Origin of the sequence: Duganella sp. HH101 (genome assembly GCF_001758795.1) — a bacterium.
Classification (GTDB): Bacteria; Pseudomonadota; Gammaproteobacteria; order Burkholderiales; family Burkholderiaceae_D; genus Rugamonas; species Rugamonas rivuli.
Window position 1 is genome coordinate 170326 of sequence record NZ_LRON01000004.1, and the last position, 56145, is coordinate 226470.

General features: G+C 63.7%; 51 protein-coding genes, 3 tRNA genes and 1 pseudogene (2 of these 55 cut by a window edge). 43 read left to right on the forward strand and 12 right to left on the reverse strand.

Annotation, left to right across the window (positions count from 1 at the left end):
• The 18 genes from rlmN to DUGA2_RS08350 form a co-directional block, all read left to right on the forward strand.
• Nucleotides 1-901, forward strand: the 3' portion of a protein-coding gene (gene rlmN, locus DUGA2_RS08265; RefSeq protein ID WP_070268632.1) for a 23S rRNA (adenine(2503)-C(2))-methyltransferase RlmN. 284 nt of this gene lie to the left of the window's left edge; only the last 901 of its 1185 coding nucleotides appear in the window; its start codon lies off the left edge, out of view; the stop codon is at nt 899-901.
• The gene (pilW, locus tag DUGA2_RS08270) at nt 901-1722 is read left to right on the forward strand and encodes a type IV pilus biogenesis/stability protein PilW (RefSeq protein WP_070268637.1); all 822 of its coding nucleotides are present in this window, start codon (nt 901-903) and stop codon (nt 1720-1722) included. Before rlmN ends, pilW begins: the two co-directional genes overlap by 1 nt.
• A 13-nt stretch (nt 1723-1735) precedes the next feature.
• The gene (locus tag DUGA2_RS08275) at nt 1736-2728 is read left to right on the forward strand and encodes a helix-turn-helix domain-containing protein (RefSeq protein WP_070268639.1); all 993 of its coding nucleotides are present in this window, start codon (nt 1736-1738) and stop codon (nt 2726-2728) included.
• Between the two features lie 27 nt (nt 2729-2755).
• On the forward strand, nt 2756-4015 hold the full coding sequence (ispG, locus tag DUGA2_RS08280; RefSeq protein ID WP_070268640.1) for a flavodoxin-dependent (E)-4-hydroxy-3-methylbut-2-enyl-diphosphate synthase: 1260 nt from the start codon (nt 2756-2758) through the stop codon (nt 4013-4015).
• On the forward strand, nt 4002-5345 hold the full coding sequence (hisS, locus tag DUGA2_RS08285; RefSeq protein ID WP_070268641.1) for a histidine--tRNA ligase: 1344 nt from the start codon (nt 4002-4004) through the stop codon (nt 5343-5345). The genes ispG and hisS overlap by 14 nt, the downstream gene beginning before the upstream one ends.
• Nucleotides 5346-5385: 40 nt before the next feature.
• Nucleotides 5386-6039, forward strand: a complete 654-nt coding sequence (locus DUGA2_RS08290; protein ID WP_070268642.1) for a tetratricopeptide repeat protein — start codon at nt 5386-5388, stop codon at nt 6037-6039.
• 47 nt (nt 6040-6086) lie between these two features.
• The gene (gene bamB, locus DUGA2_RS08295; RefSeq protein WP_070268646.1) at nt 6087-7223 is read left to right on the forward strand and encodes an outer membrane protein assembly factor BamB; all 1137 of its coding nucleotides are present in this window, start codon (nt 6087-6089) and stop codon (nt 7221-7223) included.
• Between the two features lie 4 nt (nt 7224-7227).
• Nucleotides 7228-8574, forward strand: a complete 1347-nt coding sequence (der, locus tag DUGA2_RS08300; RefSeq protein WP_070268647.1) for a ribosome biogenesis GTPase Der — start codon at nt 7228-7230, stop codon at nt 8572-8574.
• A gap of 181 nt (nt 8575-8755) precedes the next feature.
• Nucleotides 8756-8992, forward strand: coding sequence for an RNA chaperone Hfq (gene hfq, locus DUGA2_RS08305; RefSeq protein ID WP_008450615.1), 237 nt, complete (start codon nt 8756-8758; stop codon nt 8990-8992).
• Nucleotides 8993-9034: 42 nt separating this feature from the next.
• On the forward strand, nt 9035-10219 hold the full coding sequence (gene hflX / locus DUGA2_RS08310; RefSeq protein WP_008450613.1) for a GTPase HflX: 1185 nt from the start codon (nt 9035-9037) through the stop codon (nt 10217-10219).
• 17 nt (nt 10220-10236) lie between these two features.
• Nucleotides 10237-11544 (forward strand): FtsH protease activity modulator HflK, encoded by a 1308-nt coding sequence (gene hflK, locus DUGA2_RS08315; protein ID WP_229214633.1) that lies wholly within the window; start codon nt 10237-10239, stop codon nt 11542-11544.
• The gene (gene hflC / locus DUGA2_RS08320; RefSeq protein WP_070268651.1) at nt 11544-12455 is read left to right on the forward strand and encodes a protease modulator HflC; all 912 of its coding nucleotides are present in this window, start codon (nt 11544-11546) and stop codon (nt 12453-12455) included. Before hflK ends, hflC begins: the two co-directional genes overlap by 1 nt.
• Nucleotides 12456-12607: 152 nt before the next feature.
• Nucleotides 12608-13768 (forward strand): ATP phosphoribosyltransferase regulatory subunit, encoded by a 1161-nt coding sequence (locus DUGA2_RS08325; RefSeq protein ID WP_070268652.1) that lies wholly within the window; start codon nt 12608-12610, stop codon nt 13766-13768.
• A 4-nt stretch (nt 13769-13772) separates the two neighbouring features.
• Nucleotides 13773-15083, forward strand: coding sequence for an adenylosuccinate synthase (locus DUGA2_RS08330; protein WP_070268654.1), 1311 nt, complete (start codon nt 13773-13775; stop codon nt 15081-15083).
• An 18-nt stretch (nt 15084-15101) separates the two neighbouring features.
• On the forward strand, nt 15102-15647 hold the full coding sequence (locus DUGA2_RS08335) for a phosphoribosyltransferase (protein ID WP_008450601.1): 546 nt from the start codon (nt 15102-15104) through the stop codon (nt 15645-15647).
• 246 nt (nt 15648-15893) lie between these two features.
• Nucleotides 15894-16559: a PEP-CTERM sorting domain-containing protein gene (locus tag DUGA2_RS34400; RefSeq protein WP_083296255.1), complete on the forward strand. Its 666-nt coding sequence runs from the start codon at nt 15894-15896 to the stop codon at nt 16557-16559.
• 42 nt (nt 16560-16601) lie between these two features.
• On the forward strand, nt 16602-17261 hold the full coding sequence (locus tag DUGA2_RS34405) for a choice-of-anchor E domain-containing protein (protein WP_070268657.1): 660 nt from the start codon (nt 16602-16604) through the stop codon (nt 17259-17261).
• Nucleotides 17262-17328: 67 nt separating this feature from the next.
• Nucleotides 17329-17925 (forward strand): MarC family protein, encoded by a 597-nt coding sequence (locus DUGA2_RS08350; RefSeq protein WP_070268658.1) that lies wholly within the window; start codon nt 17329-17331, stop codon nt 17923-17925.
• Here the strand turns inward: DUGA2_RS08350 and DUGA2_RS08355 are convergent.
• Nucleotides 17922-19415, reverse strand: coding sequence for a S41 family peptidase (locus DUGA2_RS08355; protein ID WP_083296256.1), 1494 nt, complete (start codon nt 19413-19415; stop codon nt 17922-17924). The genes DUGA2_RS08350 and DUGA2_RS08355 overlap by 4 nt on opposite strands.
• Before the next feature lie 129 nt (nt 19416-19544).
• Between DUGA2_RS08355 and DUGA2_RS08360 the strand changes: the two genes are divergently transcribed.
• Genes DUGA2_RS08360 through DUGA2_RS08370 form a run of 3 tightly spaced genes read left to right on the forward strand, consistent with a single transcriptional unit; the run spans nt 19545 to nt 21429 of the window.
• A complete protein-coding gene (locus DUGA2_RS08360; RefSeq protein ID WP_070268662.1) occupies nt 19545-19832 on the forward strand; it encodes an autorepressor SdpR family transcription factor in 288 nt (95 codons plus the stop codon).
• Complete coding sequence (locus tag DUGA2_RS08365; protein ID WP_070268663.1) at nt 19829-20476, forward strand: SdpI family protein; 648 nt, start codon at nt 19829-19831, stop codon at nt 20474-20476. Before DUGA2_RS08360 ends, DUGA2_RS08365 begins: the two co-directional genes overlap by 4 nt.
• Before the next feature lie 2 nt (nt 20477-20478).
• Nucleotides 20479-21429, forward strand: a complete 951-nt coding sequence (locus DUGA2_RS08370; protein WP_070268665.1) for an alpha/beta hydrolase — start codon at nt 20479-20481, stop codon at nt 21427-21429.
• Between the two features lie 3 nt (nt 21430-21432).
• Here the strand turns inward: DUGA2_RS08370 and uvrB are convergent, their stop codons facing one another.
• Entirely contained in the window at nt 21433-23505 is a 2073-nt protein-coding gene (gene uvrB, locus DUGA2_RS08375; RefSeq protein WP_070268667.1) for an excinuclease ABC subunit UvrB, read from the reverse strand.
• A gap of 114 nt (nt 23506-23619) precedes the next feature.
• Between uvrB and DUGA2_RS08380 the strand changes: the two genes are divergently transcribed.
• From DUGA2_RS08380 to DUGA2_RS08400, 5 genes are all read left to right on the forward strand, one after another.
• Nucleotides 23620-24822: an amino acid aminotransferase gene (locus tag DUGA2_RS08380; protein ID WP_070268669.1), complete on the forward strand. Its 1203-nt coding sequence runs from the start codon at nt 23620-23622 to the stop codon at nt 24820-24822.
• A 122-nt stretch (nt 24823-24944) separates the two neighbouring features.
• Nucleotides 24945-25020 (forward strand) — tRNA-Asn (locus tag DUGA2_RS08385).
• A gap of 132 nt (nt 25021-25152) precedes the next feature.
• Nucleotides 25153-26484: a GAF domain-containing sensor histidine kinase gene (locus tag DUGA2_RS08390; RefSeq protein ID WP_070268672.1), complete on the forward strand. Its 1332-nt coding sequence runs from the start codon at nt 25153-25155 to the stop codon at nt 26482-26484.
• Nucleotides 26485-26577: 93 nt separating this feature from the next.
• Nucleotides 26578-26653: transfer RNA gene (locus tag DUGA2_RS08395), tRNA-Asn, on the forward strand.
• Nucleotides 26654-26777: 124 nt separating this feature from the next.
• The gene (locus tag DUGA2_RS08400) at nt 26778-27371 is read left to right on the forward strand and encodes a hypothetical protein (protein WP_070268673.1); all 594 of its coding nucleotides are present in this window, start codon (nt 26778-26780) and stop codon (nt 27369-27371) included.
• Between the two features lie 105 nt (nt 27372-27476).
• Here DUGA2_RS08400 and DUGA2_RS08405 read toward each other — a convergent pair whose 3' ends face one another.
• Nucleotides 27477-28496 (reverse strand): M28 family metallopeptidase, encoded by a 1020-nt coding sequence (locus DUGA2_RS08405; protein ID WP_083296257.1) that lies wholly within the window; start codon nt 28494-28496, stop codon nt 27477-27479.
• Between the two features lie 108 nt (nt 28497-28604).
• The gene (locus tag DUGA2_RS08410) at nt 28605-29477 is read right to left on the reverse strand and encodes a TIGR02285 family protein (RefSeq protein ID WP_070269083.1); all 873 of its coding nucleotides are present in this window, start codon (nt 29475-29477) and stop codon (nt 28605-28607) included.
• A 77-nt stretch (nt 29478-29554) separates the two neighbouring features.
• Here DUGA2_RS08410 and DUGA2_RS34410 point away from each other — a divergent pair, with 77 nt between their 5' ends.
• The 5 genes from DUGA2_RS34410 to DUGA2_RS08435 all read left to right on the forward strand — a co-directional run bounded on the left by DUGA2_RS34410 (nt 29555) and on the right by DUGA2_RS08435 (nt 35385).
• A complete protein-coding gene (locus DUGA2_RS34410) occupies nt 29555-29887 on the forward strand; it encodes a hypothetical protein (RefSeq protein WP_229212189.1) in 333 nt (110 codons plus the stop codon).
• Nucleotides 29888-29896: 9 nt separating this feature from the next.
• On the forward strand, nt 29897-30592 hold the full coding sequence (locus DUGA2_RS08420; protein ID WP_070268678.1) for a DUF3334 family protein: 696 nt from the start codon (nt 29897-29899) through the stop codon (nt 30590-30592).
• A 135-nt stretch (nt 30593-30727) separates the two neighbouring features.
• Nucleotides 30728-32743, forward strand: a complete 2016-nt coding sequence (locus tag DUGA2_RS08425; protein WP_070268680.1) for a methyl-accepting chemotaxis protein — start codon at nt 30728-30730, stop codon at nt 32741-32743.
• Between the two features lie 315 nt (nt 32744-33058).
• The gene (locus DUGA2_RS08430; protein WP_070268682.1) at nt 33059-35245 is read left to right on the forward strand and encodes a TonB-dependent receptor; all 2187 of its coding nucleotides are present in this window, start codon (nt 33059-33061) and stop codon (nt 35243-35245) included.
• A gap of 64 nt (nt 35246-35309) precedes the next feature.
• A tRNA-Asn gene (locus DUGA2_RS08435) sits at nt 35310-35385 on the forward strand.
• Nucleotides 35386-35500: 115 nt separating this feature from the next.
• On the opposite strand, the gene DUGA2_RS08440 is transcribed toward DUGA2_RS08435, so the two are convergent.
• Nucleotides 35501-36358: an ABC transporter substrate-binding protein gene (locus DUGA2_RS08440; protein ID WP_070268683.1), complete on the reverse strand. Its 858-nt coding sequence runs from the start codon at nt 36356-36358 to the stop codon at nt 35501-35503.
• A 133-nt stretch (nt 36359-36491) separates the two neighbouring features.
• Between DUGA2_RS08440 and DUGA2_RS08445 the strand changes: the two genes are divergently transcribed.
• Nucleotides 36492-37679 (forward strand): hypothetical protein, encoded by a 1188-nt coding sequence (locus DUGA2_RS08445; protein WP_070269084.1) that lies wholly within the window; start codon nt 36492-36494, stop codon nt 37677-37679.
• Between the two features lie 66 nt (nt 37680-37745).
• A complete protein-coding gene (locus DUGA2_RS08450; protein WP_070268685.1) occupies nt 37746-38195 on the forward strand; it encodes an Hsp20/alpha crystallin family protein in 450 nt (149 codons plus the stop codon).
• On the opposite strand, the gene DUGA2_RS08455 is transcribed toward DUGA2_RS08450, so the two are convergent.
• Nucleotides 38196-38960 (reverse strand): hypothetical protein, encoded by a 765-nt coding sequence (locus DUGA2_RS08455; protein WP_083296270.1) that lies wholly within the window; start codon nt 38958-38960, stop codon nt 38196-38198.
• Nucleotides 38961-39078: 118 nt separating this feature from the next.
• Here DUGA2_RS08455 and DUGA2_RS08460 point away from each other — a divergent pair, with 118 nt between their 5' ends.
• The 5 genes and pseudogenes from DUGA2_RS08460 to DUGA2_RS08480 all read left to right on the forward strand — a co-directional run bounded on the left by DUGA2_RS08460 (nt 39079) and on the right by DUGA2_RS08480 (nt 43963).
• Complete coding sequence (locus DUGA2_RS08460) at nt 39079-39918, forward strand: M15 family metallopeptidase (protein WP_070269086.1); 840 nt, start codon at nt 39079-39081, stop codon at nt 39916-39918.
• A 126-nt stretch (nt 39919-40044) separates the two neighbouring features.
• Nucleotides 40045-40575, forward strand: a pseudogene (locus DUGA2_RS08465) (AAA family ATPase); the annotation flags it as partial.
• A gap of 13 nt (nt 40576-40588) precedes the next feature.
• On the forward strand, nt 40589-41464 hold the full coding sequence (gene tssA / locus DUGA2_RS08470) for a type VI secretion system protein TssA (RefSeq protein ID WP_070268692.1): 876 nt from the start codon (nt 40589-40591) through the stop codon (nt 41462-41464).
• A gap of 105 nt (nt 41465-41569) precedes the next feature.
• Nucleotides 41570-43279 (forward strand): methyl-accepting chemotaxis protein, encoded by a 1710-nt coding sequence (locus DUGA2_RS08475; RefSeq protein WP_070268696.1) that lies wholly within the window; start codon nt 41570-41572, stop codon nt 43277-43279.
• A 21-nt stretch (nt 43280-43300) separates the two neighbouring features.
• Nucleotides 43301-43963: a tRNA-uridine aminocarboxypropyltransferase gene (locus DUGA2_RS08480; protein ID WP_070268698.1), complete on the forward strand. Its 663-nt coding sequence runs from the start codon at nt 43301-43303 to the stop codon at nt 43961-43963.
• Here the strand turns inward: DUGA2_RS08480 and DUGA2_RS08485 are convergent.
• Genes DUGA2_RS08485 through DUGA2_RS08495 form a run of 3 tightly spaced genes read right to left on the reverse strand, consistent with a single transcriptional unit; the run spans nt 43946 to nt 49276 of the window.
• The gene (locus DUGA2_RS08485) at nt 43946-46831 is read right to left on the reverse strand and encodes an Hsp70 family protein (RefSeq protein WP_070268699.1); all 2886 of its coding nucleotides are present in this window, start codon (nt 46829-46831) and stop codon (nt 43946-43948) included. The two genes, DUGA2_RS08480 and DUGA2_RS08485, sit on opposite strands and share 18 nt — an antisense overlap.
• Nucleotides 46832-46847: 16 nt before the next feature.
• Nucleotides 46848-48698: an Hsp70 family protein gene (locus DUGA2_RS08490; protein ID WP_070268701.1), complete on the reverse strand. Its 1851-nt coding sequence runs from the start codon at nt 48696-48698 to the stop codon at nt 46848-46850.
• Nucleotides 48695-49276 carry a DUF2760 domain-containing protein gene (locus DUGA2_RS08495; protein ID WP_070268703.1) on the reverse strand — a complete coding sequence of 194 codons (582 nt, stop codon included), beginning with the start codon at nt 49274-49276 and terminating at the stop codon, nt 48695-48697. Before DUGA2_RS08495 ends, DUGA2_RS08490 begins: the two co-directional genes overlap by 4 nt.
• A 228-nt stretch (nt 49277-49504) precedes the next feature.
• Here DUGA2_RS08495 and DUGA2_RS08500 point away from each other — a divergent pair, with 228 nt between their 5' ends.
• On the forward strand, nt 49505-50662 hold the full coding sequence (locus DUGA2_RS08500; RefSeq protein WP_070268705.1) for a PA0069 family radical SAM protein: 1158 nt from the start codon (nt 49505-49507) through the stop codon (nt 50660-50662).
• Here the strand turns inward: DUGA2_RS08500 and DUGA2_RS08505 are convergent.
• The gene (locus tag DUGA2_RS08505) at nt 50654-51337 is read right to left on the reverse strand and encodes an O-methyltransferase (RefSeq protein ID WP_070268707.1); all 684 of its coding nucleotides are present in this window, start codon (nt 51335-51337) and stop codon (nt 50654-50656) included. The two genes, DUGA2_RS08500 and DUGA2_RS08505, sit on opposite strands and share 9 nt — an antisense overlap.
• A gap of 79 nt (nt 51338-51416) precedes the next feature.
• Here DUGA2_RS08505 and DUGA2_RS08510 point away from each other — a divergent pair, with 79 nt between their 5' ends.
• A complete protein-coding gene (locus DUGA2_RS08510; protein WP_070268709.1) occupies nt 51417-52043 on the forward strand; it encodes a TetR family transcriptional regulator in 627 nt (208 codons plus the stop codon).
• On the opposite strand, the gene DUGA2_RS08515 is transcribed toward DUGA2_RS08510, so the two are convergent.
• Nucleotides 52040-52606: a gamma-glutamylcyclotransferase gene (locus tag DUGA2_RS08515; RefSeq protein ID WP_070268711.1), complete on the reverse strand. Its 567-nt coding sequence runs from the start codon at nt 52604-52606 to the stop codon at nt 52040-52042. The two genes, DUGA2_RS08510 and DUGA2_RS08515, sit on opposite strands and share 4 nt — an antisense overlap.
• An 18-nt stretch (nt 52607-52624) precedes the next feature.
• Nucleotides 52625-53539, reverse strand: coding sequence for a LysR family transcriptional regulator (locus tag DUGA2_RS08520; protein ID WP_070268713.1), 915 nt, complete (start codon nt 53537-53539; stop codon nt 52625-52627).
• Nucleotides 53540-53628: 89 nt separating this feature from the next.
• Between DUGA2_RS08520 and DUGA2_RS08525 the strand changes: the two genes are divergently transcribed.
• The 3 genes in view from DUGA2_RS08525 to DUGA2_RS08535 are tightly spaced (at most 27 nt apart) and all read left to right on the forward strand, a layout consistent with a single transcriptional unit that may run on beyond the window.
• Nucleotides 53629-54165 (forward strand): VOC family protein, encoded by a 537-nt coding sequence (locus DUGA2_RS08525; RefSeq protein ID WP_070268715.1) that lies wholly within the window; start codon nt 53629-53631, stop codon nt 54163-54165.
• Nucleotides 54162-55184 carry a fumarylacetoacetate hydrolase family protein gene (locus DUGA2_RS08530; protein ID WP_070268716.1) on the forward strand — a complete coding sequence of 341 codons (1023 nt, stop codon included), beginning with the start codon at nt 54162-54164 and terminating at the stop codon, nt 55182-55184. Before DUGA2_RS08525 ends, DUGA2_RS08530 begins: the two co-directional genes overlap by 4 nt.
• Before the next feature lie 27 nt (nt 55185-55211).
• Nucleotides 55212-56145, forward strand: partial view of an MFS transporter gene (locus DUGA2_RS08535; RefSeq protein ID WP_070268717.1) — the 5' portion only. The gene runs 404 nt beyond the window's last position; the window shows 934 of its 1338 coding nt (coding positions 1-934); it begins with the start codon at nt 55212-55214; its stop codon lies off the right edge, out of view.

A 56145-nucleotide genomic window follows, 5' to 3' on the forward strand; every position in this document is an offset into this window, starting at 1 on the left:
CGCGGTCGAAACCGTGTTCATCCCGGAAGAAAACCGCGGCACGCTGTGCATCTCCACCCAGGCCGGCTGCGCCGTCAACTGCCGCTTCTGCTCGACCGGCAAGCAGGGCTTCTCGCGCAATCTGTCGGTGGGCGAGATCATCGGCCAGCTGTGGATGGCGGAATTCGAACTGCGCCGCACCAAGGGCATCGAGCCCGGCCCGAAAGGCGAACGCCAGATCACCAACGTGGTCATGATGGGCATGGGCGAGCCGCTGCTGAACTTCGAGCCGACCGCCACCGCCCTCAAGCTGATGCTGGACGATAACGCCTACGGCCTGTCGCGCCGCCGCGTGACCCTGTCCACCTCCGGCGTGGTGCCGATGATGGACAAGCTGTCGCAGGAAGTGCCGGTGGCGCTGGCCGTCTCGCTGCACGCGTCCAACGACAAGCTGCGCGACAGCCTGATCCCGCTGAACAAAAAATACCCCCTCAAAGAGCTGATGGCCGCCTGCAAGCGCTACCTGGAATTTGCGCCGCGCGACTTCATCACCTTCGAGTACTGCATGCTCGACGGCGTCAACGACTCCGACGAGAACGCCCGTGAACTGCTGGCCCTGGTCCAGGACCGCGAGTTCGGCGTCAACTGCAAATTCAACCTGATTCCGTTCAATCCCTTCCCGGAATCGGGCCTGCTGCGCTCGAAGAACCCGCGCATCAAGGCCTTCGCGCAGATCCTGGTCGACGGCGGCATCGTCACCACCATCCGCAAAACGCGCGGCGACGATATCGACGCCGCTTGCGGCCAGCTGGCCGGCGAAGTCCAGGACCGCACCAAGGTCGCCCAGCGCATGGAAAAGATGGCCGAGTACCAGCAGAAATTCGGCGCCAACTTCGGCAAGATCGTGGAGATTCGTTCCTGATGACCTTCCTGGCGCAGCGGAGCCGGCTCAGTCTCGTCGCCTTGTGCGCGGCAGGGGCGTTGGCCGGCTGTGCATCGCCGGGGCCGGAACGCGGCAACAGCGGCCAGGCCGAACTGGCCACCGTGTCGGACCAGACCGCGGCCCAGCGCAAGGTCGAGATCCGCATGCAGCTGGCGGTCGGCTACTACGAACAGGGCCAGTACCCGTTCGCGCTGGACGAAGTCAAGCTGGCGCTGGCGGCCGATCCGGCCTATGCCGACGGCTACGGCATGCGCGGCCTGATCTACCAGGCGATGGGCGAGTACGGCCTGGCCGAGGATAACTTCGTGCGGGCCCGCAAGCTGGCGCCGGCCAACCCGGATCTGGCCAACAATTACGGCTCTTTCCTGTGCCAGGCCGGCCGCGTTGCCGAGGCGCTGCCGCTGTTCGATGCGGCCCTGGGCAACCGGTCCTACCGTTCGCCGGCCAACGCCGCGAACAACGCCGGTTCCTGCGCACTGAAGATCAAGGATTACGCCAGCGCGGAGCGTTATCTGCTGCAAGCCTTGCAGTTGACGCCCGACCTGCCGGCCACCAACGCCAATCTGGCGCGGGTTTATTTTGAAAAGCGCGATTATGTGCGCGCCAATTTCTTCATTACCCGTCTGAACAAGGTGGCAAAGATGGAGAGCCTGACGGCCGAAGTGCTGTGGCTCGGGATTAAGGTGCAGCATAAAGCGGGCGATACGGGTGCGGAAACCAGCTGGGCGACGCAATTGCGCCGCCACCACCCCGGCTCGACCGAGTATGCTGCTTATCAACGTGGGGCGTTTGATGAGTGAGACAGGGATACCAATGAATTCAGAGTGGGCAGAACCGCCAAAGGACCAGGGCAGCAGCCTGGCCACGCCCGGAGCACAACTGGCAGCCCAGCGCGAAGCGATGGGGCTGACGGTCGAACAGATTGCCGACCAGCTGAAGCTGGCCCCGCGCCAGGTCAAGGCGCTGGAAGCGGGCGACTACGCCGCGCTGCCCAATATGGCCGTGGTGCGCGGTTTCGTGCGCGCCTACGCCAAGGTCGTGAAGATAGACGCTACGCCGCTGGTGGCGATGATTGAAGTGATCTCGCCGACCAGCCATGAGGCTGCGCCGCCGCGCAAGGAAATCGCCGCCACCTTCACCGAGTCGCGCTTCCCGTCGATGACGGGGCGTTCGCCCGGTCCGGCCGCATGGCTGGTCGGCGTGGCCGTCGTGGTGGTGGTTGCCGCCGCCGGCGCGTATGCCTACCAGGCCGGCTTGATCCCGGCCACGCTGTTCCAGCGCTCGGACAAGGATGCATCGGCCAGCGCGACCGCCGAGGCGGCCAAGCCTGCCGACGTGGCCGTGGCGCCGATCGAGACCACGATCGCCAAGCCAGGCCAGGAAACCGCGCCGTTGCAGTCGCCGAGCGTGCCGCTGATTTCGGTGCCGCCGCCAGGCGCTCCGGCGGACGCGGCGCCAGCGACCACGCCGGCAACGACGCCTGCCGCTGCGGCGCCTGCGCCGGCACCGGCCGCGCCGGTTGCGCAAGTGTCGCCGCCAGCGCCGGCGCCTGCTCCGGTGGCAGCCAGCGGTAGCCAGCTGGTGCTGAAAGTGACGCAGGATTCGTGGGTGGAAATCCGCCGCCCGGGCACGACGCCGCTGATTTCGCGGCTGGTGAAAGCCGGCAGCACCGAGACCTTCGATATCAAGGATCCGGCGCTGCTGATCGTCGGCAAACCGGGCGGCGTGGAAGCCACGCTGGGCGGCGCGCCGCTGGCGTTGCCGCCGGTCGCGGGCGGTACGATTTCGCGCGTAAACATCAAATAAGCAAGTTAAAGTACGAATAGAACGATCATGTCTTCAACGCAAACAGCTATTCCTTCGGGACCATTGAATCGCCGCGCCAGCCGCCGCGTGCTGGTGATGCACGGCCAGCGCAAGATCTGGGTGGGCGGCGACGCCCCCGTGGTGGTGCAGTCGATGACCAACACCGACACCGCCAACGTGATCGAAACCGCGATTCAGATCAAGGAACTGGCGCGCGCCGGTTCGGAGCTGGTGCGCCTGACGGTGGACCGTCCTGAAGCCGCTGCCGCCGTGCCCTACATCCGCGAACAGCTGGACAAGATGGAGATCGACGTGCCGCTGGTCGGCGACTTCCACTACAACGGCCACACGCTGCTCAACGACTATCCCGAGTGCGCCAAGGCGCTGTCGAAGTACCGCATCAATCCGGGCAACGTCGGCAAGGGCGCCAAGCGCGACACGCAGTTTGCGCAGATGATCGAAGTGGCCGCGCGCTACGACAAGCCGGTGCGCATCGGCGTCAACTGGGGCAGCCTGGACCAGGCGCTGCTGGCCCGCATCATGGACGAAAACGCCGGCCGCGCCGAGCCGTGGTCCGCGCAGGCGGTGATGTACGAGGCGCTGATCACCTCCGCCATCGAGAACGCCGTGCGCGCCGAAGAACTGGGCCTGGGCCGCGACAAGATCATCCTGTCGTGCAAGGTCTCGGGCGTGCAGGACCTGATCGCCGTGTACCGCGAACTGGCCAAGCGCTGCGACTATCCGCTGCACCTGGGCCTGACCGAAGCGGGCATGGGCAGCAAGGGCATCGTCGCGTCGACGGCCGCGCTGTCGGTGCTGCTGCAAGAGGGCATCGGCGACACCATCCGCATCTCGCTGACGCCGGAACCGGGCGGCGACCGCACCAAGGAAGTCGTGGTCGGCCAGGAGATCCTGCAGACCATGGGCCTGCGCAAATTTACGCCGATGGTGATCGCGTGCCCGGGTTGCGGCCGCACCACCTCGACCACCTTCCAGGAACTGGCCGACAACATCCAGACCTATCTGCGCGACCAGATGCCGGAGTGGAAAAAGACCTATCCGGGCGTGGAGGCGATGAACGTGGCCGTGATGGGCTGCATCGTCAACGGTCCCGGCGAATCGAAGCACGCCAACATCGGCATCAGCTTGCCGGGCACCGGCGAATCGCCGGCCGCGCCGGTGTTCGTCGACGGCGCCAAGTTCGCCACGCTGCGCGGTGATCGCATCGTTGAAGAGTTCCAGGAAATCGTACTGAATTACGTGAAAAAGAATTATGTCCAAAACTGAGAAAATTGTCGCCGTCAAAGGCATGAACGACATCCTGCCGACCGATTCGCATCTGTGGCAGCTGTTTGAAAATACCGCGCAATCGGTAGTGCAGAGCTACGGCTTCCAGCAGATCCGCACGCCTATCGTGGAAAACACCGCGCTGTTCGCGCGCGCCATCGGCGCCGTGACCGACATCGTGGAAAAGGAAATGTATTCGTTCGAAGACTCGATGAACGGCGACAAGCTGACGCTGCGTCCTGAAGGCACGGCCGGCACGGTGCGCGCGGTGATCGAGCATAACCTGGTCTACGAAGGCCCGAAGCGCCTGTGGTACACCGGCCCGATGTTCCGCCACGAGCGTCCGCAGCGCGGCCGCTATCGCCAGTTCTACCAGTTCGGTTGCGAAGCCGTCGGCTTCAACGGCCCGGACGTCGACGCCGAAATGATCATGCTGTGCCGCCGCCTGTGGGATGACCTGGGCCTGGAAAACATCCGCCTCGAACTGAACTCGATCGGCGACGCCGAAGAGCGCGCGCGCCACCGCGTCGACCTGATCGCGTACCTGGAAAAGCACGAAGAGCTGCTCGACGCCGAAGCCAAGCGCCGCCTGCACAGCAATCCTCTGCGCATCCTGGACACCAAGAATCCGGCGCTGCAGGAAATCGTCAACGCCGCGCCGAAGCTGCTGGACTACCTGGGCGAGGAATCGCTGGCCCACTTCAACGGCGTGCGCAAGATCCTCGACCACAACAACATTCCGTACGTGATCAACCCGCGCCTGGTGCGCGGCCTCGATTACTACAACCGCACCGTGTTCGAATGGGTGACGGACGCACTGGGCTCGCAAGGCACCGTGTGCGCCGGCGGCCGTTACGATCCGCTGATCGCCTCGTTCGGCGGCAAGCCGACGCCTGCCGTTGGTTTCGCCATGGGCATCGAGCGCCTGCTGGAACTGATGAAGGAAGCCGGCGAGCCGGAAGCGCCTGGCCAGTGCGACGTCTACCTGGTGCACCAGGGCGAAGCGGCGCAGCTGCAAGCCTTCGTGCTGGGCGAGCGCCTGCGCGACGCCGGCCTGGATGTGGTCATGCACGCCTCGACCGCCAACGGGCCTGGCAGCTTCAAGACCCAGATGAAAAAAGCCGATGGCAGCGGCGCCTCGTTCGCCGTCATCATCGGCGAGGACGAAGTGGCCAACCACACCGCCAGCGTCAAGGCGATGCGCGCGGAAGAGGGCGCGGCGCAGCAATCGACGGTGCCGTTCGACGACGTCGTCGATTTCGTGGTCGACCAGATCACCGACAGCGGCGACCATCACCACCACGTGCACGACGAGCATTGCAATCACTAAGCTGTACTTTCAATAACCCATAACTAGCAGACGAACTGACATGGCATACGATCTCGAAGAACAAGAACAAATTGCAACCCTCAAAGCATGGTGGGACAAGTACGGCAATCTGACCTCGTGGGTACTGATCGCCGGCCTGGCCGCTTATTCGGGCTTTACCGGCTGGAACTACTACCAGCGCACCCAGGCCGCACAAGCGTCGGCGCTGTACGATGAGCTGCAGGCAGCCGTGGGCACCAAGGACAACGCCAAGGTGCTGCGCGCCGCCGGCGACATGGAAAGCAAATTCGGCAGCACCGCCTACGCCTCGATGAGCGCACTGGTCGCGGCCAAGAGCAGCTTCGAAGCGAACGACCTGAAATCGGCCAAGGCCCAGCTGCAGTGGGCTGCCGATCACGGCGGCGACGAGTTCAAGGCGGTGGCCAAGGTACGCCTGGCCGGCCTGCTGCTGGACGAGAAAGCCTACGATGAAGCGCTGAAAGTGCTGGCCGGTGAAGTGGCGCCGCAGTTCGCCGGCTCCGTGGCCGACCGCAAGGGCGACATCCTGGTCGCGCAGAACAAGCTGGTGGAAGCCCGCGCCGCCTACCAGGCCGCGCTGGACGCCACGGACAAGAAGAACCCTGGCCGTCAGCTGATCCAGCTGAAATTCGAAGCCATCGGCGGCTCCGTGCCTGCCGCCAAGGACGCAGCGTAATTCATCGGCGCCGGCCATCGCCGGCGCCTCCAGATCAAGGTTAAAAAATGCGTATTACCGAAAAAGTTATTGCTGCAAGCGTGTTTGCGATGTTGGCCGGTTGTTCCTTGTTCTCGTCCAAAGAAACCAAGAACCTGCCGGCGCCGCTGGTTGAACTGAAGGGCGGTGTCACGCCCAAGACGGTCTGGAAATACTCGTTGGGCAAGGCCGGCACCGCCGTGTTCACCCCGGCGCTGGTGGGCGACAGTCTGTACGTGGCCGACGCCGGCGGCGCGCTGGTGCGCCTGAACGCGGCCACCGGCAAGGAACAATGGCGCATCAAGACCGGTGTCGACCTGACGGCCGGCGTCGGCAGTGACGGCGAGGTAACGGTGGTTGGCGGCGTCAAGGGTGTTATCCTTGCGTTCGACGCCAGCGGCAAGCAGCTGTGGAAGGCCCAGGCCACCAGCGAGGTGCTGTCCTCGCCGGTGGTGGGCGGCGGCGTGGTCATCGTGCGCAGCGTCGACAACCTGATCACCGCGTATGACGCCAAGACCGGCGTCAAGCGCTGGAACGTCACCCGCACCACGCCGGCCCTGACCCTGCGCAACGCGCCGGGCATGGTCATCAACGGTCCGAATGTGTATGTCGCCCAGCCGGGCGGCAAGCTGCTGGCGCTGGTGCTGGCCACCGGCCTGCAGCGCTTCGAGGTGGTGGTCGGCGAACCGCGCGGCGCCACCGAGCTGGAACGCGTGACCGATATCGCCGGCACCCCGGTGATCCTGGAAAAAGATGTGTGCGCCGTGTCGTACCAGGGCCGCGTGGCCTGCTACGACGCCATCACCGGCGCGCCGCACTGGAGCAAGCCTGCCTCGTCCGATGTGGGCGTGGCGGTGGACCAGCGTTTTGTATTCGTCTCCGACGACAAAGGCGAAGTTGCAGCCTATAGCCGTGAAAACGGCAGCAACGCCTGGAAGAACGACAAGCTGGCTTACCGCCGCCTGTCGACGCCTGTGTCCTACGGCCGTGCCGTAGCCGTCGGCGACTACCAGGGTTACATCCATCTCCTGTCGCGGGAAGATGGCGCTTTGCTAGGTCGCGCCGCGACCGATGGCAGCCCGATCCAATCGGACCCTGTCATCGCCGGCACGAATTTGATTTTCCAAACCCAATCAGGGACAGTGACCGCTCTCGCGGTCGAGTAATAAAATGAAGCCGGTAATCGCACTAGTGGGTCGACCCAATGTAGGGAAATCGACCTTGTTTAATCGTCTGACCCGCTCGCGCGATGCGCTGGTGGCGGACTTGCCTGGGTTGACGCGAGATCGTCACTATGGCGAGGGCCGTGTCGGCGAACGTCCCTTCCTCGTCATCGACACGGGCGGCTTCGAGCCGGTCGCCAAGGAAGGCATCATGCATGAGATGGCCAAGCAGACCAAGCAGGCCGTGGCCGAAGCCGACATCGTCGTCTTCCTGGTCGACGGCCGCCAGGGCCTGACGCCGCATGACAAAACCATTACCGACTTCCTGCGTAAAAGCGGCCGTCCGGTCATGCTGGTCGTGAACAAGTCGGAAGGCATGCGCTACACCGCAGTCGTCGCCGACTTCTACGAACTGGGACTGGGCGAGCCTTACTCGATCTCGTCGGCACACGGCGACGGCGTCGCCGACCTGGTGGACGAGGCGCTCGACCTGGCCTTCGCCCAGCGTCCCGAAGACGCGGCCGAGCTGGAGAAGACCGACCACGGCATCAAGATCGCGCTGGTCGGCCGTCCGAACGTCGGCAAGTCCACGCTGATCAACACCCTGGTGGGCGAAGAGCGCGTGATCGCCTTCGACATGCCGGGCACCACCCGCGACTCGATCGAGATTCCGTTCGAGCGCGACGGCAAGCAGTACACGCTGATCGACACGGCCGGCATCCGCCGCCGCGGCAAGGTGTTCGAGGCGATCGAGAAATTCTCGGTCGTCAAAACCCTGCAATCGATCTCGGAAGCGAACGTGGTCGTGCTGATGCTCGATGCCCAGCAGGACATCTCCGAGCAGGATGCCCACATCGCCGGCTTCGTGCTGGAAACGGGCCGCGCGCTGGTCATCGCCGTCAACAAGTGGGACGGCCTGCGCACCGACGAGCGCGACGAGATCAAGATCGACATCGACCGCAAGCTGGACTTCCTCGGCTTCGCCAAGATGCACTTCATCTCGGCGCTGAAGGCGCAGGGCATCGGTCCGTTGATGAAGTCGCTGGACCAGGCTTACGCGGCCGCGTTCGCCGACCTGTCGACGCCCAAGCTGACCCGCGCGCTGATCGAGGCGGTGGAGAAGCAGGAGCCGCGCCGCAAGGGTTCGATCCGTCCCAAGCTGCGCTATGCGCACCAGGGCGGCATGAATCCACCGGTGATCGTCATCCACGGCAATGCCCTGGACGCGGTCGGCGAGCCGTACAAGCGCTATCTGGAAAAACATTTCCGCGATACGTTTAACCTGGTGGGTACGCCGCTGCGCATCGAACTGCGTACCGGTAAGAATCCATTCGCGAAAACTCCGTCGAAATAAGCGTTTTTTTACGGGTGCGCCCTGCAAAAAAGGCAAAAACAGGTTACAGTGGCTTAGAAGCACCATTCTCCCCGTGGCGAAAGGTGTTTCAGCGAAAAATGTTTGACTTTCGCTGGGCCACGTACTTGAAATTAAGCGTTTCGCCTCCAATTCCAACACAACAACATAAAATGGAGCTGTTATGAGCAACAAAGGGCAACTGTTACAAGACCCATTCCTCAATGCCTTGCGCAAAGAGCATGTTCCTGTCTCGATCTACCTGGTCAACGGCATCAAGCTGCAGGGCCATATCGAATCGTTCGACCAGTACGTCGTACTGCTGCGTAACACCGTGACCCAGATGGTCTACAAGCACGCCATCTCCACCGTGGTACCGGCACGCGCCGTCAACCTCAACATTGAATCCGAAGCGGAATAAGCGCTTGCAACACCGCTTCTTCCCAATCTGCCTGACCGTCGTATGCGCGCAGCTCTAGTCGGTATCGATTTCGGTCAAGGCGACTTTGCCGCCAGCGTCGAGGAACTGCAACTGCTGGCCCGCTCAGCAGGTGCGGAACCGGTGACGACGATCACGGCCAAGCGCTCCTCCCCGGACGCAGCCTATTTCGTCGGCAGCGGCAAGGCCGATGAAATCGGTCTGGCCGTGCTGGATCACCGCATCGAAATCGTCATCTTCAATCACGCGCTGTCGCCGGCTCAACAGCGTAACCTGGAAAAGCGCCTGAACATCCGGGTGCTGGACCGCACCAGCCTGATACTCGACATCTTCGCCCAGCGCGCCGCCTCCCATGAGGGCAAGCTGCAGGTGGAGTTGGCTCAGCTGCAGCATCTGGCCACGCGCCTGATACGCGGCTGGACCCACCTTGAGCGTCAAAAGGGCGGTATCGGTTTGCGCGGTCCCGGCGAAACCCAGCTCGAGACCGACCGCCGGCTGATCGGCGAGCGGGTCAAGGCCTTGCGCGCGCGCCTGGACAAGCTGCGCAAGCAGCATGAAACCCAGCGCCGTTCGCGCGGCCGCAGCCAGACCTTCTCGGTGTCGCTGGTTGGCTACACCAATGCCGGCAAGTCGACGCTGTTCAACGCCGTCACCAAGGCCGGCGTGTATGTGGCAGATCAATTGTTCGCCACGCTGGACACCACCTCGCGCCGTGTCTACATGGGGCAGGAAGTGGGCAATGTGGTGATCTCCGATACGGTCGGTTTCGTGCGCGAGCTGCCGCACCAGCTGGTGGCGGCGTTCCGCGCCACGCTGGAGGAGACCATCCATGCCGACCTGCTGCTGCACGTCGTCGACGCTTCGTCGCCGGTGCGCATGGAGCAGATCGAGCAGGTCAACCTGGTGCTCAAGGAAATCGGCGCCGATCATATCCCGCAGATACTGGTGTGGAACAAGATCGACGCCGCAGGCCTGGAGCCGTCGGTTGAGCGGGATGAATATGATAAGATTTCCCGCGTTTTCCTCAGTGCCCGCACCGGTCAAGGACTGGACCTTTTACGCGGCGCCATCGTGGAATGGGCCAAGAACGCGCCGGGTGCCCGGCTCAATCAGGCCTACCACGTTGATGAAGAAGCAGACGAAGAACCAGCTGAACCCGAAGCGGAACCGGATAGCAGTCCCACCCTTACTCATGTCGGATCACACTAATGCGTGTCTCGTCACTTATGAAACGTCTCGGCTTGAAGCTGTCGCTGAACGATCCCCGCTGGGGCTCGGACCAGAAAGAAGGCAAGCCGCAAGCCAATGAAGGCAAGAAGCCCGGCGAAGGTCCGCCGGATATGGAGCAGCTGTGGCGCGATTTCAATCAGCGCCTGAACAGCTTCTTTGGCCAGAAGAATCGTCCCGACGGTAACGGCGGCAATGGCGGCGGCAGCGGCGGCAACGGCGGCCGTTCCGACCTGGCCGGCATGCGCGCCACCGCAGGCGCCATCGGCGCCGTGATCGCGCTGATCTGGCTCGCCAGCGGCTCCTTCATCGTGCAGGAAGGGCAGGCCGGCGTGGTCTACACCTTCGGCAAAGTCAGCCACCTCGCCGGCTCCGGTTTCAACTGGCGCTGGCCGTACCCGTTCCAGAGCGACGAAACCGTCAAGGTCTCGCAGATGCGCATGGTGGAAATCGGCTATCGCGGCAACGTCAAGAACAAGCAGGCGCGCGAATCGCTGATGCTGACCGACGACGAGAACATCATCGACATCCAGTTCGCCGTTCAGTTCAAGCTGAAAGACCCGGTGGCCTGGCTGATGAACAACCGCGACGAGGAGGACACCGTACGCCAGGTGGCCGAGACTTCGATCCGCGAAATCGTCGGCAAGAACAAGATGGACTTCGTGCTGTACGAGGGCCGCGACAAGGTCGCCCTCGAAACCCAGCAGCTGATGCAGCAGATCCTCGACCGCTACGCTTCCGGCGTGCTGATCTCGAACGTCACCCTGCAAGCGGTGCAACCGCCGGAGCAGGTGCAGGGCGCCTTCGACGATGCGGTCAAAGCAGGCCAGGACCGCGAGCGCCAGAAGAACGAAGGCCAGGCCTACGCCAACGACGTGATTCCTAAAGCGCGCGGCGCCGCCTCGCGCCTGTTGCAGGAAGCCGAGGGCTATCGCTCGATGGTCACTGAAAACGCCACCGGTAACGCGGCGCGCTTCAAGCAGGTGCTGACCGAGTACCAGAAGGCGCCAGGCGTCACGCGCGACCGCATGTACCTGGAAACCATGCAGCAGATCTTCACCAGCGCAAGCAAGGTGATGGTCGATGCCAAGAGCGGCAGCAACCTGCTGTATCTGCCGCTGGACAAATTGATCGCCCAGGCCGCGGCCACCGACAGCGCCGCCGCAGCGGCCCGCGCCGCCGCGCAGGCAGCCGCCATGCCGCCATCGACCACCACGCTGCCGGCCGATGTGATGCCGCAGGTGGAAGTCAGTCGCCAGCGCGATTCACGCGCCCGCGATGCCTTACGTGAACGGGAGGGTCGTTAATGAACCGCATAGCCAGTACCCTCATAGCGGCCTTCGTCGCCTTCCTGCTGCTGTCGTCGACCATGTTCGTGGTCGACCAGCGCAAGTATGCGATCGTGTTCGCGCTGGGCCAGATCAAGGAAGTGATACGCGAGCCGGGGCTGCATTTCAAACTGCCGCCGCCGTTCCAGAACGTCGTGTATCTGGACAACCGCATCATGACCATCGAGACGCCGGACGCCGAGCGCTTCATCACGGCCGAGAAGATGAACATCCTGGTCGACAGCTTCGTCAAATGGCGCATCGGCCGCAACGAGAACCAGCCCAAGCTGTACTACGTGACCTTCGGCGGCGATGAGAATCGCGCCCGTGACCGCATGTCGCAGATCGTCAAGGCGGCGCTGAACGAGGAAATCACCAAGCGCACCGTCGGCGAAGTGATCTCCGGCCAGCGCGGCAAGGTGATGGAGGGCATCCGCGCCAAGGTGGTGGCGGAGTCGGCACAGATCGGCGTCGAGATCATCGACGTGCGCCTCAAGCGCGTGGAGTACGTTGAGCAGATCAACAACTCGGTGTACGAGCGCATGAAGGCCGAGCGCCTGCGCGTGGCCAACGAGCTGCGTTCGACCGGTTCGGCCGACTCGGAGAAGATCCGCGCCGATGCCGATCGCCAGCGCGCCGTGATCCTGGCGGAAGCCTATCGCGATGCGGAGCAGATGCGAGGCGAGGGCGATGCCAAGGCTTCGGCGATCTATGCCGAAGCATTTGGCAGGAACCCGGAGTTCTACAAGTTCTATCGCAGCCTGGAAGCCTACCGCGCCACCTTCAAGAATCACGGCGACGTGATGGTGATGGATTCGAGCTCGGACTTCTTCAAGTATTTCAAGGGCTCCGGCGCCGCCGGCTCAGCCCCGGCTCCCGCCAAAAAATAAGTTGTATAGCCATTTCCGCCTAGGCGGAAATGGCAGCTATCGTATCTTTTTCCCCTCCCGCAACGCATTTTCGCGTAAAATATCAGGTTCGGCCTTCCGCTTCACGGGCCACGGCGCGTGCGTCACATTGTTCATTTTTAAATTGCCTCCCCATGCCGAATTGGCTTTTGCCCGAGAATATCGCCGACGTTTTGCCGTCGGAAGCCCGCAAGATTGAAGAGTTGCGTCGCCTGATGCTGGATAATTTCCGTCTGTACGGATATGAGCTGGTGATGCCTCCGCTGCTGGAGTACCTGGAGTCGCTGCTGACCGGCGCCGGCGAGGATACCGACCTGCGCACCTTCAAGCTGGTGGACCAGTTGTCTGGCCGCATGCTGGGCCTGCGCGCCGACATGACCATCCAGGTGGCGCGCATCGACGCCCACCTGCTGAACCGTGCCTCGGTCACGCGCCTGTGCTACGCCGGCAGCGTGCTGCATACCCGTCCGTCGGGCCTGCACTCGACCCGCGAGCCGCTGCAGATCGGCGCCGAGATCTACGGCCACGCCGGCCTGGAAGCCGACGCCGAGATCCAGGAACTGGCGCTGGCCTCGCTGGCCCTGGCCGGCTTCACCGAAGTGCGGCTGGACCTGACGCATGTGGGCGTGCTGCGCGCCATCATCGAAGGCGACGCCGCCGCGGCCAGGGACGAAGCCAGCCTGTACCTGCTGCTGCGCGCCAAAGACGTGCCGGGCCTGCAGGCCCTGACTGAAAAATACTCGCCGGTGGTGCGCGACGCGCTGCTGGCCCTGCCGAATCTGTACGGCGATGTCGAAGTGCTGAAGCGGGCGCGCGAAGTGCTGCCCGATCTGCCGGGCATCGCCAAGGCGCTGGCCGAACTGGCGGCGTTGGCGGCCTCGGCCATCAACCGCGCCGAAGTGGCGATCGACCTGGCCGACCTGCGCGGCTATCAGTACGAGAGCGGCGCGATGTTTGCGCTGTACGTGCCGGGCCTGCCGAACGCCGTGGCGCGCGGCGGCCGTTACGATCACGTAGGCGAGGCCTTCGGCCGGGCGCGTCCCGCCACCGGCTTCTCGCTCGACCTGCGCGAACTGGCGCGATTGTTGCCGACCGCGGAGCGCAAGCATTCGATCCGCGCGCCGTGGGGCAATGCGCCGGAATTGAAGGAAAAAATCGCCGAACTGCGCAAGTCCGGCGAAGTCGTGATCCAGAGTTTGCCGGGTCACAGCAACGAACTGGACGAGTTCGAGTGCGACCGCGCTCTGGTTCTCGACGATAATGGTAGCAACTGGATTCTTAAAAACTTAGGTTAGTGTGATGTCAAAGAAAAACGCAAAAAACGTCGTCGTCATCGGTACCCAATGGGGCGATGAAGGTAAAGGCAAGATCGTCGACTGGTTGACCGATCATGCACAAGGTGTGGTCCGCTTCCAGGGCGGCCACAACGCTGGCCATACGCTGGTCATCGGCGGCGTCAAGACCGCGCTGCAACTGATCCCGTCGGGCATCATGCGCCCGGGCGTGGCCTGCTACATCGGTAACGGTGTGGTGGTGTCGGTGCCGGACGTGCTGCGCGAAATCGACAAGCTGGAAAAGGTCGGCGTCGAAGTCGCGTCGCGCCTGAAGGTGTCGGACGCGGCGCCTGTGATCCTGCCTTACCACTCGGCACTGGACCTGGCCCGTGAAGCCAAGCGTGGCGAAGCCAAGATCGGCACCACCGGCAAGGGCATCGGCCCGGCCTACGAAGACAAGGTCGCGCGCCGCGCGATCCGCGTCGCCGACCTGCTGAACGAAAAGCGCTTCGCAGAAAAACTGGCCGAGAACCTGGACTACCACAACTTCGTGCTGGAGCACTACCTGAAGGCGCCCAAGGTCGACTATCAGAAGACCCTGGAAGACGCGCTGGCCTACGTGCCGCGCCTGCGTCCTATGGTGACTGACGTGTCGAGCGCGCTGTACGCGGCGCACAAGGCCGGCGCCAACCTGCTGTTCGAAGGCGCGCAAGGCTCGCTGCTGGACGTGGACCACGGCACCTATCCGTTCGTCACCTCGTCGAACTGCGTGGCCGGCAATGCCGCCGCCGGTGCCGGCGTCGGTCCGAACATGCTGCACTACATCATGGGCATCACCAAGGCCTACACCACCCGCGTCGGCTCCGGCCCGTTCCCTTCGGAACTGCCTACCGATGCAGGCGTTGGCCATCACCTGGCGCAAGTGGGCCACGAATTCGGCACCGTGACGGGCCGCGCCCGCCGCTGCGGCTGGTTCGACGCTGCGCTGCTGCGCCGTTCGGTGCAGATCAACGGCGTGACGGGCATGTGCCTGACCAAGCTGGACGTTCTGGACGGCCTGGAAACGCTGAAGCTGTGCACCGGCTACACCATCGACGGCGTGGCCGTGGACATCTTCCCGTCCGGCGCTGAAGAAGCCGCCCGTTGCGTGCCGGTGTACGAAGAAATGCCGGGTTGGACCGACAGCACCGTGGGCGCCAAGTCGCTGGCGGCGCTGCCGGCCACGGCCCGCGCTTACATCAAACGTATCGAAGAGTTGGTCGGCGTGCCGGTTGACATGGTTTCGACCGGCCCGGATCGCGAAGAAACGATCGTGCTGCGTCATCCATTCGAGTAATAAAAGGATTGCACAAAAATGACGACCCCACAAACGAACGAAAAACACCTCTGGGTCTCCTGGGATGAGTATCACCGCCTGATCGAGCGCCTGGCGCTCAAGGTGCACGAGTCGGGCTGGAAGTTCGACCAGGTGCTGTGCCTGGCGCGCGGCGGCGTGCGTCCGGGCGACGTGTTCTCGCGCATCTTCGACGTGCCGCTGGCGATCCTGTCGACTAGCTCGTACCGTGAAGAAGCCGGCACCGTGCGCGGCGACCTGGACATCGCCAAATACATGACGATGACCAAGGGCCCGCTGAGTGGCCGCATCCTGCTGGTCGACGACCTGGCCGATTCGGGCGTCACGCTGGTCAAGGTGATGAAGCACTTGAAAGACAACTTCGAAGGCGTGACCGAAGTGCGTTCGGCCGTGATCTGGACCAAGGGCAGCTCGGTGTTCAAGCCGGACTACCAGATGGAAGAACTGCCGCACAACCCGTGGATCCACCAGCCGTTCGAAGACTACGATGGCATCCGTCCGCACCAGCTGGCGGCATGGATCAAGAAGGGCGAGAGCGCAAACTAAGCTGTTTTGTTGCTCCATGGAAAAGCGGCCACTGGCCGCTTTTCTTATTTGTATGTCATGGACAACAAATATATTCTTTGAGGCAATTAAAGTTGCAAATATTATCTGTTAGATGCGTAAAAAGAAATGCATATAGGATATTTTGTGTTAAGATTGCATTAAGTAAGGAAGTGGCAGTGCTGCAAGTGAACTGTGGCCGTTTCCGCAAGGCCGCACGTTCGGCATTTTTTCAATAAGGAAAACTAGATGAAATTTAAGAATATTGCTGCAGCTCTGTGCATCGCAGCCAGCGCGGTCTCCGCACCTGCGATGGCCACAACGGTTAGCTACGACATCACCAGCGTCGCCGCTGGCACCAAGACCAACATCCTGACCCTGTTGAACATCAAGCAGTTCGATGCTCTGCTGGGCACCCTGACCGGCATCGAAATCGACTACGGTTCGCACCTGCTGGGTCAAGTCGCTGTCACCAACGAAAGCCTGAAAAAAGACAAGACCGCCGTGTTCAGCTTGTCGTCGACCATGTCGCTGACCGGTCCTGCCGGCTTGAACCTGGGTAGCGATTCGAAATCGCTGTTCAGCGCTTCGGTGACTGCAGTGAAAAACACCGCCAACGTCATCGGCAAAACCGGCACCGCCGACCTGTCCAGCAGCACTCTGCTGAGCGGCAACACCAACTTCAGCCTGTTCACCGGTACCGGCGACGTTGGCGCCTGGCTGAATATCTCGGCTCTGAGCGATGTCTCCGGCCAGACCATCACCAACACGTTCACCACCTGGGCCAACGGCCAGGGCAAAGTAACCTACACCTACAACGCCGCTCCGGTACCTGAACCAGAAACCTACGGCATGTTGCTGCTGGGCCTGGGTGTTGTCGCCTTCGCGGCCAAGCGCAAATCGCGCGCCGCCTAAGCTGAACACTCGAACCTCACGACAACGAATTCCGATAAGACTATGAAAAAATTGACGCAAACTATTTTCGCCGCAGCCGCCATGACCGTGGCACTGGGCGCCAGCGCAGCTACCGTTGTGCAGCCAACCATTGTTTCGAACATTGCCACCAACGTTGAAGACAACGACGGCGATCTGCACTTCGCCAAGTTCAACCAGTCGCTGGGTACCCTGACTTCGGTGAAATTTGAACTGTTCAACCTGCTGAGCGGCTCGATCGACGTCACCAACAACGCCCTGACCGGCGTTGCCACCGACTTCACCGTGACGGCCGGCGGCCAGATCGATGGCGACCTGCTGGGCGGCACCGTTTCGGCTATCGGTTCGGTCTCCAAGACCTTCAACCTGGCCCCGGGCCAGAGCGGCCACGTGACCCTGTCGCCATGGACCGAAAGCGGTTCCGTGGTTCTGCTGTCGTCGGCTACCGATCTGAGCGCCTTCATCGGCGGCGACGAATTCCACGCCCTGCTGACCGGCTGGTCGACCCAGGTGACTTCGGGTAGCGGCAACGCCACCTACACGCCACGCATCAACCTGGACGGCTACGCTCACGTAACCTACACCTACGAAACCGCACCAGTACCAGAACCAGAAACCTACGCCATGCTGCTGGCTGGCCTGGGTCTGATGGGTGTGGTTGCACGCCGCCGCAAATCGGCTTAAGTCGAATCTGGTGGTACACTGCAAACGGGAGCTTCGGCTCCCGTTTTTCTTTTGACCCAGGGATGCCATGACCCAGAACTTTTTCCAGACCTTCATCCTGCTGCTGCTGGTGACTGACCCGTTCGGCAACGTGCCGCTGTTCGCCAGCGTGCTCAACCCCGTGCCGGTCGCGCGCCGCTCGCGCATCGTCATCCGCGAGTGCGCGATCGCCTTCGTGCTGCTGCTGGTCTTCATGTTCTTCGGCCGCCACTTCCTGACCGCGCTGCAGTTGTCGGAAGTGTCGCTGCGCATAGGCGGCAGCGTGATCCTGCTGCTGATCTCGATCCGCATGATCTTCCCGCACCCTGACGGCGTGCTGGGCCGCACCGAAGGCGGCGAGCCGTTCATCGTGCCGCTGGCGATCCCGGCGCTGGCCGGACCGTCGGCGCTGGCCACGGTGCTGCTGTTCTCGCGCGAGAGCACCGGCGAGGTGCTGGTGCACGTGGCCGCGCTGGCGGCCGTCGGCGTGGTCTGGCTGGCGGTGTTCCTGAGCGCCGAGAAGCTGCAGAAAGTTCTCGGCCCCCAGGTGATGACCGCCTTCGAACGCTTGATGGGCCTGATCCTGACCGCGATGTCCGTCGAAATGCTGCTCGGCGGCATACGCGAGTTCGTCAAGACGCTTTAAGGCCGGGCTGCGCGGGCGTGCAAGTCGGCCGCCACCGCATCGAGCAGACGCCAGGCGCGGGCGCGGTCGCCTTCGCCGTCGGCCGGCTGGATGGGCAGGTCCGGCTTGACGCCGGCCACCTCGTTGCTGCCATCGGCGCGCAGGCGCGTGCAGTTGGGCACGCGGTAACGCAGGTGCGAATGCGGCAGCTCCACAGGTGGCGCGTCGGTCATGAAGCCGCAGCCGTCGCCGCTGCTGGCGCGGCCGACGATGCGGGCGCCGACGGCGTCCTGCATCAGCGTGGCAAACATCTCGGCCGACGAGGCGCTGCCGCCGTCGGTCAGCACGTAGACCGGGCCGTTCCAGGCGCCGCGCAAATCGTCCACCTCGGCCGCCCAGTAGATGCTGGAGGCGATATTCTTGTTGCCGAAGGCCTTGGCCGGCAGATAGTCGGCCTGTCCGCTGGCGTAGCCGGCGTCGATCAGGCGGCTGCATCCATACGGCTGCCACGGCCGCTGCTCATTCCACACCCACGACAGGTCGCAGCCGCGCGCCGCGATGCCGGCCTTGCGCGCCTCGAACGCGGCGATCGATTGTTCCAGCATCGCCCGCGCTTCAGGCGTCGCGTCCTTTTCCTTTTGCGCCGCGCGCAGTTGGCCCAGCTGCTCGTCGAAGTAGGGGATGGCCAGCGGCGCCGCCACCATCAGCAAGCGTGCCGAATGCACGTCGCGCGCGGTGAACAGGCGCGTGGCCCAGTCGCCGCTGTCGTTGCCGCCCGGGTTGCCGCCCACGTCGACCAGCACCGCCGCCACCTTCTGCTCGCGGAAGCTCTGTAATTGCGCCGCGAGCGTGCGCATCCAGGCCGCGCTGGCGGCTTCCTTCACCGGCTTGACGTCGGCGTCGCCCATCGCGCCCCTGGCCTGGCGCTCCGCCCAGGCTTGCATGCAGGCGGCAGGGGAGGCATCCTGCTGGCGGAAGCGGGCGATGCGCACGACACCCAGGCGCGTGCCATCCGGCGCCGTTACCACGCCGCTGCGGAAGCTGCGTGTCAGACCGTCGGCTTCCAGCGTGGTGCCGGGCAGGCTCTCGAACGGCAGCGAGAACGCCACGCCGCGCTGCGGTGCGTAGCCGAGTGCCGCGCAGGCTTGCGTTGCGCTCAGCTTGGAGTAGTCGACGTTGGGCAGCGCCAGCGGCTGCGCTATCTTCGTTTGCAATACAGGGCCGGCGGAGGAGAGGTGGCCGTCGCGGAAGCCGCTGATGAAGCCGGACAGTGCGACCTTGGCCATCGCATCGTCTTCGGCGATCTCCAGCAGGCGGCGGGTGCGCTTGTCCAGCGCCGGCAGATTGACGCCGCCCTGTGGCGATGCAAACCACGCCAGGTTGGCGTAGCGCTGCTCCAGCGCCGTCTTCAGCGCGGCGTAGTCGTCCAGCCAGTCCTGGCGCTCGAAGGCGCCGGCGGTGGAGGTGAGGAGCAGGGCGGGTATCAAAGCCAGTGTGGCGGCAAGACGCATCGATTGTCGCTTTCGCAGTTAATTAAAAGGCAAATCATAGTCACGCCGGCGGCATGCGTCAAATCGCTTGACCGGGGTTCGATGGAGGTCTATATTTAGATGGTTATCTAATTAGACGTTTGTCTCAATATGAAGGCTTCCAACAACGCGTTCAAGGCGATCGCCGATCCGGCAAGGCGCGAGATATTGCGCCTGCTGCGTCCGGGCGAGATGACGGCCGGCGACCTGGCGGCGCATTTCGACATGAGCAAACCCACCATGTCCCATCACTTCGCGGTGCTGGCGGAAGCCGACCTGATTACCCGCCGCCGCGAAGGGCAGACCATCTGGTACGGCTTGAACACCACGGTGCTTCAGGATGTGCTGTCGTGGATGATGGACCTGGCCGGCCCCGAAACCAAACCGAGGAAAAAATGAGAACACGCTATCTGCTATTTTGCTTCGCATTGATCGCCGCCGCCTGCGCGGCCACCTTCTGCCTCTGGCCGCAGTTGCCCGAGCGCGTGCCCACGCACTGGAATATCGACGGCGTGGTGGACGGCTACAGCTCGCGCGCGGCCTTGTTGCTGCTGGGCCCCGGCCTGATGACGGCGCTCGCGCTGACCGGCGCGGTGCTGCCGGCCATCTCGCCGCGGCGCTTCGACATGGCCGGTTTCGAATCGACTTACTACTACACCTTCGGCGTTGTCGTCGGCATGCTGGCCTACGTTTACGCGTTGGTGCTGGCGGCCACGCTGCACGTGGCCGTGCCGATGGACCGCGCCATTCCGGCCGGCGTCTTCATCCTGCTTATCCTGACCGGCAACCCGATGGGCAAGGTGCGCCGCAACTTCTTCCTGGGCATACGCACGCCGTGGACCATCGCCAGCGAACGCGTCTGGTACGCCACGCACCGGCTGGCGGCGCGGATGATGGTGGGCAGCGGCGTATTGGGCCTGCTGGCCTTGTGGCTGGGCGCCCCGCACTGGGTGCTGCTGGTGCTGATCATGGCCTGGACCCCGCTGGCGGTCGGCTACTCGCTGCTGCTGTACAAACGTCTTCCTCAACAAATCGGAGAATAGGTATGCGCTTCAAGCTCTTGCTGTCGTTGTTGATGTTATCTGTGTCGGCCCATGCGGCGCAGCGGCCGGTGTCGCTGGATGTCGGCGGCGGCACCCTGTATGGAACGGAGCTGCTGCCGGATGGCGGCGGCAAGGTGCCGGTGGTGCTGCTGCACGCGGGCTCCGGCCCGACTGACCGCGACGGCAACAGCAAGCTGCTGCCGGGCCCCAACGATTCGCTGCGCATGGTGGCCGAGGCGCTGGCCAGGCGTGGCATCGCCTCGGTGCGTTACGACAAGCGCGGCATAGCCGCCAGCGCGCTGCCGGTGTGGAAGGAGCAGGATCTGCGGCTGGACGACTACATCGGCGACGCCACCGCCTGGCTGCGCAAACTGCGCGCCGATCCGCGCTTCTCGCGCGTGGTGATGGCAGGCCACAGCGAAGGCGCGCAAATCGCCGCCGAGGCTTGCCGGCAGGCGCCGGCAGATGCCTGCGTGCTGATCGCCGGCGCCGGACATCCGCTCGACGACATCCTGCGCGACCAGCTCAAACCCAAGCTGCCGCCGCCGCTCTTCGACCAGAGCGAGCGCATACTGGCCGCGCTCAAGCAGGGCAAGACGGTCGACGACGTGCCGCAAGGCTTGATGATGCTCTACCATCCGTCGGTGCAGCCATATCTGATTTCGTCGCTGAAGCACGATCCGCGTGCGGCGATTGCGGCGCTGTCCATGCCGGTGCTGATCCTGCAGGGCACGTCGGACATCCAGGTGCAGGCCGCGGAAGCGCAGACGCTGGCGGCCGCCGCGCCGCGCGCCAGGCTGGTGGTGGTGGAGGGCATGAACCATCTGCTGAAGATCGTCGGCAGCGACGAAGCCTTGCAGATGAAATCCTACGGCAGCCCGGAATTGCCGGTGGCGCCGCAGCTAATCGACGCCTTGAGCACGTTCGTCAAGGCGCCATCAGCGGGCAAGTAGGCGTCAGGCGATATTGTCCGCGCCCGGTGCGCCGAACAGCTGCTGCTTGAGGTGATGCAGCTGGTCGCGCACCTGCGCGGCTTTTTCGAACTCCAGGTTCTTGGCGTGATCGAGCATGGCTTTCTCCAGGCGCTTGATCTCCTTGCTGATCTGCTTCTCGCTCATGGATTCGTACTTGGCCGTCTCCTGCGCCACTTGCAGCTCTTCGCGTGCATCCTGCGGGCTGTAGACGCCGTCGATCATGTCCTTGATGACCTTGTGCACGCCGCGCGGCACGATGCCGTTGGCGGTGTTGAAGGCGATCTGCTTGGCGCGGCGGCGCTCGGTCTCGCCGATGGCGCGTTCCATCGAATCGGTCATGCGGTCCGCGTACAGCAGCGCCACGCCGTTCAGGTTACGCGCGGCGCGGCCGATGGTCTGGATCAGCGAGCGTTCGGAGCGCAGGAAGCCTTCCTTGTCGGCGTCCAGGATCGCCACCAGCGACACCTCGGGCAAGTCCAGTCCCTCGCGCAGCAGGTTGATCCCCACCAGCACGTCGAAGGTGCCGATGCGCAGGTCGCGCAGCAGCTCGACCCGTTCCACCGTCTCGATATCGCTGTGCAGGTAGCGCACCTTGATGCCATGGTCGCTCAGGTATTCGGTCAGCTGTTCGGACATGCGCTTGGTCAGCGTCGTCACCAGCACGCGCTCGTTCTTGGCGACGCGCAGCGTGATCTCGGACATCAGGTCGTCCACCTGCGAGCTGGCCGGACGCACGATGATCAGCGGGTCCACCAGGCCGGTCGGGCGCACCACCTGCTCGACCACCTGGTCGGCGTGGGTGCGTTCGTATTCGGCCGGGGTGGCGGAGACGAACACGGTCTGCCGCATCTTCTGCTCGAATTCCTCGAACTTCAGCGGCCGGTTGTCCATCGCGGACGGCAGGCGGAAACCGTAGTCCACCAGGTTGGCCTTGCGCGAGCGGTCGCCGTTGTACATGGCGCTCAACTGGCCGATCAGCACGTGCGACTCGTCGAGGAACATCAGCGCGTCCTTGGGCAGGTAGTCGACCAGCGTCGGCGGCGGTTCGCCGGGCTGGGCGCCGCTCAGGTGGCGCGAGTAGTTCTCGATGCCCTTGGTGAAGCCGATCTCGGCCATCATCTCCAGGTCGAAGCGGGTGCGCTGTTCCAGGCGCTGCTCTTCGATCAGCTTGTTCTCCTTGCGGTAGAACTCCAGCCGCTCGCGCAGTTCCACCTTGATGGTCTCGATCGCGCGCAGCACGGTCGAGCGCGGCGTGACGTAGTGCGAACCCGGGTAGACGGTGAAGCGCGGGATCTTCTGCTTGACGCGGCCGGTCAGCGGATCGAACAGCTGGATCGATTCCAGCTCGTCGTCGAACAGGTCCAGGCGCACCGCCAGTTCCGCATTCTCCGCCGGGAAGATGTCGAGCGTGTCGCCGCGCACGCGGAAGGTGCCGCGGCCGAAGTCCACTTCGTTGCGGGTGTACTGCATCTGGATCAGGCGGGCGATGATGTCGCGCTGCGACACGCGGTCCTTGGCGCGCAGCGTCAGGATCATCTGGTGATATTCGGTCGGATTACCGATACCGTAGATCGCCGACACGGTGGCGACGATGATGACGTCGCGCCGCTCCATCAGCGACTTGGTGCACGACAGGCGCATCTGCTCGATGTGCTCATTGATGGACGAATCCTTTTCGATGAACAGGTCGCGCTGCGGCACGTAGGCTTCCGGCTGGTAGTAGTCGTAGTAGGAGACGAAGTACTCGACCGCGTTCTCCGGGAAGAATTCGCGGAACTCCGAGTACAGCTGCGCGGCCAGCGTCTTGTTCGGCGCGAAGACGATGGCGGGGCGGCCCTTGCGGGCGATCACGTTGGCCATCGTGTAGGTCTTGCCGGATCCGGTCACGCCGAGCAGCGTCTGGAAGAACAGGCCGTCGTCGATGCCCTCGCACAGCTGGTCGATCGCGGTGGGCTGGTCGCCTGCGGGCGGGAAGGGTTGGTGCAGCTTGAACGGCGAGTCGGGGAAGGTGACTACCGTTGCGCCTGGGGTATCTACTACTGGTAAATCAGCCATCTTGTCCGACCTTTGTTAAAATAATGGCCTGCCAGCGGCCTGAGCGTTTTTTTTCGAGGGGCGCTGTCTACCTTCAACCGCTGCGTACCGCTTCCAATCGAATCCAATCTTATCATGACGAATCCTAGCTTGTTCAGCGCCATCGACATGGCGCCACGCGACCCTATCCTGGGCATTACCGAAGCATTTAACGCCGACCAGAATCCGGCCAAAATCAACCTGGGCGTAGGCGTCTATTATGACGACAACGGCAAAGTGCCGCTGCTGTCGTGCGTGCAAAAAGCGGAAGCAATCCTGATCGCCGCGCCGGCCCCGCGCACCTACCTGCCGATCGAAGGCCTGGCTGCCTACGACAAGGCGGTGCAAGAGCTGGTATTTGGCGCCGACAGCGCGGTAATTCAAGAGAAGCGGGCAGTGACGGTGCAGGCTATCGGCGGCACCGGCGCGCTGAAGATCGGCGCCGACTTCCTCAAGCGTTTCGCCCCGGATTCGCAGGTCTACATCAGCGACCCAAGCTGGGAAAACCACCGCGCGCTGTTCGAGAGCGCCGGCTTCACCGTCAACAACTACGCCTACTACGATGCCGCCACCCACGGCGTGAACTTCGCCGGCATGCTGGCCGGCCTGAAGGCCATGCCGCGCGGTTCCATCGTGCTGCTGCACGCCTGCTGCCACAACCCGACCGGCGCCGACCTGACGTCGGCCCAGTGGGATGAAGTGATCGCCGCCGTCACCAGTGGCGGCCTGGTGCCGTTCCTGGACATGGCGTACCAGGGCTTCGGCGCGGGCATCGCGGAAGACGGCGCCGTGGTGCGCCGTTTCGCCGCAGCGGGCGGCCCGCTGCTGGTGTCGAATTCGTTCTCGAAGTCGTTCTCGCTGTACGGCGAGCGCGTGGGCGCGCTGAGCGTGGTCGCCGCCACCGGCGAAGAGGCCGGCCGCGTGATGTCGCAGCTGAAGCGCGTGGTGCGCACCAACTACTCGAATCCTCCGGTCCACGGCGGCAAGGTGGTGGCCACCGTGTTGACCACGCCTGAGCTGCGCCAGCTGTGGGAAGACGAGCTGGCCGGCATGCGCGTGCGCATCAAGGAAATGCGCGAAGCTTTCGTGGCCAAGCTCAAGGCCAAGGCGCCGGCCCATGACTTCGCCTTCGTGCGCGACCAGGTCGGCATGTTCTCGTACTCGGGCCTGAGCAAGGCGCAAGTGGAGAAGCTGCGCGAGCAGTCGATCTACGCCGTCGATACCGGCCGCATCTGCGTCGCGGCGCTCAATTCCCGCAATATCGACATCGTCATTGACGCGATCGCCAAAGTGCTTTAAACTCTTGCTTCTTCGGGTTGAGCGACTAAGCTTAATCCGGAAGGATGCAACAAATACTGAAAAACTTGCTCTGTCAGAAACCTTGATAGAATGATCTAAACAGTATAAAATGTTGCCTCTAATCCCTGATAGCTCAGTTGGTAGAGCGACGGACTGTTAATCCGCAGGTCCCTGGTTCGAGTCCAGGTCGGGGAGCCAGAATATAGAAAAGCCCAGCCTTAACCGGTTGGGCTTTTTGCATTGCGGCGAGAATTTTTTACAACTATTCGCCGAATCGGCCTACCATCTGGATCACTGCACAGTTTTCGACTGATCAAGGAGCCTGTCGTGATGGTTCAAGAGCATGTAGTTTCCGATGATTTCCTGGGGAAGTGGCAGAAGACCACGAATGTAATGGCCGAGGTCTTCGATGTGCCGGCCGGCCTGATCATGCGTGTGCTGCCGCAGCAGATCGAGGTGCTGGTCTCCAGCCATACACCCGGCAATCCCTACGAGGCGGATGAAAAAGCCCATCTGAACACCGGTCTGTACTGCGAAACCGTGATGTCCACGCGCGCCATGCTGCACGTGCCGCATGCGCTGGAGGACGAGCACTGGAAAAACAATCCCGACGTTGCGCTGAACATGGTTTCCTACCTGGGCGTGCCGCTGCTGTGGCCCGATGACGAGGTGTTCGGCACGATCTGTGTGCTCGATAGCAAGAAGCGGGTGTATCAACAACGTTATGTCGATCTGCTGTGGGAGATCAAGCGGGCGATCGAGGCTGACTTTCAGGTCATGGACCAGCAGCAGAAGCTGATGGCTAGCAATGCCGACCTGCTCAAGGTCAACCGGGCGCTGTTGCGCAGCAATGGCGAACTGAAGGAGGCGCTGGAGCGGATCAGCACGATGCAGGCGGAGTTGTTGCGGGCCGAAAAAATGTCGGCCCTGGGCAAGCTGGTGGCGGGCGTGGCGCATGAGCTGAATACGCCGATCGGCAACGGCTTGATGGTGGCCAGTACGCTCAAGAGCAATGCCGAGGCGATCTCCGCTGAGCTTGAGGCAGGCGTGACGCGCACGCGCATGCACGACTTCATCGGCGGTATCGACCGGGGCGCGGATATCCTGCTGCACAGCCTGGGCAGGGCGGCCGAGCTGGTCGACAGTTTCAAGCAGGTCGCGGTGGATCAGTCCGGTACAGGGCGGCGCGAGTTCGATTTGAAAAAGACGTTCGGCGAGATCCTGGCGACGCTGGCGTCGGCCGTCCGCCAGAGCGGCCACAGCGTGCTGTGCGAGGTGGACGACGGCATCACCATGGACAGTTATCCGGACACGCTGGGGCAGGTGCTGGTCAAACTGGTCAACAATGCGTTGATACATGCGTTCCCCGGCGGCGTGCAGGGCCAGATCCGGATCGCTGCGCACCGGCAGGCCGATGACTGGATCGAAGTGAGCGTGGCCGACGACGGCGTCGGCATCCCTGCGCTCAATCTGGCGCGCGTGTTCGATCCCTTCTTCACCACCCGGCTGGGGCAGGGCGGTGGCGGGCTGGGCTTGCACGTGGTGTACAACCAGGTCACGGCCGCCTTGCGCGGCAGCGTGCGCGTGGACAGCGAGCCGGGCCAGGGCTCCCGTTTCACGCTGCGCATGCCGAGGGTGGCGCCGGCGGAACCTGCCGCCTGACGCCGCCAAGTTGGCGATCTTGCAAATCAGCACAAAAAATTTCACGACGGGGTCGCCAAATCCGTTTTGAGCAGATATAATTCGGGCCTCAATTCCCTGATAGCTCAGTTGGTAGAGCGACGGACTGTTAATCCGCAGGTCCCTGGTTCGAGTCCAGGTCGGGGAGCCAGAATTTTAGTTGTACAGAATCAAGGGGTTACATGTTTCGGCGTGTAGCCCCTTTTTTCGTTCCAGTCCCATGCCCGGCCTGAAATAGCGTGGCCGGAAATGCATTTGATAAAAATGAGAGGCGTATGAAAGTACTTTCGCTGAAATGTGAGAACTGTGGTGCACAACTCGATATTGCTCCCAAAGCCAGCACATGCGTTTGCAGCTACTGCGGCGGAGAGCAGCTAGTCGAACGCGATGCGGAGGAGGTTTCGGTATCGGAGCAGGAGGAAGTGCGGGACGATGCGGGCCGGAGTCTTTTCATGAAGCGCATGGCATCGGAACAGGCGATCGCGCGATTTGAAAATGATATTTCCGATATATGCAAAGAGCGCGACGAAAATCTGCGAGTTTGGCACGAGACTCAAGGCAAGAAGGGCTGTCTTATGGGTTTTCTCTTGTTAGTCGGCATTGTCGTTGCATTAATTCTGGTTGATGCGGCGTCAATTCCGCTTTGGCTGTCGATTCCGAATACCGTCCTCCTAGTGATGTTAGTGGCAAAATACATCATCAAGCCTCAGAAAGAAGCTGGGGCGACGATCGAAGCAAACGCTGAGGCTAAAATGGCGCCCCTGAAAGAGCAGATTGCCAGGCACCGGGCGATTATCGATTCTTGCGACTTCGGTAAAACAGGCGAGATTTCTTTGTTGTTTAGCATGGTTGACCTGTCGGACGGCTGAGTTGCTGTCACACGGGAGGCTAGGCTACATGTTTTAGCGTGTAGCTTCTCCGGTAAAGACGAACTGGCCGTTTCCGTACCGCCGCGCCCGGCGTCTGCGCGCCCTTCAACGCTTGGCGTGCGTTCTCGGATCCTGATCCACCTTCCACAGGAAGTCAAAAATCGTCCTGGTGACGATGGCGGCCGGGCCGAAGTGCACGTTCTCCCAGCTGTCGGTGGTCTTGTGGTAGTGGGGGATACCCTCCGCCTTGCCGAATACCCGGTTGTTGATACCGATTTTGCCGAAAGGGCCGGCGTCGTAGGAGAAAGTTGGATTTTTCTCAGGCGGGTATTCGTGTGAATAGTCGTCGCTGTCGTCGTTGACGCCGTTGTACACCTCCTCGTACCACGTGCTGGCGTAGCGGTTCAGCTGTGCGGGCGTGAAGCTGCTCCACTTGTCATATCCCAGGCCTATCATGTCGATCGAGATCATCAGCACGATGTTCTCATTCGGGAAGTCCGGCAGCGGGTGGGCGACGTGGTACATCGAGCCCATCTCATGCTGCTCTTCCGCGCCATAGGCGACAAACATCAGCGTGCGCTTGTTTTCCCCCTTGTACTGCATGAACATGCGCGCCAGTTCCAGCGTCGCGGCCAGCCCGGACAAGTCGTCGTTGGCGCCAGGGTAGTGGAGGTCGTCGGGCGTCTGGCCCAGATGGTCACGGTGGGCGCTGATGATGATAACTTCATCGGATAAGTCCGGATCGTTGCCGGGGATGATGCCGATTACATTGCTGGTCGCCATGCGCTGGCCCAGCAGCGGATTCTCCGGATTGCCGTGGCTTTCGCCGTCCGGCTCGACGATCGTCGTGGTAAAGGGCTGTAGATAGCCCTCGGTGCCGGCCGGCTGCAGTCCTATAGCCTTGAACTCGTTGACGATGACGTTGAGCGACAGGCGGTCCCCCGGGGTGCCAGGCAGACGGCCGGCGTATTGCGGGCTGGCCAACTCCTTGACCAGCTCACTCATTCTACGGATGCTGACAACCGGTTTTTTGCCTGCCGCCACGTCGCCAGCGCCCGCGTGTGGGCTGGCCAGCAGGCCGGCGGTCAGCAAGCACAGCATGCTGTGGCCAAAAATTGATTTCATAAAACCTCTTTCTTAATGGGAAAGAATAAAATGTATCAATTTTGGCAATTGCGGATACAGTGCGTTACTTAATGTTACATTGGTCGGGCATGGTTTGCCCTCCTTGGTCTACGGTTCGACCGGCGCCAGCATCGGCTTTTCGCGCCGCCGGTAGAAGGCCGCGAACTGTTCGGCATAGCGCTGCCGGGCATCCTGGCTGATCCATTTGTCCACGCTGCCGCGCAAGGCTTGCGCGCCTTCCTTGCTTGCCAGCAGACTGTCCAGCTTGCGTGCCGTGGCCTTGCCCCATTCGGTTCGCGGGCAGGCGAAGCCGAGTTTGATCGGCTCGGCATTGCCGGCGATCGGGAAGCTGCGCAGCTCGCTCAGCTTGGGGTTGCGGTCTTTGTAGTAGGCGAGGACGAAGTCGTAGTCGATGGTGTAGTCGGCCCGGCTCAGCAGCATTTTCGACAGGATGTTTTCGCCGTAGCTGCCGATCGTCGTCTGCTTGAGCGTGGAGTCCGGCGGGCGCCGGCGCAGCGCGGCGTCGAGGCGCGCGCCGAAGCTGCGCTTCTCGCTGACCAGGCCGCGCAGTGCGGGCATCGCCAGCAGCCGGGGCAGGTCGACCTCGCCGCCGGCGTTGAGCGGCAGCGCCGCCGCGACCTCGGCCCGCGCCACCAGCTGCAGCGGCGGCAACAGGCCGGTTTCGACGATGTGGGCGCGCTGCATGCGCTCGGCGTTAATCAGGGTGAAGGAGTAGCACACCTGCTCGCCGGCATCGAGCATGGTCCAGCTGCGTTTGAGGTTGGCATACAGGAAGCGGTGCTGGACTTCCGGCCAGCGCCCCTGCACGTAGGCGATCTGGGCGTCGGTGATGCCGGCGCCGGGACTGTTGCGCGCGCGTATCGACGCCGGCGGCAGGTCCGGCATCAGCCAGGTCATCACAGCCTGCGCCGCCGCACTGGCGGGCAGCGTGAGGCTCAGGGCGAGGAGTAGGGCGCGCATGGGCGTTTCGTGGATGAACGGTGTCATGCCATTATCGCTACTGTCCAGTTGGAAATCACGGGCTTTGCGGCGTTTTTTTGCAGCCGTTGGGCTTTTTGCATTTTGGCACGCAATTCTCACTGAAATGCGCGATTCCGGTGGACGGAAATCTTGCACCTCGGTATTCTGAATCTTATTTCTGGCCAGAAGGGAAAGCGATGGTCATCTCAGCCGACGCGGTCGACCAGGTGCAGCGGGTGCGTGCCTTGGAGCGCGAAGTCGCGCTCTTGCGTACCACCCTGGCCAGCATGCCGGCCGCAGGCAGTAACCAGGAATGGAAAGATGAGGTCGTCCGCTTGCTGAGCGAAGTGGTCTTGTTCCGTCTCTCGCTGGACCAGGAAACTGTGCTTTCATCTTTTAAAAATAAATAGAGGTAGATTATGAGCGAGGAAAACAAGGAAGTCGTTTACGGGACCGAAGACTTGCTGATGAGTCTGTGCAATTCAGTGACCCGTGTCTTGAACGTCGCCACCCAAAGCAAAGTCAATTATTCCGGCATGGTGCAGCGCATCACCAAGACCGGCCTGAAGCCGGACATCGGCTGTTTCGTGTTGTTCGACGGCGGCTTCACCGGCCTGGTGGTGCTGAACTTTGCGGCCGACACGGCCATGGAAATCTACGAACGCTATATGCTGCACATGGGCATGCCGAAGTCGGAGCTGGCCAGTTCCCACACGTCGGACGAGGTGTCCAACATCATGGGCGAGCTGATGAACCAGATCGTCGGCGACTTCACCGGCAAGGTGCGGCGCGAACTGCAAACCAATATCACGCAGAACCAGCCGAAGATGCTGGTGCTGACCAAGCAGGTCATGCTCAGCGTCGACACACCGTTGGATCGCCCTGAGATGCGGCGCGTCACGTTTTACACAGAAAAGAGTAATATCTTTTATCTGGAATTGGCGATCGACCGAACCGAGTTCATCCGTCTGCACGACTTCGATTCCAGCGAGGTGGAAGATCCCGATGCGCTCATGGATCAGGAGCGCAGCAATCAGGGTGGGTCATCGATGGCGTCCGACATCTCGGCCGAGGACGAGGCCAATGACGAGCTGCTGAAATCCCTGGGCATGTAGAGGCGGGGCGATCAGGTGGCTTGTGCCTTTAAAGCCACCACAGCCGAGTTGTATCGGACTATGATCGAAAGCAGGGGGACCGCTGCCGGGCCTGACGCGGTGCGGTCCAGTGATCGGCACTCACGAAAGCGCGACATGGACAAGCACACCTCTCTTGGCGGCCTCCGGCTGGGGCACAAGTTCCTGATCCTGAGCCTGATTGCCGTGATACTGGCGAGCATACCGACCTGGCTGTACATGCGGGAAGCGGGCAAGTCGCTCGATGCCTACGTGGACGAGCGTACCGGCGTCCCCGCCGTGCTCGACGGCCTGCGCGTGGTGCAGCTGACCCAACAGCACCGCGGCCTGTCGGCGCTGGTGCTGGGCGGGGTGGCGGCGTCCGAGGAGAAACGCGCGGCCAAGCAAAAGGAGGCCGACAGCGCCTACGCGATCACCGACGCGCTGGTGAAAAGCCTGCATGACACCACGCTGGACGCGGCCTGGTCGCAGGCGCGCGGCGACTGGGAAACCCTGCGCAGCCAGGTCGCCAGCAAGAGCATCTCGGTCGCGCAAAGCTACGCCGCGCATACGGCGCTGGTGCCCAAGCTGCTCAAGGTGAACGACCTGATCGGCGATTTCTACGGCCTCAGCCTTGACCCCGACCGCGACACCTACCAGTTGATCCAGGCCATGTTCTACCAGCTGCCCTACCTGGCCGAGGAGCTGGGCAAGACGCGCGCACGCGGCGCCGGCTTGCTGGCGAAGAAGGAGGCGACCCCGGCCGACCGGCTGCAACTGTCGTCCATCGTGGCGCGCGTGACGGACCGGCTGGACCAGACGCTGACCGCGTTCTACAAGGCCACCCGCTACAACGGCGAGTTTGAAACCACGCTGGCGCCCGCCATGCGCGACGCCGACCAGGCCGCGCGCCAGATCATCGAGCTGGCCAATCGTGAGATCGTGCAACCCGAGGCGCTGAGCTATTCGGCGGAAAATTACGTGGCGCTGTCGACCAAGGCCATCGACCTGCAGTTCGCGCTCAACGCGGCGGCCAGCAAGCAGCTCGACACCATCCTCGACGACAAGATACGTGCCTTCTACGTCACCCGCTGGTCGATGCTGGGCGCCATGCTGGGCCTGCTGGCGCTGGCCGGCTACGTGGCCTTGCTGATCGCGCGTTCGGTGACGCGGCCGCTGAACAACGCCATCGCCGTGGCGCAGAGCGTGGCGCGCGGCAATCTGGTCAACGACTTCGACGTCGGCGCCCCCAACGAAGTGGGGCAGATGCTGCGCGCGCTGCGCGACATGAACGACAGCCTGCGCGGCATCGTCGGCGAGGTGCGCGGCAGCATCGACCATATCAGCGCGGCCACGCGCGACATCGCCAGCGGCAATGCCGATGTGTCGGCGCGGCTGGAATCGCAGGCTTCCAATCTGGAGGAGACCGCGTCGTCGATGGAAGAGCTGACCTCGACCGTGCGCCAGAACGTCGACAACGCGCGCCAGGCCAACCAGCTGGTGATCAGCGCGGCCGATGTCGCCACCCACGGCGGCGAGGTGGTGTCGCAGGTGGTGCAGACGATGGGCGAGATCAACGAGAGTTCGCACAAGATCGTCGACATCATCAGCGTGATCGACGGCATCGCCTTCCAGACCAACATCCTGGCGCTGAACGCTGCCGTCGAGGCGGCGCGTGCGGGCGAGCAGGGCCGCGGCTTCGCGGTGGTCGCCAGCGAGGTGCGCAACCTGGCGCAGCGCTCGGCCGCCGCCGCCAAGGAAATCAAGGAGCTGATCGGCCGCAGCGTCGAGAAGGTCGAGATCGGCAACCGCCTGGCCGGCCAGGCCGGCGAGGCGATGGGCGAGATCGTCAGCAGCGTGCAGCGCATCACCATCATCATGTCGGACATCGCCACCGCGTCGGCCGAGCAGGGCACGGGCATCGAGCAGGTCAACGAGGCCGTCACGCAGATGGACGACATGACCCAGCAGAACGCCGCCCTGGTCGAACAGACGGCGGCGGCCTCGGCCAGCCTGGAAGAGCAGACCCAGCAGTTGGTGGGGGCGATGAGCCGCTTCGTGCTGGGCACGGAGGAGCGTGGCGGCAACCCGACGCCGCGTCCGGCAGCACGGCCTGTGGCAAAACAACAACGGTTGGCGATCCATCATGCCTGAACGGCAAGTTTGAGCAATTCTTCATACGCCCGGTCGGGGCGGACTGTTTGCCCTTTTATTATTCAGTCCGCCCCACTGGCGCACCAAATTTCTAACAGTAAATTCGCATAAGCTTATATTGCTCTTGCAATACCTGCTATCAATGAAAGAAAATACCGCCTTTTTGCAAGACGGTGCATTCTAAGCATCGAAAACGGCCTCAACTCCGCTTGCGCTGCCACGGTCACGTCAGATGATCGGATAGTATCAAAAGAAAGAGAGAACAGGAGACACACTGTTTTTTACTCTTTGCATTACCTCAAATCGGGATATTGAATGATCAAACTGTCGAAGATGCACAAGCGCTTGCTGGCGCTGAGCGCTGTTATGCCTATCGGTTCCGCCATCGCGCAAACCGCTGTCCAGCCACAGCTGGAAACCGTGACCGTCACCGCCCAGCGCCGTGCCGAAAACATCAAGGACGTACCGGTCTCCGTCACGCTGCTGAAGGATGAGAAGCTGGACGTGCTGCTGTCCGGCGGCCAGGATATCCGCGTGCTGGCCGGCAAAGTGCCGTCGCTGAACGTGGAATCGTCGAACGGCCGTACCTTCCCGCGCTTCTACATCCGCGGCTACGGCAACACCGACTTCAGCACCTTCGCTTCGCAGCCGGTATCGCTGGTGTATGACGACGTGGTGCAGGAAAACGGCATCCTGAAAGGCTACCCGATGTTCGACGTGGCCGGCGTGGAAGTGCTGCGTGGCCCGCAGGGCACGCTGTTCGGCCGCAACACCCCGGCCGGCGTGGTCAAGTTTGAATCGGAAAAACCGAACACCAAGAAAATCGAGGGTTACTACAACCTGTCGTGGGCCACCCACAACACCATCAACGCCGAAGGCGCCGTCAACGTGCCGCTGTCGAGCGAGTGGGCGATGCGCGTATCGACGCTGCGCCAGCACCGCGACAACTTCGTCGACAACACCTTCACCAAGCAGAACGATGTGCTGGAAGGCTACAACGAACACGCCGAGCGCGTGCAGTTCCTGTACACCCCAAGCACCACCTTCAGCGCCTTGTTCAACGTGCACTCGCGCACCACCGGCGGCAGCGCCCGTCTGTTCCGCGCCAACCTGATCAAGAAGGGCAGCAACGACTTCGCTGACGGCTACGACTTCACCAAGATCGCCACCAACGGCCAGAACACGCAGAGCCTGAGCACCAACGGCGCCAACGCCCGCCTGACCTGGGACCTGGGTGCGGTCAAGCTGTTCTCGATCACCGGCTACGAAGCCGTGGACGACTACTACAGCCGCGGCGACATCGACGGCGGCAACCCGGCCGGTCCTGGCTTCATTCCCTTCCAGGTGCAGACCGGCGGGGGCTTGAGCGGCCTGCACCAGTACACCCAGGAATTCCGCGTCGAGTCGAAGAACGCAGGTCCGCTGAACTGGCAGACCGGCGTCTACTACTTCAAGGAAAGCGCCAGCGGCTACAGCGACAACTTCGACAGCAATACCCAGCTGCAGACCACGCACCTGGCCAGCCACCAGAACAACACCGCTGCGGCAGTGTTCGGTTCGCTGACCTATGACGTGTCCGACCAGCTGGTGCTGCGCGGCGGCGTGCGCTACACCAACGACAAGAAGGACTTCGCCACCACCGCGCGCATGAACGTCACGCAGACCGGTCCTGATTCGGTCGACGAGAGCAAGCACAAGGCCAACTGGGACATGAGCGCGACCTACAAGATCAACAAGGACGTCAACGCCTACGCCCGCGTAGCGACCGGCTTCCGCGCGCCGAGTATCGCCGCCGCTTCGGCATCGGTGCCGATCACCGTGGCCGATGCCGAAACCATCACCTCGTACGAAGCCGGTATCAAGGCCGACCTGTTCAACCGCCGCGCCCGCGCATCGGTCAGCGTCTACAACTACGATGTGAAGAACCAGCAGCTGACCGTGGTTGGCGGTAACTCCAACGTCACCAAGCTGATCAACGCGGCCAAGACCGTGGGCCGTGGCGTGGAGGCGGACTTCGAAGCCTTCATCACGCCTGACTTCAAAGTCACGGCTGGCGGTTCGTACAACTTCACCGAGATCAAGGATCCATCGCTGTCCGTGGCCAAGTGCGGTTCGTGCACCGTGACCAATCCGCTGAACGCGGCCGGCCGCGTCGTCATCGACGGCAACCCGCTGCCACAGGCGCCGAAGTACATCGTCAACGCCACCGCGCGCTACAACTGGGCGCTGGCCGATGGCAACCTGTTCGTGCTGACCGACTGGGCCTACCGCAGCAAGATCAACTTCTTCCTGTACGAAGCCAAGGAATTCACCGGCAAGCCTATGGTTGAAGGCGGCCTGCGCGTGGGTTACAACTGGCAGGGCGGCAAGTACGAAGTGGCGGCCTTCGGTCGCAACATCACCAACACCGAGCGCATCACCGGCGCGATCGACTTCAACAACCTGACCGGCTTCGTCAACGAACCGCGCCAGTTCGGTGTGCAGTTCAAGGGCAGCTTCTGATTTTTGGAATTTTGCCCGCTAGCCTAGACAGCTAGAAATTGGCCGTATATAATGCGGCCTCTTTTCCCTGATAGCTCAGTTGGTAGAGCGACGGACTGTTAATCCGCAGGTCCCTGGTTCGAGTCCAGGTCGGGGAGCCAGAATACGAAAGGCCGCATGTGTGCTTGCGACGATCAAGATCGTTGCAATGCCATATGCGGCTTTTTTTCGTTCGTCATGCCAAGGCCTGCTGGCGTCGCGTCCACTTCCCTTGTGTTAAGGCGTGCCGCCCCAGCCCTTGCTGAGCTTCTTGCACTTCTGCGGGCTCAGCTCCGGTCGGAAGCGGCAGTCCAGGGCGATGAAGAAGTCGCGCGTGACGTGGTAGTCGCGCTGGTAGCGTTCCAGTATGCGGTCGATCTCCCCTGTGGCGTAAAGCTGGGCGATGCCGCGCTCGAATGCATCGCGCTGGGCTTCGGTACGAAACCGCATCCAGTAAAATCTGCCCGGCCCCAACACATCGTGGAATGCCAGCTCCGCGTCGGCATTGCGTTTCTGCGGCAGTTGCAGCTTGAGGTAATACCGAAACACATCGGGTTGCGAAATAATGACGTCCGTGCGGTCGAGGAAGAGGGTGCCGGAGGGCATAGTTGCCGCTTCCCGGTAATTCGGATGATCCGCCATCGCTGCGGCGTAGGCTGGCCCCAGCACCTTTTGCGCGTTGCGGAACGCGATCACCCGGTACTTTTTCAAGTCGTCCACGTTCGATAGCGCGGGTATCCGGCTGCGCAAGGTAATCGCCATGTTGTGAAAATATGAAACCGGCCAGCGGCTCAGGTAGCCCCCCGGCACTGGTTGAGAAGAGGATGCCGTCGTGATGTCGAACACGCCTTGACGAAATTGCTCTTCGAAACGCACGTTGGGCAAATAGAGGAATTCAACGGTGATCTGCTGCGATGCGAACGCGGCGCGCAGTACGTCCGCATATAAGCCGGATGCGTGATCCGACAACACGAATGGCGCAATCACGCTTTGCGGGCCGATCTTGACAGTGGCTGGGCTGGCGCTGACTGATGCCAGCTCGGCGACCGGCGTTGCGGCGGCGGCTGCTGTAAAAACCACGGCGGTTAACCACATCGGCGCCCCCCATCGGACCAGTTTCCTTCCTTTATTATAGCCAGATACCGACGGCGTGTTGCTGGTCTCACGTGAGCCAGGGATGTCTTTTATGCTATATTTTGCGGCTCACCACTTTGACGGGATGACGCAAATGCTGAAGAGATTGTTTGTCGCGGTTGCGCTGGCCTTGCCGATGGCGGCCGGCCTGTGTGCGGAGCCTTTGCCGGTCCAGGTGCGCCTGACGCACGTGGCGCCCGATACCTGGCGCGCGGATTACCAATTTTCGCAGCCGGTGACGGCGATGCGGTTCGAGCCGGTGGGCGAGCTGCGCAAGTCCGCCTGGAAGGTGCTGACGCCAGGCGTGGCGCTGACCACCGACGCCACCTACGATGCGCTGGCCGCCGCCGACGGCAAGCCGATGCAGCTACTCTCCGTGGAAATTTCGGCGATTGAACAGCCCCTGGGCAAGTACTACCTGGCGACCGACCGGTTTTCGGATGGCGGCCGCCTGATCTATCTGGGCTTCCTACAAGGCGAGGCGTTGCAGGACAAGGCGGTGCGCGATATCGCAGCCGACTTCACGCTGCAAGGACTCGGCAAGGAAAACGTGCTGATGCCGGCCGTCGCCACCGGTCCCGCCGGCAGCGCGACGCCGTATGCCTACTTCGGCCCGCAGTCGCCGTTCACTGCCGGCGAGGGGCAAGTCCTGCTCGATCCTCAACTCTCCCCCTGGGCCAAAAGCCTGCTGCTCGACACGACCGCCAAGATGTCCGTCTATTACAGCGCGGCGTACGGACAGAAGCTGCGGCAACCCATGCTGCTGATGGTGGCCGTCAACGATACCACCACGCCGGGCCTGTCGTTCAAGGGCGGCGTGATCGGTGCGCAGATCGCCTACCGCCTCGGCGGCACGGCCTTGCTGACCCCCGAAAGCCCGAAGAAACGGGAGATCATCACCCAGGTGGTCGCGCATGAAATGGCGCATCTGTGGCAGGGCAATGTGCGCCGTGGCGGCATCAGCGGCCAGTCGCCGCCGTGGGTGCACGAGGGCGGCGCCGAGGCGATGGCGCTCGACGGCCTGCTGCGTACCGGCATCTGGAGCGCCGAGCAAGGCAAAGCCTACACCGATGCCACTGTGGCCGAATGCGAAAAGCTGGAACACAGCTTCGCCACTTATCGCGGCATCTATGCCTGCGGCTTCGAGCGCTTCAGCCGGCTCAAGGTCGGCATCGTGCCGCTGTGGCGCGACATGATCGCCGCCGCCGACGGCAAGGGCGAAATCTACAGCGAGGCCATGGTCGATGCGCTGGCCGCGCGCGGAGGCAAGGCCGCACCTTGATGTGCGTCAAAGGAGGGGGCGTGGCGCTTCTTATCATGGTAGTCCACCCTTTGAATGGAGGCTGCCATGGCCAACAGTTTGATGCGTCTCGATCCCTTCCGCGACATTGCCCGCTTCGATCCCTTCCGCGACATGGATGAAATGTTCCGCGACTTTGCGCCCTCGGTCTGGCGCAACGCCGATGTGGCGCCGCGCATGCGCATGGATGTGAGTGAAACCGAAAAAGAGTATCTCGTCAAAGCCGAAATCCCCGGCGTGCAGAAGGAGGACATCAAGGTCGCCATCAACGGCAACCAGGTGTCGCTGAGCGCGGAGATCAAGGACGAACAGCCGGCCAGCACCGGCAAGAGCGGCGCCCTGCGCAGCGAACGCTACTACGGCCAGCTGCAGCGCAGCTTCACGCTGCCGCAGGATGTGGACGACGACCAGGCCGAAGCCCGCTACGAGAACGGCGTACTGCACCTGACGCTGCCGAAGAAGGTCGGCACGGGCGGCAAGCAGCTGGCCATCCAGTAATCAGTGCGCGGGGGCGTTGCAGGCCGGGTCGGCGTCCCAGCGGCCTGAGCAGATACGCGACCGGCACAACATGCCTTCGATCAGCCCCAGCTGCTTGCAGCGCGCCAGCAGTTGCGCGGTGCTGTCGCCTTCCTGACGTTCGACCACGTCGCGGCTGCGCTCGGGCAGCACGGCGGCCGGCTTGCCCGCGTGGGCGACCAGCGCCGTGAGCAGGGCGACGTCGGTGTCGCCGCTTGTTGCAGGAGCGGAGGCGGCGGTGCGCGTCGCCGTCGGACGCGGGTTCGCGGCGCCTGCCATGATGACGCTGCTTGCTGCCGCCGGTTTGTGCGAAGTGGATGCCACATGTGGCGACTCGGGCTTGACCTGCGCGACGGCAACCGGCCTGGGCATGGGCGATGCGTCGACAGCCGCCGGCGGCCGTGCCACGACCTCGTTGACGATCGCCGCCGGCTGTTCGGCTTGCACGGCGGCCGGGTCATCCGGTTCGGCCTGGCGCCGCGCGACGGCGCTGCCGACGTGGTCGCGGCTGCGGGCGAACGAGCTTGGCGTCAGCGTCCTCTCGTGCATCAGCCACGCGACCGTGCCCATGGTCGCCAGCAGCACCCCCAGGCCGATGGTCCAGCCGTCGATGGTCCAGCCGGTGGGGCGCGGCGCTTTGGCGGCGGGGCGGGGGCCATGCTCCAGGTTCGCCAGGATGCGCTTGCCGCTGTCCGCCGCCGGGCGATTCGAACTCATCAGGTCGGGTTTTTGCTTGGACGTATCCACGGTATTTCCTCCGAATTTGATCTGGTCTTTCACGCCGCCGGCGCAAGCGCCTACGATGAAGCGTGCTCGCCCTTCAGTGTCCGATCTGCGGTGCGACCTTGCTTTGACGGAGCGCATCATGTTTCTCTTTTCGGTACTGCTGTTCTTTGTGCTGGCATGCCTGGGCGCGTGGCTGGCCTTGTTCCCCGCCGGGCGCGATGTGGTGGCGCAGTCGATGTCGGCCATCGGCCGCCGCATCGGGCGGGGGCTGCGCGGCGGCTGCCGGCAGGGCGCGCAACAGGCGGTGCAGGCCGGGCGCAGCGCCGGCGGCGGCGTGATGCGCACGCTGGTGTTTTTGCAGCGCCGTTATCTACTGGTGCTGTCGGCCGCGGTGCTGCTGACCGTGCCGCCGATGCTGGCGCTGGTGCTCAGCGGCCGCAACATGCTGGGCGGATTCGACAGCGACAGCCACGCCATCAACGACCAGGTCGCGGACCTGCTGAAAGGCGAACAACTGGCGGCGCCGGCGCCGTTGCCGCCGCTGGTGTTCACCACGGCGGAGGTGACGCTGGTGCGGCCCATGCTCGACAGCGCCAATCGCAACTGGCAGTTGCTCGATCCCGACTTTGCGCAGCGCCTGCTGCTGGTGTTCAAGATCATGAAAGAGAACCACGGCTACGACATGGCGATCCTGGAGGGCTACCGCAGTCCGGAGCGGCAGAATGCGCTGGCCGCAGCCGGCCCTGCCGTCACCAACGCCAAGGCTTTCCAGAGCTATCACCAGTTCGGCCTGGCGGCAGACTGCGCCTTCCTGCGCGACGGCAAGCTGCTGATTTCGGAGCGCGATCCGTGGGCCATGCGCGGCTACCGCTTGTATGGCGAAGCGGCCGAATCGGTCGGCCTGCGCTGGGGCGGGCGTTGGACCATGATGGACTTCGGCCACACCGAACTGCGCGTGGCGGGCACGGTACGGAAATAGGACGACGCACGGATATCGTTGTTTTGCGTCAAGAAATTGCCGCATCGTTGGTGGCACCATTGATCGGTCCGCTTGCTGCTCAGGCGCTATCGTTCACGCCGGCCTCGACCCATGATGCGAAGAATCTGGTTCCAGGTCTTCGACAAGGGCGTGATGGACGATGCCGAAGGCCGCGAGATCGACTTCCGCAACACCATCATCATCGCCACCTCCAACGCCGGCTCGGCCGCCATCATGCAGGCTTGCCTGAACAAGGAGGCGCCGCCGGATGGGGGCGACCTGGAAGCGCTGCTGCGCCCACACTTGTTCAAGCATTTCAAGCCGGCCTTCCTCGGCCGCCTGAAGGTGGTGCCGTACTACCCGATTCCGGACGCGGTGCTGGCGCAGATCGTCGCGCTCAAGCTGGACCGCATCGGCCGGCGCATTCGCGATCACCACCACGCGGAATTCAGCTACGACCAGGCCCTGGTCGACGCCGTGCTGGCGCGCTGCACCGAAGTCGATTCCGGCGCCCGCAACGTCGACCACATCCTCAACGGCAGCCTGCTGCCGGAGATCGCCGAGGCGGTGCTGCAGCGGATGTCGGAAGGCGTAGCCATCACCCGCATCAAGGTCGGCGCCAGCAAGCAGGGCCAGTTCAAATACACCATCAAATAGCGCGGAGGCCTTCATGTTCAGTGTCGCCCAACTGCTGGAACCGATCAGCGCAGCGCATCCCTGCGGCGAGGATGTCGCCTTCAGTGCGGAGGTGGACCAGATCGCGCAAGCGCGCCAGTACGACGACCCCTCGCTCGACCAGGGCGAATGGGTCTCGGCCTTGAAGGAAGCCGACTGGGAGTTCGTCGGCGCGCGCTGCGCCGACATGATCGCCACCCGCAGCAAGGACATGCGGCTGGCCGTCTGGCTGGCCGAAGCCCGCGCCAAAACGCAGGGCCTGCGTGGCCTGGGAGACGGCTACGCGGTGCTGGCTGAATTGTGCGAACGCTATTGGGACGGCATGTATCCGCAAGCCGACGATGGCGACTACGATCAGCGCATCGGCAACCTGTTCTGGCTCCTGGCCCGCACGCCGGCGCTGGTCAAGGAGATGCCGTTGACGGAGGGGGCTGCGCTGCTGCCGGACGCCGACTACTGCCTCGCCATGCTGGCCAACCTGGAACGCATCGTCGACCAGCGGCTGGGCACGGAGGGCCCGGGCTTCAGCGTCGCCAGGGACGCGGTGCAGGCGGTCATCCGCAGCATCGCGCCCTTGGGCAACATGGCGGCGCTGGCGGCTGGACAGGCCGCAAACGCAGCCGCGAACGGCACGCTGCCCAACCAGGCCGGTGGTCCGCTGCAAGACCGTTACCAGGCGCTGGCGCAGTTGCGCGCCGTCGCCGATTTCTTCCGCCGCACGGAGCCGCACAGCCCCGTGGCCTACCTGGCCGACCGGGCCGCCAGCTGGGGCGACATGCCGCTGCACGTCTGGCTGCGCGCCGTCATCAAGGATCCCGCCGCCATCGCCTGCGTGGAGGAGCTGCTGGGCTCTCCCAGCCGTAGCGAATGACAGCGGTATTGCTCAAAAAAAATATTTCCTTTAGAGCTATAGTTTCGCCTCAAATGGTGCTAGGATGGATTAGAGAGTTCCTTCACATCCGCTTTGAGGACAGCTATGAACAATCTGAAAATCGGCACACGCCTCGGTTTCGGTTTCTCACTCATCCTGTTGCTGCTGACCGCGATGACGGTTATCGGCATCCTGCGGCTAAGCAGCGCGAGCTCGATGACCGACCACATGATCAACGTGAAGATCCGCGACGAACGGCTGATTGCGGAGTGGGGCAAGATCATCGAAGTGAACGCCGCCCGCACCACCGGCGCATGGATGGTCGCCGATCCCGCCGACCAGAAGACGCTCGAAGGCATGATGGCCGAATCCTCCGGCCGCGCCACCAAGATCCAGGACCGGATCGGCGCCGACATCGAAGACGAGGAACTCAAGCCCCTGTTCCAGAAAGTGCTGGAGACCCGCAAGGTCTACACCGAGATCCGCAAGTCCGTCTTCGCCGCCAAGAACGCCGGCGATCTGGAAAAGGGCAAGAAGCTCTACGAGACCGACATGGCCCAGAGCCGCACCCTCTACCTCGACGCGCTGAAAAAATTCGCCGACCGCCAGGGCGCCTTGCTCGACCAGGCGGCGGTCGATATCCAGCACCAGTACACCAGCGGCCGCACGCTGCTCATGCTGCTGGGCGTGGCCGCGATTATCCTCGGCGTCACCGCCGCATGGTGGATCACGCGTACCATCACGCAGCCGATCAACCAGGCGGTGAAGGTGGCGGAGACGGTATCGTCGGGCGACCTGACCAGCGACATCCAGGTCGGCAGCAACGATGAAACCGGCCAACTGATGACCGCACTGAAGAACATGAACACAAACCTGGTCAACATCGTCGGCCAGGTGCGCAGCGGGACGGATTTGATGGCCCATGCCTCGACCGAGATCGCCGCCGGCAACCATGACCTGTCCTCGCGCACCGAGGAGCAAGCCAGCTCGCTGCAGGAGACCGCGTCCTCGATGGAGCAGCTGACGTCCACCGTGCGCTTCAACGCCGAGAATGCGCGCGAGGCCAACAAGCTGGCCGTCAATGCCTCGGAGATCGCCAGCCGTGGCGGCGCCGTCGTGGGCGAGGTGGTTCACACCATGGGTTCGATCAACGACTCGTCGCGCAAGATCGTCGACATCATTTCGGTCATCGACGGCATCGCCTTCCAGACCAATATCCTGGCGCTGAACGCGGCAGTGGAAGCGGCGCGCGCGGGCGAGCAGGGACGTGGCTTCGCGGTGGTCGCATCCGAAGTGCGCAACCTGGCGCAGCGCTCGGCCGCCGCCGCCAAGGACATCAAGGGCTTGATCGACGATTCGGTGCAGAAGGTGGCGCTGGGTTCGGACCTGGTCGATAAGGCCGGACAGACCATGAGCGAGATCGTCGACAGCATCGGTCGCGTCACGCAGATCATGAACCAGATCAGCAACGCCAGCGAAGAACAGAGCATCGGCATCGCCCAGGTAAACGACGCGATCACCCAGATGGACCAGGTGACGCAGCAGAACGCGGCGCTGGTGGAGCAGGCCGCAGCGGCGGCCGAATCGATGCAGGAACAGTCGGCCAAGCTGGCCGACGTGGTCAGCGTGTTCAAGCTGGATGCGGCGCAGATGGCGGTGAAGACACCGGCCTTGCCGCCTGCGCGGCCACGCGCCGCAGTGCCGAAGACGCGTCCCGCGCCGACGGTGGCGGCACCGGCCAGGAAGGCGCTGGCGGTCGCGCCCAAGCGCGCGACGGTCGCTTCCAGCGAATCGGACGGCTGGGAAGAGTTCTAAGCTTCGGTACAATGGCGGTCTATGACGACCGCCGCCTCATCCACGCCTCCAGCTCCACGCTCCACGCGCGCGCATTGCGCCGCGTGCCTGCGTCCGCAGCAGACCTGCATCTGTCATTGGGTCGCGGCGCTGCCGAACCAGGTGGAGGTGCTGATCCTTCAACACCCTATGGAAGTCAACAATGCCAAGGGCAGCGCGCGCCTGCTGCATCTGAGCTTGGCCCGCAGCCGATTGGAAGTAGGGGAGGCGTTCGCGCCGGAGCGTCTGCAGGCGCTGCTGTCGCCGGAGCGCCGCAGCGTGCTACTGTATCCCGACACGGTGGAGGACAAGTCGCTGGGCCTGGCCTCAGCGCGGCCCTTCGATGCGACGTGGTTGCGTGAGCCGCAGCTTTTGCGGCTGGTGGTATTGGATGGAACCTGGCGCAAGAGCCGCAAGATGCTGTATCTGAATCCGGCGCTGCAAAGCCTGCCGCGCCTGCCCTTGCGCGATACGCCGCCATCGCACTACCTGATCCGCAAGGCGCACCTGCCGGACCAGTTGTCCACGCTGGAGGCCACCGTCTATGCGCTGGCCCGGCTGGAAAACGATATAAATAAATTCAATCCACTGATCGATGCCTTCGACGGCTTCGTCGCGCAGCAGGCGGCCTACGTAGCCCGCCCGCCGTCAGGCGATCAGCTTTAGACCGGGCGGCAGGGCTTCGCCCAGCATGCGCTTCTCGTCGGCCTGGTCGAGCTGCACCACCTCGCGCACCATCGCGCTCCAGTTTGCGGGAGCGCCAACGGCGGCAAGGCGGCGCAGGATATCGGCCCGCAGCGCTTCGCCGATATCGCGCGAACGGTCGCCCGTCATGCGCGCCAGATGGGCTGCGGCGAAACCGGCCGGCTCGACCTTCTTCCAATCCAGCGACACGATAACCGCCAGCCAATGCTCGACCACGGCCGTCTCCACCACATCGTGCGCGCTGCCGTGGAAAGGCTGGCGTGCGCCGACGCGGCTCAGACCCCACAGGAAACGCGCCTGTGCCGCTTCGGCCTTGCCGGCGGCGTCGGCGCCGCCGCGTGTCTTGTTGACGGCGGCTTTGGCTGCCGCCTTGGTCGCCGCCTGCAACTGGCCCAGCATCCATGCGCCGATTTCGGCCTTGTAGTTGCCGGGGATGCGCTCCAGCGACGCGCCCAGGCGCAGCATGTCTTCCTCGCTGCCGTTGACCAGCGTGTGCGGACGGCGTCCGCGTTCCTGGTCGTCGGCCTGCACGTTGAAGGCAAAATCGTCCAGCACGCGCAGCTGCGCTTCCACACTGAGGCCGCCGGCAACGCGGCGCCACAGCGTCCACCATTCGGCGCAGACCTGGCTGTCCTTGTGGTGCTGGGCGCCGGTATCGAACAGCGCCCACAACTGCTCGATGCGCCACTCGTCCAGCGTGTAGCCGAAGCCGGGGCGCAGGCAGTAGCCGCTCAGGTTCAACCACGCGCGCTCATGCTCGGACGAACGGCGGCGGCCCTTGGCGCGCTGGATCAGCGCGTCGAACAGGCGGCGCAGCAGCGGCGTGGCCCAGCTTTCGCGGCTGCCCAGCAGGTGTTCGAGCTGCGTGCGCAACTGCTTCACTTCCTTCACCTCGACCTGCTGCGCGCGGCTGCCGAAGATGCGGTCTATCTTTTCGATGGCGGCATCGAAGCCTGCGGGCATCGGCGCTTCCTGTGGCGCAGCGGTGTCAGTGTCGCCGTCGATGGCGGCGGCATCGCCGCGCAGCTGGAACTCCAGCAGCCAGCGCTGTGCGCCTTCGATGGCGACGCAGTGCACATCCAGCGTGCCGACTTCGCTCAGCGTGGCGGCCAGTTGCACCGGGATCTCCTTGCGCGCATCGGTGGCGCTGCTGTCGCGCAGGACCGTGGCGATAGGCGGCAGCTGGACGTATTCGTCGGGCTGCAGCTCGACCAGCTCGCCGGCTTGCGGTGTGGCCACTTCGGCGATCGACGAGGCCAGGTGAAAGCGTACCGGCCGTCCGACGCGCAGCGCGAAGGTGCGGTCGGCCAGCAGGATCTCCCGGTTCTCCACGCTACCGCGCGGCAGGATGCAGATGGCGCGGCGTGGCTTGTCCTGGCGTGCCTCGTCGTCGAGCAGCAGGAAGTAGCTGCGCGGCGAGCCGCCGCCGATCACCGGTGCTTGGCCGGCCTGGCCCAGCGCGTAGGCGACGCCGCCGCGTGCCACCGCGACGTCGGGGTTGTCGTTGTGCAGAACGTGCAGGGCTTGTCCGCGCCAGTTGGTCAGCGTGGCTTCCAGCCGGTTGGCCAGCGCGTCTGCCCGGAACACGCCGCCGTTGAGCAGCAGCGTGTCGGGAATGGGGATGGCAGTGCTGTCGTCGGCTGTTATGCCCAGCGCCTCGCGCGCGGCTGCCGCGTGCTGGCGCAGGAAGCTGGCAAGGTGGCGCGTGATCGCCGCATCGCTGGCGTAGGGCAGGCCGAACTCCACGATCGCGCCCCGGCCGCGTCGTGCGGCCTCCTGCGTTTCATTCAAGGGGAAGAAGCCGTCCACCACCAGTTCCGCGACTTCATCGCGCGTCAGGTCGGCGGAGCGCGAGCCGCCGATCAGGCGCGCGCCGGAGCCGAGCAGCGTGACGGTGGTGCGTTCCGGCGCGTCGGTTGCCAGCAGCAGTTCCTTGGCGGCCCGGCAGCGCTCCGCCAGTTGCGACAGACGGCTGGCCGACAAGCGCGTGGGCGCCGCACCATCGGCCGCAGACGTCATGCGCGTCTCGACCAGATGGGCCAGCGCCAGATCCATATTGTCGCCGCCAAGTATCAGGTGGTTGCCCACGCCGATGCGGCTCATCCGCGGCTGGCCGTCGGCCATGTCGACTTTGATTAAACTGAAATCGGTAGTGCCGCCGCCGACGTCGCAGATCAGCACCAGGCGCGTATCCGTCAGGTCGGTCGCCAGCGTTGCGCGCTGCCGGTACAGCCAATCGTAGAAGGCCGCCTGCGGCTCCTCCAGCAAACGCAGGCTGGCCAGGCCGGCCATGCGCGCAGCCTCCAGCGTCAGCGCGCGCGCACCTTCGTCGAAGGACGCGGGTATCGTCAACACCAGCTGCTGGCGTTCCAACGGATGCTTAGGGAAGCGCGCGTTCCACGCGGCGCGCACATGCGCCAGATAGGAAGCGCTGGCCGCCACTGGCGAAACCTTGGCCACATCGGCCTCCGCGCCCCACGGCAGGATCGGCGCGGTGCGGTCCACGTGAGGATGCGACAGCCAGCTCTTGGCGCTGGAAACCAGACGCCCCGGTACCTGCGCGCCCAGCTTGCGCGCCAGACTGCCGACGACCACCTGCGACAGCCCCGCCACATCCGCAGCGGGCCACGGCAGTTGCAGATCGCCGTCCGCCAGCTCGCCCTGCGCCGGGTGATAGCGCAGGGACGGCAGCAGCGCGCCCGCAGCAACCTCGCCGGGCGCCACCAGCTGATCGATCTCGAACAGCTGTATCTGCGCGCTGCCCGGCTCCGCGTAAGCGAGCACCGTATTGGTGGTGCCCAGGTCGATGCTGACGACGTATTGACTCATGCTCAGGCAGCGATGCTTACGCCGCGCCGGTGCGCACGTCGAACTCCACCTTCCAGCGCTGGCCGTCGTTGGCCACAGCCAGCAGTTCCAGCGTGCCCGATTCGGTTGCCATCGCATGCAGGCGGACCTGCGCCACGTCGCCGGCCAGGCGGCCTTCCGGCGACAGCGTCGCCTGGATCTCGTTCATCTCGATCAGCTCATCGGGGCCCCAGAAGTCCAGAAGGTCGCCGATCTGGTCCTGGCGTCGCACCGACGAACCGAAGAAGCGGAACTGCACTGGCTCGCCGACCACCAGGCCGAATTCCTGATTCGGCAATTCGATCTCGCTGCCTTCCTCCATGCCGAACGGCGCCACGCACAGCGCCTGGATAGGCGGCTCCATGCCTGGAATCGCCGGCATCGACGATTCGATCGCCACGTAGTAGGCACGCGCCGTGCCACCGCGAATGCGCACGCCGCTACCGCGACGCACATACGAGTAGTAAGCCGCGCCGCGCGCCACGGCCAGGTCCAGGTCCGCGCCGCCCAGCATGCGTGCAGGCTCCGCGCCTTCCATGTACAGCCAGTCGTTGATGGTGCCCATGATGCGCTGCGCCAGCAGCTCCGACTTGAACACGCCGCCGTTGAACAGCACCGCCGTCGGATGCAGGAAGGTGGCGTCGGCGTTCTGCTTGCCGGCATAGCCTTCCAGTTCGCTGGTCGCGCCGACCTGGCGTGCCAGGAAGGCCGCCAGATGGCGCGTGATGCCCGCGTCCTGCGCGTACGGCAGGCCAAGCTGCGTCAGGCCTGCGCGCGTGCGCACCGCCGGCCGTGCCGACGCATCCACCTGAGGGAAGAAGCCGTCGAGGATAAAGGTGGTCACTTCGTCGCGCGTCAGTTCGGTGCGGATCGAACCGCCGATCAGTTTCGAGCCACGGCTTGGCACCACGATAGGCCAGGTATCGACGCTGGCGTCGGCCAGCAGTTTTTCCTTGGCGCTGCGGCAGCCGTAGGTCAGTGCGCGCATTTGCCAGGCGTCGAGCTGCGTGCCGCTGGCGGCGAGCTTGCGCGCCACCAGGTGCGCCAGCGCCAGGTCCATATTGTCGCCACCGAGCAGAATGTGGTCGCCCACCGCGATGCGGTGCGGTTCCAGCACGCCGTCGCGCTCCAGCACGGCGATCAGCGAGAAGTCGCTGGTGCCGCCGCCGACGTCGACCACGAGGATAATGTCGCCCGGCTTGACTTCCTTGCGCCAGCGGCCCTCGCTGCCCTGGATCCAGCTGTACAGGGCCGCTTGCGGCTCTTCCAGCAAGGTCAGGTTGGTGTAGCCGGCGGCGCGTGCCGCTTCGGCCGTCAGTTCGCGCGCGCCCGGATCGAACGAGGCGGGAATCGTCACCGTCACCGCCTGCTCGCCGAACGGTGCGTCAGGATAGGCTTGCTCCCATGCCTGGCGCAGATGCGTCAGATAGCGGGTCGATGCTTCCAGCGGCGAGACGCGCGTCACTTCTTCCGGCGCGTCATTCGGCAGCAGGGCGGAGCGGCGGTCTACACCCGGATGGCTCAACCAGCTCTTGGCGCTGGAGACCAGGCGGATAGGCGTGGTGGCGCCACGGCTGCGCGCCATCTCGCCGGCCACGCCGGTTTGTTCTTGTTCTGATTGCGGCCATGGCAGGCTCAATTCGCCCGGCGCCAGTTCGTCCGCGTGCGGCAGGTAGAGGAAGGACGGCAGCAACGGCAGTTCTTCCACCGTGCCCGGTGCGGTCAGCTGCGGAATGGCCAGCACGCCGTGCTGGGTTCTCTCGCCGTCGCTGGCGCCCAGGTCCACATAGGACAGCGCACTGTGCGTGGTGCCAAGGTCGATGCCGATGGCGTAGCGTGGGTCGCTCATAATTCCACCTCCGCCGGCGCCAGGATGGCTGCGTCGTGCGCTTCGGCCAGTTTCGGCAGACGCACGTTGGAAGCGCGCCAGCCGCGATGGCTCAAGGCGCCGCGGAACGGCGCGCTGCCGACCACGTTGCCGGTCAGGCGCACGGCGCTGGCGTCGAAGCCTTCTTCCAGCACGATGCGGCTGCCTTCGGCCTCGCTGCGCACCGCTTCGATGGTGAAGTGCTCGCGCAGCACCTTGCTGCAGCCTTCATGCACCACGCGCGCGGCGGCGCCGATGTCGGCGTCGGAATAGGCGCTCAGGTTTTCTTGCGTGAAGTCGATCAGGCGCGCTTCACGCTGGAACAGGCCAAGCAGCTGCAAGGCGGCATCCGGCGTGGCGACGCGCAACGGCGTCGGCGCAGGCGCTGGAGCAGGTGCTGGAGCCGGCGCGGCGACAGGTGCGGCGGCTGGTTGCGGCGCGTCGTCGATGCGCGTCAGGCGCGCAGCGTATTCGGCGTCGGACAGGGCGCGGAAGAACGCGCCGATCGCGATGGAGATCCGGCTAAAAAAAGACGGCAATGGTTGAGTCGAGTTGTTCATGTGTTTGCTCGTATTGGGTGAGCCGGGACGCCGCATCGGCGGCATCCTGGCGATGCGGGGGTGGGGGCGCGCGTGGCGCGGGGAAAGTCCTTCCCCCGGAAGCCCGCATGATACCAGCTTGACCACGTTGTCCCCAAGACAGCAAGCCCGCGAGATTGATATTTCGCTTGATATCGCCGTTTTTAGCGCCTAGAATACTGTATATGTATACAGTAGTTTGGTGCCGCCATGTCCCACGATGAAAACAACCATGAACAAGTGATGCTGCCGCCTCCTTCGCTGAAGGCGCAAAAAGGCCGTGGCGCGGTGTCGAACCTACAGGGCCGGTTCGAGGTCAACGCCCGCGTCGCCTACGACGATGGCTGGGAGCGTGAAGAGGAAGAACCCTCCGCATTGAAGACCGTGGTCACGGACGAATACTGCAAATCCATCCTCAGCCGCAACGCCTCGCCGGACTTGCCGTTCAGCGTATCGCTGAATCCGTACCGGGGCTGCGAACACGGATGCATTTACTGCTTCGCGCGGCCAACGCACAGCTACCTCGGCCTGTCGCCGGGCATGGATTTCGAGAGCAAGATCTTCGCCAAGGTCAACGCGCCGGAAGTGCTGCGGCGCGAGTTGGCCAAGGCTGCCTACGAGCCGTCCGCGATCGCCCTCGGCGTCAACACGGACGCCTACCAGCCCTGCGAGCGCGAACGCAAACTCACGCGCCGCGTGCTGGAGGTTTTACAAGAATGCCAGCACCCGGTAGGGCTGATCACCAAGTCCTCGCTGATCGAGCGCGATATCGACATCCTGTCTGCCATGGCGGCCCGGCAGCAGGCCGGCGTCGCCATCACGCTGACCACGCTGGACCCGGCCGTCTCGCGCACGCTGGAGCCGCGCGCCGCCGCACCGGCCCGCCGCCTGCGCACGATACGCACGCTGACCGACGCCGGCATCCCGGTCGCGGTCAGCATCGCGCCGATTATCCCCTTCGTCACGGAACCCGACCTGGAGCGCATCCTGGAAGCGGTCAAGGAAGCCGGCGCCGTCAGCGCCCACTACACCGTGCTGCGCCTGCCGTGGGAAGTGGCGCCCTTGTTCCAGCAATGGCTGCAGGCGCACTTTCCCGATCGCGCCAAGCGGGTGATGAACCGTGTGCGCGAGATGCGCGGCGGCAAAGACTACGACAGCGACTTCGGCGCCCGCATGAAAGGCGAGGGCGTATGGGCCGAGCTGATACGCCAGCGCTTCAAGATCGCCACCGAGCGTCTCGACCTGACAGGGCGCGGCAGCCGCTTCCACAACATGGACGCGTCGCAGTTCACGCGGCCGCTGGTGGTGCCGCCGCTGGGCGCGCGCGCCAAGGCGGCGGCCGCAGCGGGACAGATGGATTTATTCTGACGCGTCCACCACACCTGTGTAGACGGAGAGCTCAACATCGTCCGCGAACGGCATCGACATGAAGCCCGATGCTGGCGAACGCACCATCGCTACGTAGTCCGGGTTGTAGTCGGCGTTGTCGGCGACGATGATCGCGCCCGGGCGCAGCCTGCTTTGCACCAGCGCCAGGATCTCTGGGTAGAGCGCCTTGGCGCCGTCGAGCAGCAGCAGGTCGATGCGCTCGGGCAGGTCGGTGGCCAGTGTTTCCAGCGCATCGCCGGCGCGGATTTCCACCAGGTCGAGCAGGCCGCCGGCGATCAGGTTGTCGCGCGCCCGCTCCACCTTGGACAGCTCGAACTCGGTGGTGATCAAGCGGCCGCCGCCGTTGTCGCGCAGGGCGGAAGCAAGGTACAAAGTCGAGAGGCCGAACGACGTGCCGAACTCGATGATGTTGCGCGCGTTGCTGCTGCGCGCCAGCATGTACAGCAGCGCGCCGGTCTCGCGCGATACCGGCAACGGCGCATCCTTCAGGCGATGGTAGAGATTGAGGTACTCGGTCTTGCTGCGCATCAGGCGTTCGCGTTCGTCCTTGGTCAGTTCGGCGACGGCAGGGATGTCGGCGATGCGCACGGCGGCAGTCTCTTCGAACAAGCGGTCGAGCAGGGCGGCAACGGGTTGGGAGGTCAGGGTAGTCATGCTGGATTCCTTTAGAAGTAAGAACGGATATAATATGAAGAATCCTTCATGTTTCCAATTCGCGTTCCCGCTCCCTGCCATGACAGATAGCCCCAAAGCCTCGATCTCCCCGCGCAGAAAGCCGAAACAGGCTCGCTCCGCCGACCTGGTTTCCGCGATACTGGAGGCGGCTATTCAGGTTTTGGCGAAGGAGGGCGTGCGCCGCTTCACCACCACGCGGGTGGCGGAGCGGGCGGGCGTGAGCGTGGGCTCGGTGTATCAGTACTTTCCGAACAAGGCGTCCATCCTGTTCCGGCTGCAAGCGGATGAGTGGCGGCAGACCACGGAAATGCTGATCAACATCCTGCAAGAAAAGCAGAAGCCGCCGCTGGAACGGCTGCGCGCGCTGGTGCACGCCTTCCTGCGCTCGGAAGTGGAAGAGGCTGAAGTCCGCACTGCGCTCAACGATGCCGCGCCTTACTACCGCGACAGTCCAGAAGCCCACGAGACGCGCTCGGAGGTCGACGGCATCATGAATGCCTTCATGCTGGAAGCCCTGCCATCGGTCACGGACAGCGTGCGAGCCCTGGCGGGCGACCTCGTCATGACGACCTTCGGTTCAGTCGGCAAACAGTTTTCGGAAACACCGCGTACGGAGGAGGAAACCCACGCCTACTCGGAAGCGCTGGCCGACATGCTGTGCGCGTATCTCGCCAGCCTCAACTAGTCCTTCAACGCCGCCAGGTGGCGTTCGATCTCGAACACGTGCTGATCGTGGCGGCCCAGTTCGCGCAGCGCGTTGGCCAAGTGGTTGAGGTAGTCGCTGTTCGGCCCGCTCGGTCCGGCTGAACGGGCGATGTGGCGCGCGATCTCCTGTTCGGAGGCTGCACCGAGGAAGGCCGTATTGTCCGGCGTGGCGATGTAGACCAGGCCTTCCACGCTGTCACCCTCTTCGAACGCGATGGCGATCGCCAGCCGCAGATAGCCGTTCTTTTCGCGGTGGTCCAGGTGGGCGAACACTTCCGGCGTGATCAGGTAGGCCATGCCGTGGCAGATGGCGCCGGCCTCTTCGATAATGGTAACAACCCGTCCCGGCGCGTCCGGCGTGCCGCGATGGTCGTGCGAACCTTGCCAGAAGCGCCGCGTCCAGTTGGCGATGCTGGCCGGGCGGCGTTCAAGGTAGGGGAAGTCGGCCTTGTAAATCAGGGAACCGTAGCCGAACAGCCAGACGCTGTGGTGGCCGTCGAACTGGTCCATCTGCTGATTGATGGCGATGGTATCTGCTGTCATAGGTCAATTATAAGACGATCAGCCCTGCGGCACATTCCACTGATGGGCCGCCGCAAACTCCTGCAGGAAGGCGACGAAGCTTTCGGCCGCCGGCGACAGCGCCCGCGCATTGCGGGTGTAGACGAAAAAGCGCCGCGTCAGCGCCGGCGATTCCAATGGCCGCATCTGCAAGCCGTAGAGCTGCACCATTTTTTCCGCGTACGGCAGGCACACCGTGATGCCGAGGCGCGCGTGCACCATGGCCAGCGCGGTGGTCATGAAGGTCACTTCGTTGTACGGGCTCAGCGATTGTTCGCGGAAGGACGCGTGCATGTCGCGCAGCAGCCGTTCGGTGAACTGCCCCTGCAGCGAAATCAGCGGGAACTCGTTGACGTCGGCCCAGGTGATGCGCTTGCGCTGCTCCAGCGGATGGCCGGGCGGATATACCACCACGAAGGGCATCTCGAACAAGGGCTGCGCTTCGATCTCGGCCGTGGTGTCGCGGTCCGGGCCGATGCCGAAGTCGGCCTCGCCGCTGAACACCCGCGCCGACACCATCTCCACCGGGCTGTCGGCCAGCCACACCTGCACGTCCGGATAGCGCGCCTTGTAGGCGGCGATCACCTCGGGTATCAGCGTGCAGGACAGCATCTGCGGCGCCGCCACCCGCACCGAACCCTGCTTGAGCGCCTTGCGGCTGGCGATGTCGGCCATGGCCCGGTCCAGGTCTTGCAGCATCTTCTCGAACAGCGGCGTCAGCTCGCGGCCGATCTCGGACAGCTGCGCTTTGCGCGTGGTACGCTCGACGACGCGCACGCCCAGCATCTGTTCCAGCTCCTTGATCTGCCCGCTGAGCGCGGACTGCGTCACATTGAGATGCTCGGCGGCCAGCGTAAAGCTGCCGGTTTTGGCGAGCGCCACCAGGGCGCGCATCTGGCGCAAACTAGGATTCATCGGAAAACCTGATAAGTGAGCTGAAAAATATCGTTTGTATGATATCTGAAATTCGCATTTAATGCGGAATGACCGAGTTGGAGACAAACATGAAAATCAAGCAAATACACCACGTGGCCTACCGCTGCATCGACGCCAAGCAGACCGTCGAGTGGTACGTCAAACACCTGAACATGGACTTCGTGCTGGCCATCGCCGAAGACGAAGTGCCGTCCACCAAGGCGCCGGACCCGTATATGCACGTGTTCCTGGACGCCGGCCACGGCAACGTGCTGGCCTTCTTCGAGCTGCCGACGCAGGCGCCGATGGACCGCGACCACAACACCCCGGCCTGGGTGCAGCACCTGGCGATGGAGGTCGAGACCATGGACGAACTGCTGGCCGCCAAGGAGCGCCTGGTCGCCGCCGGCATCAGCGTGATCGGCCCGATCAACCACACCATCTTCAAATCGATCTACTTCTTCGACCCGAACGGCCACCGCCTGGAACTGGCGGTCAACACCGGCACGCCGGAGATGATGCAAAAGCTCGACGCCGTCAAATGGGAGATGCTGGAAGAGTGGTCGCAAACCCGCAAGGCGCCCAAGCACGCCGCCTGGATGCACGCACCGGAGGTGAAAGCATGAAGCTCGCAACCCTGAAAGACGGCAGCCGCGATGGCCGCCTGGTGGTGGTCAGCCGCGACCTGTCGCGCTACCAGCACGTACCGAAAATCTCCGCCACGCTGCAGCACGCGCTGGACAACTGGGAGTTGGTGTCGCCACGCCTGGAGCAGGTCTACGCCACGCTGAACGCAGGCGAAGCCGTCGACACCCATCCGTTCGACCAGCATTACTGCCACTCGCCGCTGCCGCGTGCCTATCAATGGGCCGACGGTTCCGCCTACATCAACCACGTTGAACTGGTGCGCAAGGCGCGCAACGCCGAAGTGCCTGCTTCGTTCTACACCGACCCGCTGATGTACCAGGGCGGCTCGGACAGCTTCATCGGCCCGCGCGATCCGATCTTCGCGCTGTCGGAAGAATGGGGCATCGACCTGGAGGCCGAAGTAGCCGTCATCACCGGCGACGTGCGCATGGGCGCCAGCGTTGAAGACAGCGCCAAGGCGATCCGCCTGGTCATGCTGGTCAACGACGTCTCGCTGCGCAACCTGATTCCGAACGAACTGGCCAAGGGCTTCGGCTTCTTCCAGTCCAAGGCCGCCAGCGCGTTCTCGCCGGTGGCGGTCACGCCGGACGAACTGGGCGCGCACTGGGCCGACACCAAGCTGCACCTGCCGCTGCTGGTCGATCTGAACCAGCAGCCTTTCGGCAAGCCGAACGCCGGCGAAGACATGACCTTCAACTTCGCGCAACTGGTGGCGCATGCCGCCGCCACGCGTGAGCTGGCGGCCGGCACCATCATCGGTTCCGGCACGGTGTCGAACAAGCAGGGCAGCCTGCATGGATCCAGCATCGCCAACGGCGGCGTGGGTTACTGCTGCCTGGCCGAGGTGCGCATGTACGAGACCATCGAGAGCGGCAAGCCGCAGACCGGCTTCCTCAAGTTCGGCGACAGCGTGCGCATCGAGATGCACGACGAGCATGGCGCCAGCATCTTCGGCGCCATCGAACAAACCGTCACGCACTACCAAGAGCGCAGCTAAAGCGCCGGCGAGGCAGGAGGAGACAAGATGGAACAACAAGTAGATATCCCCGCACTCATCGACAACAACAAGATCAGCGCCTTCCAGATCGGCGTGTATCTGCTGTGCGGCCTGTGCATCCTGATGGACGGTTTCGACGTGCAGGCGATGGGCTACGTGGCGCCGGCCATCATCCAGGAATGGCATGTCAGCAAAGCCAGCCTGGGGCCGGTGTTCGGCGCCGGCCTGCTTGGCATGCTGGTCGGTTCGCTGGTGTTCAGCGTGATGGCGGACAAGATAGGCCGTCGTCCGGTGCTGATCGGCGCGACCATGTTCTTCTCGGTCTGCATGTTGCTGACTCCTTCCTGCACCACGCTGGAACAGCTGCAATGGCTGCGCTTCGTCACCGGCGTCGGCCTCGGCGCCATCATGCCCAACGTGATGGCGCTGGCCGGCGAGTACAGCCCGCTGCGCCGCCGCGTCACGCTGATGATGCTGGTGTCCTGCGGCTTCACCGTGGGCGCCGTAGTGGGCGGCCTGGCCTCGGCCGCGCTGATTCCTTCGTACGGCTGGCAGTCGGTGTTCTACGTCGGCGGCGTGCTGCCGCTGGCGATCGGCGTGCTGATGATCTTCATGCTGCCGGAGTCGATGCAGTACGTGGTCCTGAGCGGCAAGCGCGTCGAGCGCGTGGCGCAGTGGCTGCGCCGCATCGATCCAACGTCCACCGTGCATGCGGGCAGCCGCTACCTGGTGCACGAGAAGACCGGCAAGCGCGGCTCCGTGGCGGAGCTGTTCCGCGAAGGCCGCGCGCGCACCACCGTGCTGCTTTGGCTGGTCAACTTCCTCAACCTGCTCAACCTGTACTTCCTGTCGAACTGGCTGCCGACCATCCTCAAGGACGCCGGCATGTCGACCAGCATGGCGGTATTGGCCGGCACCATCCTGCCTATCGGCGGCACCATCGGCACGCTGATGATGGGTC

Bases quoted from the DNA above. Each gene is read 5' to 3' on its own strand.
- hisS (WP_070268641.1), top strand. From the start codon at position 4,002: ATGTCCAAAACTGAGAAAATTGTCGCCGTCAAAGGCATGAACGACATC.
- DUGA2_RS08450 (WP_070268685.1), top strand. From the start codon at position 37,746: ATGGCCAACAGTTTGATGCGTCTCGATCCCTTCCGCGACATTGCCCGC.
- DUGA2_RS08390 (WP_070268672.1), top strand. From the start codon at position 25,153: ATGGTTCAAGAGCATGTAGTTTCCGATGATTTCCTGGGGAAGTGGCAG.
- DUGA2_RS34405 (WP_070268657.1), top strand. From the start codon at position 16,602: ATGAAAAAATTGACGCAAACTATTTTCGCCGCAGCCGCCATGACCGTG.
- DUGA2_RS08480 (WP_070268698.1), top strand. From the start codon at position 43,301: ATGACGACCGCCGCCTCATCCACGCCTCCAGCTCCACGCTCCACGCGC.
- DUGA2_RS08485 (WP_070268699.1), bottom strand. From the start codon at position 46,831: ATGAGTCAATACGTCGTCAGCATCGACCTGGGCACCACCAATACGGTG.
- DUGA2_RS08425 (WP_070268680.1), top strand. From the start codon at position 30,728: ATGGACAAGCACACCTCTCTTGGCGGCCTCCGGCTGGGGCACAAGTTC.
- DUGA2_RS08460 (WP_070269086.1), top strand. From the start codon at position 39,079: ATGTTTCTCTTTTCGGTACTGCTGTTCTTTGTGCTGGCATGCCTGGGC.
- DUGA2_RS08440 (WP_070268683.1), bottom strand. From the start codon at position 36,358: ATGTGGTTAACCGCCGTGGTTTTTACAGCAGCCGCCGCCGCAACGCCG.
- DUGA2_RS08520 (WP_070268713.1), bottom strand. From the start codon at position 53,539: ATGAATCCTAGTTTGCGCCAGATGCGCGCCCTGGTGGCGCTCGCCAAA.
- pilW (WP_070268637.1), top strand. From the start codon at position 901: ATGACCTTCCTGGCGCAGCGGAGCCGGCTCAGTCTCGTCGCCTTGTGC.
- DUGA2_RS08430 (WP_070268682.1), top strand. From the start codon at position 33,059: ATGATCAAACTGTCGAAGATGCACAAGCGCTTGCTGGCGCTGAGCGCT.
- DUGA2_RS08500 (WP_070268705.1), top strand. From the start codon at position 49,505: ATGTCCCACGATGAAAACAACCATGAACAAGTGATGCTGCCGCCTCCT.
- DUGA2_RS08515 (WP_070268711.1), bottom strand. From the start codon at position 52,606: ATGACAGCAGATACCATCGCCATCAATCAGCAGATGGACCAGTTCGAC.
- bamB (WP_070268646.1), top strand. From the start codon at position 6,087: ATGCGTATTACCGAAAAAGTTATTGCTGCAAGCGTGTTTGCGATGTTG.
- DUGA2_RS08525 (WP_070268715.1), top strand. From the start codon at position 53,629: ATGAAAATCAAGCAAATACACCACGTGGCCTACCGCTGCATCGACGCC.
- DUGA2_RS08365 (WP_070268663.1), top strand. From the start codon at position 19,829: ATGAGAACACGCTATCTGCTATTTTGCTTCGCATTGATCGCCGCCGCC.
- DUGA2_RS08380 (WP_070268669.1), top strand. From the start codon at position 23,620: ATGACGAATCCTAGCTTGTTCAGCGCCATCGACATGGCGCCACGCGAC.
- DUGA2_RS08405 (WP_083296257.1), bottom strand. From the start codon at position 28,496: ATGAAATCAATTTTTGGCCACAGCATGCTGTGCTTGCTGACCGCCGGC.
- hfq (WP_008450615.1), top strand. From the start codon at position 8,756: ATGAGCAACAAAGGGCAACTGTTACAAGACCCATTCCTCAATGCCTTG.
- DUGA2_RS08495 (WP_070268703.1), bottom strand. From the start codon at position 49,276: ATGAACAACTCGACTCAACCATTGCCGTCTTTTTTTAGCCGGATCTCC.
- ispG (WP_070268640.1), top strand. From the start codon at position 2,756: ATGTCTTCAACGCAAACAGCTATTCCTTCGGGACCATTGAATCGCCGC.
- DUGA2_RS08445 (WP_070269084.1), top strand. From the start codon at position 36,492: ATGCTGAAGAGATTGTTTGTCGCGGTTGCGCTGGCCTTGCCGATGGCG.
- DUGA2_RS08370 (WP_070268665.1), top strand. From the start codon at position 20,479: ATGCGCTTCAAGCTCTTGCTGTCGTTGTTGATGTTATCTGTGTCGGCC.
- uvrB (WP_070268667.1), bottom strand. From the start codon at position 23,505: ATGGCTGATTTACCAGTAGTAGATACCCCAGGCGCAACGGTAGTCACC.
- DUGA2_RS08505 (WP_070268707.1), bottom strand. From the start codon at position 51,337: ATGACTACCCTGACCTCCCAACCCGTTGCCGCCCTGCTCGACCGCTTG.
- DUGA2_RS08290 (WP_070268642.1), top strand. From the start codon at position 5,386: ATGGCATACGATCTCGAAGAACAAGAACAAATTGCAACCCTCAAAGCA.
- der (WP_070268647.1), top strand. From the start codon at position 7,228: ATGAAGCCGGTAATCGCACTAGTGGGTCGACCCAATGTAGGGAAATCG.
- DUGA2_RS08330 (WP_070268654.1), top strand. From the start codon at position 13,773: ATGTCAAAGAAAAACGCAAAAAACGTCGTCGTCATCGGTACCCAATGG.
- DUGA2_RS08355 (WP_083296256.1), bottom strand. From the start codon at position 19,415: ATGCGTCTTGCCGCCACACTGGCTTTGATACCCGCCCTGCTCCTCACC.
- hflC (WP_070268651.1), top strand. From the start codon at position 11,544: ATGAACCGCATAGCCAGTACCCTCATAGCGGCCTTCGTCGCCTTCCTG.
- DUGA2_RS08325 (WP_070268652.1), top strand. From the start codon at position 12,608: ATGCCGAATTGGCTTTTGCCCGAGAATATCGCCGACGTTTTGCCGTCG.
- DUGA2_RS08400 (WP_070268673.1), top strand. From the start codon at position 26,778: ATGAAAGTACTTTCGCTGAAATGTGAGAACTGTGGTGCACAACTCGAT.
- DUGA2_RS08475 (WP_070268696.1), top strand. From the start codon at position 41,570: ATGAACAATCTGAAAATCGGCACACGCCTCGGTTTCGGTTTCTCACTC.
- tssA (WP_070268692.1), top strand. From the start codon at position 40,589: ATGTTCAGTGTCGCCCAACTGCTGGAACCGATCAGCGCAGCGCATCCC.
- DUGA2_RS08420 (WP_070268678.1), top strand. From the start codon at position 29,897: ATGAGCGAGGAAAACAAGGAAGTCGTTTACGGGACCGAAGACTTGCTG.
- DUGA2_RS08410 (WP_070269083.1), bottom strand. From the start codon at position 29,477: ATGCGCGCCCTACTCCTCGCCCTGAGCCTCACGCTGCCCGCCAGTGCG.
- hflX (WP_008450613.1), top strand. From the start codon at position 9,035: ATGCGCGCAGCTCTAGTCGGTATCGATTTCGGTCAAGGCGACTTTGCC.
- DUGA2_RS08530 (WP_070268716.1), top strand. From the start codon at position 54,162: ATGAAGCTCGCAACCCTGAAAGACGGCAGCCGCGATGGCCGCCTGGTG.
- DUGA2_RS34400 (WP_083296255.1), top strand. From the start codon at position 15,894: ATGAAATTTAAGAATATTGCTGCAGCTCTGTGCATCGCAGCCAGCGCG.
- DUGA2_RS08510 (WP_070268709.1), top strand. From the start codon at position 51,417: ATGACAGATAGCCCCAAAGCCTCGATCTCCCCGCGCAGAAAGCCGAAA.
- DUGA2_RS08275 (WP_070268639.1), top strand. From the start codon at position 1,736: ATGAATTCAGAGTGGGCAGAACCGCCAAAGGACCAGGGCAGCAGCCTG.
- DUGA2_RS08360 (WP_070268662.1), top strand. From the start codon at position 19,545: ATGAAGGCTTCCAACAACGCGTTCAAGGCGATCGCCGATCCGGCAAGG.
- hflK (WP_229214633.1), top strand. From the start codon at position 10,237: ATGAAACGTCTCGGCTTGAAGCTGTCGCTGAACGATCCCCGCTGGGGC.
- DUGA2_RS08490 (WP_070268701.1), bottom strand. From the start codon at position 48,698: ATGAGCGACCCACGCTACGCCATCGGCATCGACCTTGGCACCACGCAC.
- DUGA2_RS08350 (WP_070268658.1), top strand. From the start codon at position 17,329: ATGACCCAGAACTTTTTCCAGACCTTCATCCTGCTGCTGCTGGTGACT.
- DUGA2_RS08335 (WP_008450601.1), top strand. From the start codon at position 15,102: ATGACGACCCCACAAACGAACGAAAAACACCTCTGGGTCTCCTGGGAT.